The following is a 56,447-nucleotide window of genomic DNA, read 5'->3' on the forward strand; positions in this document are numbered from 1 at the left end:
GCCCGCGGTCACCACGGCGGCCAAGACCATCGCCGCCGGCGCGTCGGCCACCTTCGCCTACGACGTGGCGGTGAGCAACCCGCGGCTGTGGGACCTGACCAACCCCAACCTGTACTCGCTGGCGACGAACGTCCTCGTCGGCGGGACCGCCGTCGACGACGACATCACGTCCGTGGGCATCCGCACCGTCGCCTTCACCGCCTCGACGGGCATGAGCCTGAACGGCAAGAGCGTGAAGTTCCAGGGTGTGGCGTTGCACCAGGACTTCCACGGGCTCGGGATGGCCGCCCCGCAACGCGCGATGCAGCGGCGGCTCGCCCAGCTGAAGGCGCTCGGCGTCAACGCCATCCGCACCGCGCACGACCCGCCGAGCCCGGCGTTCCTCGAGCTCACCGACCGGATGGGGTTCCTGGTCCTCGACGAGTTCTTCGACGTCTGGACCCAGCACAAGTACTCCGACGTCGGCGACTACGCGACGTACTTCAACCGGACCGCGTCTTCGCCGACCGGCACGCCCGCCGTGCCCGGCGCGAGCGGCTCGGTGCCCTGGTACCAGGTCGACGCGACCAGCATCGTCATGCGCGACCGCAACCACCCCAGCGTGGCGATGTGGAGCACCGGCAACGAGATCCGCGACTCGATCTCCACCCGGACGCCGCTGCTGACCAGGATGGTCTCGATCGCGCACGCCCTGGACGGCCGTCCGGTCACCCAGGCCCTGTTCCGGCCGGCGGACAGCGGTGACGTCACCGGCGCCACCCGGACCATCGTGGACGACTTCGGCGGCAACTACCGGCCGGACGAGGTCATCCAGGCGGCGAAGACGTCCCCGGCGCGGCCCGGCCTGTTCACCGAGATGGGCACCGACACCTCCGCGTGGACGACGGTCCGGAACAACGCCATGGTGACCGGCCTTTTCCTCTGGACCGGTGCGGCATACCTGGGGGAGGCCGACGGGCTGTGGCCCCGGGGCGAAGGCGACTTCGGCCTGATGGACGGCGTGGGCACGGTGCGGCCGATCGGATACTCGTGGCAGCGCACCTGGGGTGCGCCCACGACGTCGCCACCGCCGACCGGCACCACGGCGACCCGCGTGCTGCTGTCACCCGACCACAGCACGGTGTCGACGGACATCGACGACGTCTCGTACGTGAAGGCGACCGTGGCCGACTCCTCCGGTCGCGTGGTGACCGGGTCTTCCGCCGCGGTCACGTTCAGCGTGAGCGGGCCGGGCGTGCTGGTGGCGGTCGACAGCGGCAGTCCGGTGCAGGAGAGCTTCCGGGGCACCGTCCGGAAGGCGTACCAGGGGGTCGCCTACGCCCTGGTACGGGCCACGGGCCCGGGCACCATCACGGTGACCGCGAGCTCCGGCGGCCTGACCACGGGCACGACCACGCTGACCGGCACCACGGCACCGTTCGTGCCGTGTTCCGGCAGCTGCGACTGAAGAATCCTGGAGTTGTGCATGAAGATCTTCGCCTTCCTCGTGTTCTCGGCGGTCGCCGTCGCCGTCGCCGGTGCCCCGGTGGCCGCGAGCAGCCCGGCGGCCGGCACGACCTACTACGTCGCCCCGGCGGGCAGTGACAGCGCCGCCGGGACGCAGACCGCTCCCTGGGCTTCGGTCGCGCACGCCCAGTCCGTCGCGCAGGCGGGTGACACCGTTTACCTCCGGGGCGGCACCTACAGCTATTCCCGCGCGAACAAGGCCTGCGCGAGCCAGACCGACCGGGTGGACGCGATCACCCTGAACAAGAGCGGCAGTGCGGGCAACCCGATCCGCTACTGGGCCTACCCGGGCGAAACGCCGGTCTTCGATTTCTCCCGCGTGAGCGACGACTGCCGGATCAAGGGCTTCGACGTCACCGGGAACTACATCCACCTGAAGGGCCTGGAGGTCAAGGGCGTCCCGCAGAACAACAACCTCAACCACGAGTCCTGGGGCATCTGGATCTCCGGGAGCGACAACACGTTCGAACTGCTCAACCTGCACAACAACATGGGACCGGGCCTGTTCATCCAGGACGGTGGCGGCAACCTCGTCGTCAATTCCGATTCCCACGACAACTACGACCCGCTCACGTCGAACGGCGCGGGCGAAAGCGCCGACGGCTTCGGCGCGCACATCTCCGCCAACCACCCGGGCAACGTGTTCCGGGGCTGCCGCGCGTGGTGGAACTCCGACGACGGGTTCGACCTGATCAACGCGTTCTCCTCGGTGACCATCGAGAACTCGTGGGCGTGGCGCAACGGCTACCTGCCGGAGACGACGACGTCGTCCGGCAACGGGAACGGCTTCAAGATGGGCGGCTACGGCGGCAAGTACGTCAGCAACGGCGTGAAGCACGCGGTCCGGAACTCGGTGGCGTTCAACAACAAGGCGGCGGGGTTCTACGCCAACCACCACACGCTGGCCAACGACTACTTCGACAACACCGGCTACAACAACAACCCGGACTTCAACATGCTCGGGATCACTTCGAGCGGCGGTGCGACCGGCTTGGGCAACCTGCGCAACAACATCGCCTACAAGGGTTCCCTGACGTCGAACATGTCGGGCACGAGCACGTCGTACAACTCCTGGAACCTGAGCGTCACGCTGTCGGACGCGCAGTTCAAGAGCGTGTCGACGTCCGGGTGGGACGCTGCGCGCCAGGCCGACGGCAGCCTGCCCGTGCTGCCCAACCTGCGGCTCGCGGCGAACAGCTCGCTGATCGACAAGGGCACCAACGTCGGGTTGCCCTACAACGGGAAGGCTCCGGACCTCGGTGCTTTCGAGTCCTGACAAGGCCGAGTTCGGTGGAACCGCCTTCAGCGACCGGGCTGGTCCCGGCGGATCATCCAACGCCACAGACCGGCGAAGAACAGCCAGGCGGCGATCGCCTCCACGGCGGCGGCGATGACATGGCCCGGGTCGAGACTCCGGTGGTGCAGCCCGGCGCGCACGAGCAGTTCGACGCCGAACGCGACGGGGAGCACCAGCAGGAACGGCCACCACACCAGCGTGCGGAAGTAGCGGCGGCGCTTGATCTTCTCGACGTCCATCCCGGCCCCCTCGGTCGTCACGGCGGATCACCTCCGCGGATACCTCGGCGGCGTGGCCGCGAAACGCGCCGGACGGCCGGGGAGGCCGGATCAGGTCTCGCTCGATCAGGTGAAAACCACTCGATCACCGTGCGGAAATATCGCGACATGCCTGGTCCGGGCGGACGAGACCCTCCACGGCGCCGCGGGCCCGCCGCGTATGGTCGGCCCGTGCGAATGCCGAGACAGCGGGACAGCAGCGGGTTTCCGATCGCCCGCGACCACGTCTGCTGGGGCTACCGGCGCCGGAGCGAGTTCCTGGCCCGGGCGCGGGAGTTCCTGGCCGAAGGGCTGGCCGAGGGGGCGCGGGTCCTCTACGTCGCCCCGGGTGACGAGGCCGTCCTGACCGGGCAGCTGCGGACGGCCGGGTGGTTCGAGGAGGGCGTGGGCCGCGGTGCGGTCCGGTTCGCGTCGGTGGAGTCGACCTACGCCAGCGGTGCCGTCGTCGACCCCGCCGGTCAGGTCGAGTTCTACGCCGCGGCGACTTCGGAGGCGCTGGCCGACGGGTTCACCGGCCTGCGGGTCGCCGCCGACGCGACGTCGCTGGTCCGCACGCCCGCCCAGCTGGACGCGTTCGCCCGCTACGAGCACAGTGCGGACCGCTACATGGCCACCCACCCGATGTCGGCGATGTGCGGCTACGACCTGACCGAGCTGGGGGCGGAAACCGTCGCGCAGCTGGCGTGCCTGCACCCCGCCGCTCACCACGGCGCGACCTCGTTCCACCTGCACAGCCACGCGCGGGACGGGAGCGCCGCCGCGCTGGACGGGGAGCTGGACATGGCGGTCCGCCGGGTGTGGCCGCTGGCGCTGGAACGCGCCGACCTGCCCTCCACCGCCGGCACGATCGCGATCGACGCCGGCGACCTGGACTTCATCGACCACCGCAGCCTGTTCGACGTCGCCGACTACGCCGAGCGGCGCGGCACCACGGTCGTCCTGCGGACGCGGCTGTCCACCCCGGCGCGCCTGTGCGAGCTGTTCGGCCTGACCCGCGTCCGCGTGGAACTCGGGTGGTGAGCGCCGGGCCCGGCACCGCCGAGCGGGGCTACGAGCACGCCGCGGTGCACTACGCCTCCGACGCGGAACTGCTCGCCGTCGTCGTGCCGTTCCTCGCCGGCGGGCTGGCGGCGGGCGAACAGACCGTCGTTTCGCTGGAACCGGACCGGGCCGAGCTGGTGCGTGCCGCCCTCGCGCCCTCGCCGGGCACGCACTTCCTGCCGGCCGGCGACCTCTACGCGCGGCCCGCCGCCGCGATCAAGTCCTACCGCGAACTGATGGCCGGGTTCGTCGCCGGCGGCGCCGCGGGCATCCGCATCGTCGGCGAAGTGCCGCGTGCCGCGATCGACACGTCCTGGGACTGGTGGGCCCGCTACGAAGCGGCGGTCAACCACGCCTACGACGAGTTCCCGTTGCGCAGCGTCTGCGCCTACGACACCCGCACGACACCGCGGCACGTACTCGACGACGTCGCCCGCACCCACCCCTTCCTGGCCACCCCCGGCGGCGGCCACCGGGCCAACGCCGGCTACGTCGACCCGCTGTCCTTCCTGGCCGGCCCGCGGCCGGTGACGCCCGACCCGATCGAACACACCACGCCGCTGGCCGACCTCACCGATCCCCAGCCTTCGGCCGCCCGCCGGGCCGTGGTCGCGGCCGACAAGACCGACCTGCCCGCCGCGGAAATCGACGACCTCGTCCTCGCCGTCAGCGAGATCACCGACAACGCGCTGCGCCACGGCCGTTCGCCGGTCCGGCTGCGGATCTGGGCCGACCGCGAGCACATGGTCGTCACCGTCCGCGACGCCGGCCGGGGCCCCGCCGACCCGTTCGCCGGGCTGCTCCCCGCCGACCGCCCGGAAGGCGGCCGTGGACTGTGGATCGCGCACCAGATCTGCAGCCAGGTCGCGCTGCACCGCGACGACACGGGCTTCACGGTCCGGCTCACGGCGGGACGGCCGGCGACGGGCGGCTGAAGACCGCTCACGCGCAGCGGGGCTGACCGGGGCAGGCGCGCAGGAACTTGACGACCGGGGCCGCCGGGATCGCGTCCGGCCCCGGCATTCCCTGCGGCCATTCGATGGTCAGGGCGACGGCCGAGGAGTTGTTGCGGTAGTTCGCTTCCAGCAGCGTCCGGTCCGCGTTGACCGTGTTCACCAGGTCGTACGTGCCCGCCGGGACGTGCGTGATGTCCAGCCACTGGAAGTCCACGGTGTACCTGTAGTCGTCGCCCGCGCCGACCGAGATCCCTTCGAGCACGTCGAGGGCGGTGGGTTCGTGGTGGCGGCACTGGTTCGAGCGGAGGGTCCCGGCGAGGTCGGCGTCGGGGCCGGTGTCGCCCGGGACGTGGTCGAGGGTGCCGACGTCGGCCACCGCGAACCGGTCGCCGAGGCAGAAGCCGTTCTTGCGGTCGGTGACGATCGTCTTGCCCTGCGGGGAAACCAGCGCGAAGTGCTCGAAGTTCATCAGGTGCCAGTGCTGGTGGGCGACCGCCGGCTCGTAGTACGTGAAAGCCCGGGTGGCTCGCTGCGCCGAGGTGTAGCCGGCCGGGATCGAGCCGTCCGAGCCGTTGCGCAGGGCCTGGCGGACGGACATGGTGTCCTGGTTCGTGTCGTCACGATGGCCGAAGAGCAGCAGCGGCCCGTCACCGATGTTCTCCTCCGCGCTGGTGAACCGCAGCCGGACGGCTTTCGCCACGTTCGCCGGGACGCACCGCCCGCTGGGTACCGCGGGGTCGATCACCGGGCACACGTCCCAGGCGTCGCACTGCGCGAGGTCACCGGAACTCCCGCCCGCGCACCCCGGGATCGCCTGACGCAGATCGGGGAGGAAGACGTCCGGAGCCGCGTCGGCACGAGGGGCCGAGGCGGCGGCGACCAAAAGGACCACGGCCGCCAATACCGCGTGTTTCTTGAGCAAGGGCTGCGCCGTCCTGTCCGGTCTTTCCGACCGCGCCATTCTAGGGGGTCCCGGCACGCCGTCGTGTCACACAATCGACTGAGCTGCCACTGTTCTCGCGGCTGCGGTGAGTAGCGTGCGGGCGAACCGACGTCCCCGGAGGGAAATCACCGCATGCCGACCACCACCGCACCTTTCCGCGAATCGGCCGCAGGCGCCCCGGAAGTGCCGCCGGCCGGGACCGGGGGAATCACGCTCGTCTGCGGGACGCGGCCGGAACTGATCAAGCTGGCGCCGTTGATGCGGTTCTTCGGCGACGGGTGCGCGGTCGTCTACACCGGACAGCACTACGACCACTCGCTGTACTCGCGCATCCGCGCGGACCTGCCGCCGTCCGGCCGGTTCCACGATCTCGGCGTCGGGGCCGGCCGCCGCGGCGGCCAGCTCGGGCGGACGGTCAGCGCGGTCGACGAAGTCCTGGCCGCGCACCCCGGCCGGGTGGTGGTCGTGCAGGGCGACACGACGTCGGCGCTCGCCGGTGCGCTGGCGGCCAACGCGCACGACCTTCCGCTGGTGCACGTCGAAGCCGGGCTGCGCAGCCACGACCGCGCGATGCCCGAGGAGCACAACCGCGTGCTGATCGACCACCTGGCCGACCTCTGCTGCGCGCCGACCGACCTCAACCGCCGGAACCTCCTGGCGGAAAACGTGCCCGCCGAACGGATCGCCGTCACCGGCAACACGGTCGTGGAAGCGCTGGAGAGCGCGCTCCCGGCCGCCGCCGAGCGGGAAGCCGTCCTGACGGCGAGGGGGCTGGCGCGCGACCGGTTCGTCCTGGCCACCATCCACCGCCCGGAGAACGTCGACGACCCGGGCCGGCTCGAGGTGATCCTGCGCGAGCTGGGCCGCCTGCCGTTGCCGGTCGTGTTCCCGCTGCACCCGCGCACGGCCAAGAGCGTCGAGGAGGCCGGCCTGACGCGGCTGCTGGAACCCCTCGTCCGGCTGGAACCCCAGGCCTACCCGGCGTTCCTCGCGCTGGCCGCGGAAGCCGCCGTGATCGTGTCCGATTCCGGGGGCATCCAAGAGGAAGTGAGTGTCCTCAAGCGACCCGTGGTCGTGGTGCGGCGCAGCACCGAGCGTCCCGAGATCGCCGGGACGTTCGGCGTGCGGGTGCCGCCCGGGCCGGGGATCGGCACGGAGGTCGCCCGGTGGCTCGACGACGTCGCCGGCCACCGCGAGCGGCTCCGGCGGCTCCCGTCACCGTACGGCGACGGGGCCGCCGCCGCCCGCATCGCGGCCGCGCTCGGTTCCGTGCTCGCTCAGCGGGCCGGCTCGGCGACCGCGGGCTGATCCGCGGCCGGGACGGCGATCCGGCTCGTGACGTCGTTCGCGAGCGCGACGCTCGAGTTCCAGCTCGTGACGTCCGGGTACACGTGGGCCGTCGTGGCCAGCAGCAGGTTCGTGCCCGCCACCGCGACTGGGGGCCGTTCGGCCAGATAACCCAGCGGGTACACGGGTTCGACGAACGGCGCCTTGAACACCCGCACCCGGGCGAGGTCGTCCGGGCCGAGCTCGGGGTACAGGTCCCTGAGCTGAGCCGACCAGCGCGCGGCGATCGCTTCGTCGTCGTCGAGGTACAGCGGCGAGCCGCGATCGGTGTAGCGCATGACGTAGACGAGGTGGTGGTCGCCGGTGAGGCCGGCCAGCTCGGACATCGCGACGACCCCGTCGAACTCGGTGCCCGAGTGCAGCACCGGCGTCCAGTAGTGCTCGGTCAGCGGGCGGCGGAGGAAGAACACGCCGGTGACCACGCCCTGGTAGGGCAGGTCGGTCCGGGGCAGCCGGGCGGCGAGCTCGTCGTCGGCGATGCGCCGCAGCAGGGGCAGCGGCACGGTGGAGACGACGTGGTCGGCGTCGAGGACCTCGCCCCCGGTCAGGGTGAGGACCGCGCGGCCGCCCGCGCTGTGCAGCCGCCGGACCGGGGTTTCCGTGCGCACGGTGCCGCCGGCCCGCTCGATCGACGTCCGCAGGGCGTCGATGATCGTCTTGTAGCCGCCCGCCGGGTAGCCGCGGGTGGCCACGTTGCGCTCCCGGCCCAGCCGCTGCCACAGGTACAGCGCGGGAACGTCCCCGAAGGACGGTCCGAACTTCGAGCCGAACATCGGCGCGAAGAGCCGTTCCCAGACGACGTCGCCGTAGAGCCCGCGCAGCCAGTCCTCGGTGCGGAGCCGGTCGAGGTCCTTGCCCTCGCCCAACCGCCGCAGCAGCAGGGAAACCACGCCGAAGCGCACGCGGTCGTGCAGCCGCAACGGAGAGAACCGCAGCAGGTCGAGCGCGGAGTTGAACGAGTGGCGGCGGCCGTCGACGACCATGCCCATCGTCGTTTCGCGCCACCGCACCGAATCCCGCAGGCCCAGCTCGCCCAGCAACGCCAGCAGGCTCGCGTCCGACGGCATGACGCAGTGGTAGAACCGCTCGGCCCACCGGTCGCCGTCGGCGAAGAACGTGCCGAGGCCGCCGAGCTGGTCACTGCTCTCGAGCAGGGTCACCCGGGCGCCGCGCCGGACGAGGCGGTGGGCGGCGGCGAGGCCGCAGATGCCGCCGCCGATCACGGCGACGTGCGGGGAGTCGGGAGGGGTCACCGGGTCACAGCTTCCGGTAGGGCGCCGGGCTCAGCCGGTCGCGGACGAGCAGTTTCAGGTACTGCACGACGGTGCGTCGCAGCTTCAGCTTGCTGGGTCCCTGCTTGCGGTCGTACCGCAGGGCCAGCGGGACCTCGGTGATCACCGGGCGGCAGTGGCGGAGCTTGAGCAGCAGCTCCACCATGCAGGCGAAGCCCTGCTCTTCGATGAGCCGTTCGCCCCAGTGGGCGGAAGCGCGCGCCAGCAGGGACGCCCGGTAGGCGCGGTAGCCGCTGGTGAAGTCCCGGACGCCGTCGACGTCGAGGGCGCGGTGGAACAGCTGCGCCGCGCCGCGGGACAGCAGGCGCCGCCCGAACGGGGCGGTCCGGTCGTCGCCGCCCGGGACGAACCGGGAGCAGATGGCGACGTCCGCGCCGGCGGTGATCTGCGCCTGCAGCGCTCGGATCAGTGCCGGGTCGTGCGTGTCGTCGGCGTCCATCACGACCACGATGTCGTCGGGGCCGGCTTCCTCCAGCGCGGCCCGGAGCCCGGACTGCACGGCCCGGCCGAGCCCGAGGTTCACCAGGTGGCGCACGACGCGGACGTCGAGACCGCCGTAGCCGGACTCGGCGACGGCGACCGTGGCGTCGGCGGAACCGTCGTCGACGACCCAGACGGTGAGCTGCTCGGTGCGGGCCACGTCGGCGAGCCGGTGCAGCAGCGGCGGCAGGGACGCTTCTTCGTTGAACGCGGGCAGCACGACGTGCGCCCGTCCGCCGGTCCGGCCGGCGGTGCGGTCCGGTTCGGACAGTGTGGCCAGGGTGGTCTCTTCGCGCGCCACGGTTCCCCTCTGATCGTTGTGCTGCTCACCCGGACGGAGCCGGGTTTCGTGCGGCCGTCGAGTGATAGTCGGCTATCTTGTGTGGTTTCTTTAGTGGCCCGGAAAATCCCCCGGAAGGACGCACGTCATCAGAACTACTTGGTGTTTCCTGAAATCACCGGATCGGGTCTGTCGAACACCCCTATCGAGTGTATTTCCGGGACGTCGCGGAAAAATTCACTCGATCGAGCCGGTGTTGCCTCTAATGGCTGAGTCGTGAAGAAAGCGAGAATAGGATCCTCATGTCAAGAAGAGGTCGAGACCGGTGACTGAACTCAAGGACACGGTCCTCGCCGAAGCGGTGCCGGTGCCGCGGCGCGCCCGGCCGGGTGACCGCCGGGGCGACCGCCGGGACGATCCTGTCCGCGGCCGCCCGCTGCTGGCCCGGGTCAACGCCGTGGCCGTGCTGCTCGCCGCCGTCGACGGCGCCGCCTGGCTGACCGCGGTGCTGCGGACCGGCCCCGGCCCGGTGTGCGCGGTGGTCACCGCCGCGGCGCTCGCCGGGACGCGGGTCGGCGGCCGGGTCCACCGCCGCCGCCTCTGGCTCTCCTGGCTGCAGGACCTCCCGCGCTCGGTCACCACCACCGTGCTGGCGTTCGCGCTCGTCACCGGAACGGCGCTCGTGGCCGGGATGGACGGGGACGACACCGCGCGGATGCAGGAGGTGGTCCTGCTCTTCGCCGTGCTCAGCGAAGGTGTCCGGCCCGCGGTCTTCGCGTTCGGCCGGTGGGGCCGCCGCCGGCTGCGCCGCTGCGACCGGGCCGTCGTGGTGGGGTCGGGGCGGATCGGCGGCGAGCTGGTCCGCACCATGCTGGAACACCCGGAGTTCGGCCTGCTCCCGGTCGGCGTCGCGGCGTCCGCACCGGACCCGGCGCCCGCCGGGCTGCCGGTCGAGCCGATCCGCGGCGACCTGACCGAGGCCATCGCCCGGCTGCGCGCGGGCACGGTGATCCTCGCCCCGGCCGGCGACGGCGACGGCGCGGTCGTCGACGCCGCCATCACCGCCCACCGGCTGGGATGCGTCACGCTGGTGCTGCCGCACCTGTTCGAGCTCTGCCCGGACGGGCCGGGCGTCGACCGGCTGCGCAGCTACCCGCTGGTGTGGCTGGGCGGGGCGCCCACCCGGCGGCCCAGCTGGTGGGTCAAGCGCGCCGTCGAGACGACGCTGGCCGCGGCCGCGCTCTTCGCGCTCGCGCCGGTGATCGCCTGCTGCGCGCTGGCGATCGCGCTGGAAAGCGGCTTCCCGGTCTTCTTCCGGCAGGTGCGGGTCGGGATGGACGGCGGCACGTTCGTGCTCTACAAGCTGCGCAGTGTCCGGCAGGCCGCCGTCGACGATTCGCAGACCCGCTGGTCGGTCGTGGGCGACAGCCGGGTCGGGCCGGTCGGCCGGTTCCTGCGCCGGTCCTCTTTGGACGAGCTGCCGCAGCTGTGGAACGTCGTGCGCGGGGACATGTCGCTGGTCGGCCCGCGGCCGGAGCGGCCGGTGTTCGTGCACGAGTTCTCCGCCGTCCACGACCTGTACTGGGCCCGGCACCGGGTGCCGACCGGGCTGACCGGCCTGGCGCAGGTGCACGGCCTGCGCGGCGACACGTCGATCGCGGACCGGGCGCGCTACGACAACTACTACATCGCGAACTGGTCCCTCTGGCTCGACCTCAAGATCGTCATTCTCACGGTGGGAGAACTGCTGTGCCGAAGGCAACGCTGATCCGCGAACACCCGGTGGCTCGCTTGACGGCCGTGCTCGTCCTGCTGGCCGGCTGCCTGACCGGGTGCGTCACCAGCTCGGCGCAAGAGGTCTCGGTCTCGGCGCCCCCGCCGAAGCCGCTGGCGCCGTGCGCCTGGTGGTACGGGATCGGCCGGGCACCGACCGCGGACGAGATCGTCCAGGCGGCCCGGCGGTACGAGGTCGTCGTGCTCAACGCCGACCAGAGCGCGGCGATGCGCCGGCTGCACCAGCTCAACCCGCAGGTGAAGGTGCTGGTGTACAAGGACCTCTCCAGCACGCGCAACTACCCCGGCGCGGTCGACGGTGGCCACGACGCCGCCTTCCTGCCGAGCGGCATCGGCTACGTCGCGGCGCAGCAGAACCACCCCGACTGGTTCGCCGTCGACGTCAAGGGGCGGCGGATCGAGTGGCAGGGCTTCCCCCGGCACTGGCAGATGACGGTGTGGGACCCGGACTACCAGCAGGCCTGGACCGACGCCGTCGTCGGCGAGGTGACCCGCGAGGGCTGGGACGGCGTGCTCGCGGACAACGACTTCAACACGCTGAGCTTCTACTCGTCGGCGGTGCTCGCGGGCACCGCGAACGTCGCGGAGACCGACCGCAAGCTCCGCGACGGCCTCGACGCGTTCCTGTCCCTGGCCGGTGACGCCTTCTCGAAGGCGAACAAGCTCCTGGTGCCCAACGTGTCCGAGACGCACCTGGTGCCGGGCCGGTGGACCGCGCACTCCCGCTTCGGGGGTGCGATGGAGGAGAACTTCGGGTTCCGCGAGGACCGCGGGTCCGGCGGCCTCCTGACGTTCCGCGGCAACGAGTTCCAGGAACTGCGCGCCCAGGCGGCACTCGGCGAGTCGCTGCTGTTGCTGGTGACGCGGACGCACGACGCGCGGGAGGAGCGGACCGGTTACGCGTCCGCGGCGCTGCTCGCCGGGCCGCGGACGTGCTGGACCCGGGCGACCACCGACGACTACCGGAACCCGGAGTGGTCGGCGTTGCAGGACAGCGGGCTGGGCGAGGCGGTGGACGCGGCCGGCCGCCTGCCCAACGGCGTCTGGACCCGGACGTTCACCCACGGCTGGATCGCGGTGAACACGACGGCGTCCACCCAGACGGTGACCCCGCCCGAAGGCCTGGTCACCCCCGGCGCACCCACGCCTCCCCCCTCCACCACCCCGGCCGCCACCCCCACTCCGACCCCGGCCCCGATCACGCTCGCCGCGGCGGACGCGATGATCCTGGTCGACCCACCCACCTCACCCTGACCACCCGTGTCGACCCCCCAAACACGAGTGATGCCCCCTCAATCACGCGAGATGCCTCCCCCATCACACGTGATGCCCGCCCAATCACCTGAGGTTGCCGGTTCAGGCGACGTCACCCAGCTGACACCTCGCGGTTGACGTGGGCGAGGAAGGTGAGGGTGCGGTCGGTCTGTTCGCGCGATCCGAACGGCACGGCGATGAATTCCGTGGCGCCGGCGTCGGCGTAGCGGCGAAGTTGCCGTCCCACCTCGTGTTCGTCGCCGACCACCACGACATCCGCCGGTCCACGTACGCCTTCCCGGTCGAACAGGGCCCGGTAACTCGGCACCTGGCCGGCTCCGCCGAAATGTGCGCTGGCCCAGGCTCTTGCCTGGTCGGCGTCTTCCGTGACGGCTATGGGCAGGTTGACCACAATGCGCGGGGCAGGCTTCCCGGCGGCCTCAGCGGCCGCGGTGATCCGCGGGGCGACATGGGTTCCGATCGTTCGCGGGCCCGTCCACACGGCAACGGTTCCGTCGGCGAGTTCGCCGGCGATGCGCAGCATGACCGGGCCCAGCGCGGCAAGGAGCACGGAGGGCGGTTGCGCGTCCGGCGTGTGCGTTTGTCCGGTGACCTGGTATATCTCGCCGTTGAACTCGATCGTCTCGCCGTGCAGCAGGGGCCCGAGAACGTCGAGATACTCGCGAGTGTGCCGGGCCGGGTGCTCGAAACGCAGTCCGAACACCGACTCGACACGGTGCCGGTGGCCGGGCCCGATGCCGAGGGTGAGGCGGTTGCCGATGGCCGCTTGCACGCTCAGGGCCTGGCTTGCCAGCGTCAGCGGGTGGCGCGGGTAGGTGGTCACGACGGCCGTACCGAGCGGCAACCCCGGCACGGCGAGCCCGGCGACCGTCGCGGCGGTGAGCGCGTCGGCGGTATGCCGCTCGGCCCACCACGCACCACCCAGCCCCAGTTCCGCGATGTGGCGGACCTCGTCGACGATGTCGGCCATCGTCTTGGGTCCATCGATTTCCAGGCCGACATTCGTTCCTATGCGCACGGCGCCACTGCGATCAGGGCGCGATGGTGCTTCGGGGTCTCGATCTCGTCGATCAGGGCGACGGCGAGATCGGCGTAGGAGAACGTCGCCGAATCGTCCACGGGCAAGATCCGGGTGCCGCCCGTCCGGTACCGGCCGGTGCGCGCCGCTTCGTTGTCCAAGACGACGGGCGGCGGGGCCAGCACCACCCAGTCGATGTCGGTGTCCGCTCCTTGCAGCGCCGCGAGCCCGGCCGCGTGCCCGAGCGAGAACGCCCTGCCCTCCGCCGGGAAACCGGGGTCGTCGTGCACCGCGACACCGGGTGCGGTTTCCAGCACCGTGCCGATGCCGATCGCGACCAACCGCCCGACACCGGCCCGCGCCAGCCCGTCCAGCAGCGCGCGGGCGGCGACCGGGAAGAAGGTCTCCGCCGGCACGTCCAGCCGGGCCGCGGCATTGACGGCCGCGTCGTGGCGCGCGGCGACCTCGGCCACGCTGTCCGGCTGGGTGACGTCGCCCGCGACCACGGCTATCCCGGTACCGGCCAGGTCCGGGTGCTGCTGCGGGTCGCGCACGACGGCGGTGACCTGGTGGCCCCGGGCCGTGGCCTCGGCCACCGCGTGGCGTCCTGCCCGGCCACCGGCACCGAAAACGACGATCTTGCTCACTGCGATCACTCCGTTCGCCCCTGGCAGGGATTCGATCACCTGCCGATGCCGCGAACGCTACGTGGCAAGCCCTTGGTTTCCGCAACGATAGTTACGTACGGTGGGCAGTGTGAGTGAGCCGCTGGACCCCGACATGTTCGCCGACTGCGCCCCCGTCGCGGCGCCGATGCGCATCGGTGACAAGTGGACCGCCAAGATCATCACGTGCCTGCGATCAGGGCCCCGCCGGTTCTCCGAGCTCCAGGCGCCGTTGCGGGGCATCACGCCCAAGGTGCTCACCGAATCGCTGCGGGCGCTGGAGCGGGACGGGATGATCACGCGCACCGCCTACCCCGAGATCCCACCCCGGGTCGAGTACGAACTGACCCCACTGGGCCACACGCTGTTCGAGCCGATGGCCGCCCAATGCGCCTGGAACCGCGAACACCTGCCCGAACTGCTCGCTGCCCGCGAAGCCCACGAAAGCACCGCAGGCTGAACGAGCGCGGTGCCGGAAGAGGCATCACGTGTGTCGGGATGGGCATCTCGCGTGATTGGAGGGGCATCACACGTGATTGGCGGGTCGACACTGGGCGGCCAATTGGTCGTACAGGGCCAGGTGACGGCGGGCGCAGGCTTCGGGGCGGTAGCGGGTGTGGGCGCGCTCGGCGAGGAGACGGCCGAGCCGGGCGGGGTCGCGTTCCGCGAACAGGGCGCGCAGGGCGTCGGCGAGAGCCGGGATGTCGCCCGGCGGGGGCAGGAACGACGGGCTGCCCGGCAGGTCGAGCATGGCCGGTACGCCGCCGGTGGCTGTCGCCAGAACGGGTTTCCCGGCGGCCATCGCCTCGGCCACCACCAGCGGCTGTTGCTCCATTGTGGACGGCAGGACGAGTGCGTCCGCGTCGGTGAGCAGGGCGGGGACGTCGGGACGGAACCCGAGGAACGTCACGCGCCCGGCGAGCGGTGGCTGCTGCGCGGCCTGTTCGGCTGAGGCGCGTTGCGGGCCGTCGCCGACCACGGTCAGCCGCGCATCAAGGGGCAGTACGCCGGGGAGCGCCAGTGCGGCGAGGAGGTCGAGGATTCCCTTGCGCTCCACCAGAAGCCCGACGAAGACGAGGTGCCGCACCGGTCCGCGCGGCGGGTTCGGCGAGGCAGGCTCGACGCAGTTGTCGATGTGCGCCAGCCGTCCCGCGGGGACCCGCAGGCGGCGGCGCAGGAACGCCCCCATCGCCTCGGCCGGCACGACCGTGCGGTCCAGCAACCGGGCGACGATGGCGTCCGCCGCGAGCACCGTCCGCGTGTAGACCGACGGCCCGGCGGACCGCCGCGAGCCGCGGAACCACGGCTCGGCGACGTCGTCGGGCACGCCGTGGTAGGTCTGGACCAGCGCCGGACGCGGGCCGAAGCGCAGGCCCGCGATCACCAGGCCCGCGCGCCGGTCCTGCGCGTGCACGACGTCGGGCCGCCACGCCCGGATCGCCGCCCGCGCCCAGCCCGCGGCCGCGACGTCTTCCTTGCCGCCCACCGTCAGTTCCTCGTGACGGCCCTCGATCAACGACGCTCCGCGGGCGGGGACGGGACCGAAGACGCGGACGTCGGCGCCGTCGGCCGCCAGCGTCGCGGCCAGGCGCACGGTGACGTCCACCGGGCCGCCGCGGTCCTGGGTGAGCAGGTAGGCGATGCGGGTCATGAGATGCGCTCCGACGGGGTCAGTTTGTCGACGAGGGCGGCGATCTGGTCGGTCATCCGGCCGCGGTCGAAGGACAGCGCCACGCGGCGGCGGCCCCGCTCGCCTTCGCGCCGGGCCAGTCCGGGGTCGGCGAGCCGGTCGGCCACCGCTTCGGCGAGGCGGACGACGTCACCGGGCGGCAGCACCGCGCCCGCGTCCGCGACGCTCTGGCGCGTCCCGCCGACGTCGAACGCGACCACCGGCCGCGCGCACGCCATCGCCTCCAGCGGCACCAGGGCCATGCCTTCGGCCCGGGAGGGCAGGACGACGACGTCCGCGGCCGTGTACCAGGCCGCGGGGTCGTCGGTGTGCCCCGGCCACAGCACGGATTCGTGGCGCGCCACCGGATGCCGCTCGCGCCACACGGGACCCATCGGCCCGTCGCCGGCGAAGGCGAGTTTCGCGTCCGGCAGCCGCCGCAGCACCCCGGGCCACGCCGACAGCAGCTGGTCCTGGCCCTTCAGCTCGGCCAGCCGGCCGACGCACACCGCGAGCGGCGCCCGCGCGGGCAGGCCGAGCCGCCGCCGGGCGGCGGCCCGGTCGCCGGGGACGAACCGGGTGGTGTCGACGCCGTTGCAGACGACCTCCGCCTCGGCCGTCACACCCGCCGCCCGGCCGGCGGCCAGCTCGTCGTCGCTGACGCACACGAGGAGGGCGGTCCACCGCGAGGCGAACCGTTCCCACGCGGCGGACGCGCGACGCAGCGGCCCGCGTGCGCTGTCGAAGGACCACAGGTGCGGCTGGAAGACCGTCGGACGGCCACCGCGCACGGCCAGCCGTCCGGCCAGCCCGGCTTTCGAGCTGTGCAGGTGCACGACGTCCGGGTCCAGCTCGGTCAGGAGCCGGCGCAGCCGCAGTGCCTCGGTGAACGAACCGGGCCCGGGGGAGCGGCTCGCCGTCCAGCCGCGGACGTCGACGCCGAGTTCGCGGGCCTGCTCGGCGAGCCAGCCGGAAGGGCAGACGACGGTGACCGACCAGCCCCGGTTCCGTTGCGCCACCGCGAGTTCGAGGACGACCACGGCGACACCGGCGGTCACGGGCTGGGAGACGTGCACGATCCTCACCGGAGACCGCCCCGGCGCAGTTCGGCGATGGCCTTCCGCTGCAGCAGCAGCGTCGCCCCGGCGTACCCGGCGACGAGGACCGCGGCTTCGGCGAGCGCGCCAGGCAGAGAATCCGCGAACCACGGCCGCGAGGCCACCGCGGGCACCGCCCCGGCGGCACAGGCGAGCAGGACGCGGACGAGTGTTCCCGCCACGGACGGCGCCACGCCGAGCCCGGCCAGCACCCGCCAGGCGAGCGGCACGACCAGCCACGCCGCTCCGCACTGCGCCCACGCGACCGCCCCGATCCCGGCGTGGGTCAGCAGCGCCAGCCCGCCCGCCAGCAGGACCAGGTGCGTCGTCTCGAGTGCCAGGTACCGCCGGACGTGCCCGGTCGCCTTCACCGCCTGGTACCAGATCTGCAGCAGGCAGATCGCGACGCCGTAGCCGGACAGCAGCACGAGCGGACCACTCGCGCCCGCCCAGCGCGCGCCGAGCAGCACGACGTGGTCGGCGAGGACGGCGAGCGCCAGGTACAGCCCGCCGGTCACCACGAGCACCGCGCGGGTGAACCGGGTGACCGCCCCGCCGAGCGGCGCGCCTTCGCGCCGCAACCGCGTGAACACCGGGAAGGCGACCGCGCCGAGCACGACCGCCACCATGATGTACGGCACCCAGGCGAGCCGGTACGCCAGCGAGTAGACGCCGACCGCGTCCGGCCCGAGCACGCGCCCCACCGCGAAGTAGTCGAGGTTGACCAGCAATGCGCCGACGACCGCGGCGGGGCCCACGACGGCGATCCAGCGCAGCACTTCCCGCGCCGCCGCGGCGTCCCAGCAGGGCCGCACCCCGCCGCGGACCAGCATGCCGAGCAACGGTTGCGCCACCGCCGTGGCCAGCAGGCCGAGCACCAGCGAGAGGGGCCCGGCGCCGCACAGCGCGAGCACGACCGTCAGCGCGGCGCCCAGCACCGCACCGCCGCCGTCGGGCACCAGCCGTCGCCGGAAGTCCAGTTCCCGGTGCATCAGGCCCAGCTGCACGCCGCCCGCCGCCGAGAACGGCAGGCCGAGCGCGGCCAGCCGGACCAGCCCGGCGGCGTCCGGAGTGCCGAGCGACGCCGTGAGCGGGCCGGCGAGGACGACCAGCGCGGCGGCCAGCGCGAGCCCGGCGCCGACGCTCAGCGTGAGCACCGTCCCCGCCGTGCGGCGCGGATCGCCTTCGGTGCGCCCGATGACGTCGTAGACCCCGATCGACTGGACGACCTGGCCGAGGTTCACCAGCGCCACCGCCAGTGCGACGGCCCCGAGCTGTGCCTCGGTCAGCAGAGCCGCCAGCACCAGCGTGACCAGCATCTGGCTGCTCTTGCTGACGAGGTTGACCGCGCCCAGCCACAGGGAGCCGCGGACCGCGCGGGTGCGGAGCGCGGTCGTCACGCCGCCCGCACCCGGACTGCGGCGAACACCGCGAGACCCCACGCGACGACCACCGCGACACCGTCCACGGTGACCGCGGCCCGCGACCCGAACACCGAGACCACCGCGGAGTCCACTGTGTACAGATGGGCGAACGGCACGGCCAGTGCGAGGACCGCGAGTCCGGCCGCCGTCCAGCCCGGCTCGGCGCGGTGGCGCCACCACGACACGGCCACCGCCGCCATCGCGGGGACGGCGATCAGCACGTCGCCGGGCTGGTGCACGACGCAGGCCACCACGGCGAGGCAGGTCAGCAGGTCCGCGACCGGTGCCGTCGCGGTCCGGACGAGCAGCACACCGGTGACGAGCACCCCGGCCAGTACCACCAGCTCGATCCCGGACGGCACCCAGCCGGTGACGCGGAACAGCACGGCGGCGACGTCGATGCGTTGCGCGGTCAGGGAATCCACCGCGCCGTAGTCGGTGCCCCGCGCGTGGGTGAGGTTCGCGACGACGACGTCGAGGAACGGCCCGACCCCGCCGCCCCGCACGATCAGCAGCACGACGACCGGCAGGCTGGCCGCCGCGGCGATCGCCGTCCCCGTCAGCGCCACCCGGCATGAGCCGCGGGCGAACAGCAGGACGGCCAGCGGGAAGCCGTACTGCGGTTTGAGCCAGGCCAGCGCGAGGGCGACCGCCGCCCACCCCGGCCGGTCGCGCCGCGCCAGCAGGGCACCGGCCGCGCCGACGGCGATCAGCGGGTTGATCTGGCCGACGTAGAGCTGCGCCTTGCCCACCTGGCTGGTGACCAGCAGCGCCGCGACGACCGCCGTCGTGACCGCGAACGGGACGTACCGGCGGAGCGCGTGGGCCGTCAGCGCGGCGAGCGCCACCAGCAGCAGCAACGAAAACACGGTGAACGCGACGGCGCCGGCGCAGTACCCCGGCAGCGCGAACGGCGCGTGCAGCAGCAGGTGGTAGGGCTGGTAGAGGTTGAAGTCCTGGCGCACCGGCCAGTGCGCGAACATCGCCGCGGGGTCGTAGGGGTTGCCGCCGGTGAGGAACTCGCGGATCGGGAAGTAGAGGGCGTCGCGGAAGTCCTGCAGCCGTTCCTCGGCGAGGTTCGCCGGGGTCGGCAGCGGGACCTGCCACGACGGCGCGAGCGCGTGCCAGGCGCTCACGGTTCCGCCGAGTACCGCCACGAGAAAGACGAGCCGCTGTTTCGGGGTCAGGCCGGAACTGCGGGTGGAGACGGTGTGGGGTTTCGAGGTCATTTCGGCGTCACCCCCGTGGGGAGGGTTCCGGTGAGGCTGGGCCGGGTTCGGCGGCCGGCGGCGTTGCGATGGGCCGAGATGCCCCCAATGTGGCGTTGGGTGCGTTGGACGCACCGAACGCCACATTGGGTGCGTTGGACGCACCGAACGCCACATTGGGTGCGTTGGACGCACCCAACGCCACATTGGGTGCGTTTGCCCGCCGCGCTCCGAGAGTCCCGCGCGAGGGCGGCCTGCTGCCTCGAAGTCATGCCAGCACCACCGCCACGAGCACCGCGTCGGACGGCAGCACACCCGTCGCCGCGGTCAGCTCGGCCTGGTGCCGCCCACCCGCCGTCACCGCCACCACCGAGGCGCCGTCTCCTGCTGTCTCCGGCAGGCCCGCCGCCAGTTTCGCCGCCGTCTCGTCGAGGTCCGGGGTCACCGGCAGCACGCGCACCGGCCGCCCGGCCGCGCGGCACAGCACGGCCAGCCGGTCGGCGACCGCCGGGTCGTCGGCCCGCAGGACCGCCACCGGGCGGCGGACTCCCGCCGCGGCCAGTGCCCGGCGCACCGGGCCCGGCCCGGCGCCCGGGGCCATCCTGCGCAGGGCCGCCGTCGCCAGCCCGGCCGCGACCGCGCCGACCAGGGCCAGCCCGAGCACCAGCGGGGCGTCCGGGGCCACCGTGACGACGTCGGGCCGCGGGTCCAGTGTCCGCAGCTTGGCCGCCGGGGCCAGCAGGTTCGCGTCGATCATCGCCTTGCCCAGCGCCGTCGCCGTCGCGCCGGCCTGCTCCGCCGACGCCGCCCGCACCGACAGGCGCGCGAGACCGGACGCCGGCACCAGCTCGACCGACACGTGCCCGGCCAGCTCGTCGGGGGAGTACCCGGACACCGGGGCCGCCGCCCGCAGCACCGACGGGCTGCGGGCCAGCTCCACCAACGCGGGCAAAGCCAGCGAGACGACCTCGCCGTACGGCGCGCCGTCCGCCGCCGCGGGCGTGGCGAGCAGGCTGACCCGGCCCTGGTATTCGGCTCCGCGCGTCAGGCCGACGAGCAGCACGAGCGCGCCCACCAGCAGCGCCACGGCGGCACTCACCACAAAAGTGCGGTACTTCATCGGGCCCCCCGGAGCAGCTCGTCGTAGGACTTCATGAGCGTGTGCGGGTCGTAGTCGCGCTCGACGGCCCGGATTCCTTCGGCGGCCACGGTTTCCCGCCTCGCCTGGTCGAACAGCAGCGTGTTCAGCGCTTCCGCCGTCGCCGCCGGGTCCCCGGGCGGCACGACGAGCCCGCCGCCACCGGCCAGCACCTCGCCGATGCCGCCGACACGGGTCGCGACCACCGGCCGTCCGGCCGCCATCGACTCCAGGACCGCGAGCGGCAGGCCCTCCCAGTCGCTGGTCAGCACCGTGACGTCGGCCGCCGCGAGCAGGTCCGGGACGTCCGCCCGGGTACCGAGGAACTCGACCCGGCGGCCCAGCGCCTCCGCCCGGCGCTCGAGGTCCGCACGGAGACTGCCGTCGCCGGCCAGCCACAGCACCGCGTCGCCACCGACCGCCGCCCAGGCGTCCAGCAGCACGTCGTGGCGCTTCTGCGGCTCCAGCCGGGCGAGGCAGAGCGCGACCGGCGTCCCCTCCGGGACGCCGAGGGAGGCGCGGACCTCCGCGCGGCCGAACACCGGCGGGCGGCCGAACACGGCGTTGCGGATCACCACCGGCCGGTCGAGGCCGGCAGCGGTGAGCCGGTCCGCGGTGGCGGGCGAGACGGCGACGACCCGGCCGGAAGTACGCCGCAGGATCCGCGCGGCGGCGGCGTAGTCGTCCTCGGCGACGCCGTGGAAGACGGTCAGCAGCGGCCGCCGCCGTCCGGCGACGAGGGCCAGCCGGGCCACCAGGCTCGCGCCGACGTTGTGGGCCAGCACGACGTCGGGCCGGAACCGCGTGATCGCGCGGCGGGTGGCCAAGGCCGCCTTCAGCACGCCGGTCTTGCTGCGGCGCGCGAGCGGGACGGCGAACGTCGGCGTGCCGTCCGCGGCCAGCGCGTCGGCGCGGAAGCCCCCGCCGCCGGCGACGGCGGACACCCAGCCGTACTCCTCGCCGCGGGCCACCATGCCGGCCACGAGCGTTTCCGCCCCGCCGGACCCCATCTCACTGATCACGTGCAGCACCCGCATCGGCGCTTCCCTCTCCTTCTCGGCGAATCCGGGTTTCGGCCGCGACGGCGAGCGCGGCCAGCGACCACAACGGCAGGTAGTACTGCTCGGACAGGAACGTCGAGGTGACGACGACGGCGAGCAGCGACGCCTGGATCGCGATCGCTTCCGTGCGCCGCGGCCCGGGTCCGGCGCGCCGGACCGTCCGCTCGCTCGCCACCGCGGCGGTGGCGAGCACCCCGGCGAACAGCGCGAACCCCGGCAGGCCCAGCTCCGCGGCGACCTCGAGGTACATGTTGTGCGCCACCGGGGTCTGCTCGTCGACCTCGGCGTCGTGCGATTCGGCGGCGTAGTGCTCGCGGAAGCCGCCGGGGCCGACGCCGAGCACCGGGTGGGCGGTGAGCATCCGGGCCGCCGCCTGCCAGCGCAGCTCCCGCGTGTCCACATTGGACGCGGCGATGAAGCTCTTCTCCTGCAGCGCCCGGTCCAGCTGCGGACCGGCGAACAGCAGGGCGGCCAGGCCCAGCCCGGCGGCCGCCGCGGCCGCAGATCCGAGCACGCGCCACGGCATCACCCGGCGCAGCAGCAGCCAGCCGACCGCGGCGGTCAGGCCCAGCGCGCCACCGCGCGAAAACGTGGCCGTCGCGCCGGCCACCAGGACGACGCCCGCGACCGTGAAGACGAGCCCCCGGCGGTTCCGCGAGGAGAGTCCCCGGCGGTTCAGCGCCGCGAGCAGCGGGACCGCGGCGACCAGGAAGTAGGCGAGGTCGTTGGGATCCGGCTGCGGCCCGCTCGCGCGGGCTTCGCCGCCGACCACCAAGCTGAAGAGGGCACCGGCCCCGGCGGCAGTCGCGCCCGCGGTCGCGGCCAGCAGCAGCCGGCGGATCGGGACCTCGCGGCTCGCGACGTCCGCGAGCGCCGCCGTGACCACCAGGAACGGCAGCCAGCGCACGGTGTACTCCGCGGTGAACTCGCCCGCCGAGTGCACGGCCGCGGTTGCCGCCAGCACCACGGCGAGGAGCGCGAGCACCGCGTGCAGCGGCGTCGGGTGCGGAAGCCGCCGCTGCCGGATCCGGACCGCCAGCCAGGTCAGGGTCAGCACCGCGGGGGCGACCTTGCCGAGCTGGCTTTGCACGGCCGTCAGGTAGCCCTCGACCGGCGCGAAGGCGACGGTCGCGCACGCGAGGACCCGCAGCAGCGCCGCTTCCCGGGTCTCGCGCAGGGCGGGCCTGACGACCGCGAAAGTGGTCATCTCCCGGCGTCCAGCTTCGTCACCGGACGAGTGCGGCGCACGGCCGTCCGGCGGACGAACTCGCCGGTGCCGACGACGTCGAAATGCTCACGCAGCGCGGAAAGCACCCAGCCGAGCCAGGCCACCTTCCGCTCCCCGGGTGCCGCCATGCCGGGGAAGAACTCCATCCCGGGCGCCTCGGCGGCGCCGAGGACGTCGGTGGGGTGCAGCAGCAGCGAGGGGGACACCCCGCGGGCGAGGCAGAGCCGCAGCGCCGTCCGGAAGTACCCGCGGGCCAGCCGCGGCGAGATTTCGTGCAGCTGCAGGAGGTAGGAGCCGTGGATCGGGGTGCGCAGCAACGGCATCGTCGTCACCGGCAGCTCCACCAGCTCGTCCCCGTGAGACGTCCGCCAGCGGTAGGCGTGGATCGGGGCCAGCACCCGGGAGAAGCCGCCGAACAGCTCGTCGAGGCCCTCTTCCGAGGTTTTCGCCGTGCGGTTGTGGTACGCGCGGGCCAGCGGGCCGATCCACGTCGGCAGGGTGCTGGCGTCGTAGGCGTAACCCCGTTCGGCGAGCAGCTCGACGAGATCGCCGGTGACGCTGTAGCCGGGCCCGCGGAACCCGGCCGGCCGGGGCGCGCCCGCGGCGGCGATCGCGGCTTCGGTCCGGCTCAGCTCGGCCTCGAGCCGATCGCGGGAATAGCGGTGCAGCCAGGGTTCGTGGCCGAAGGAGTGGTTGCCCACCTCGTGACCCGCCGCGGCGATCTCGGCGACCGCCTTGGCGCCGTCTTCGCGGACGACGTCGGCGCCCACCACGAACACCGTCGTCGTGAGCCCCTGCTCGCCGAGGATCTCCAGCAGCCGCGGCACCGCGGACGGCAGGAAACTGGGGTGGGCGCGCCAGCCCGGATCGCCGTGCGTCTTCAGGTAGGCCCAGAGGTTGTCGAGGTCGACCGAGACGCTCGCGAGCGGGCGGGGGGTCACGCGGGCTCCCGGGCGACGTCGAGTGCGCCGGCCCGCGACTGCACGCCGAGCAGCAGTACGCCGGACACGACCACCGCGAGCCCGGCGGCGACCCACGGCTCGCGTCCGCCGAGGACGTGGTCGCCGAGGACGGCGATGCCGGTGACGGACGCCAGCACGATCGTGGTGGCGTCGGCGGTGGCCACGACCGTCGCCGCCGGGCCGCGCTGCAGGGCCGTGGCCATCGCGGCCTGCCCGAGCACGGCGGCGGCCAGCATCAGCCAGGTCAGCGGATTTCCGGGCAGCGCAAGGAGATCCCGGTGGGCCAGCGTCCGGCTGGCGACCGCCACGACGGCGAACGCGACCCCCGACAGCGCCGCGGACGGCAGGAACGCGCCGGTCCGGCCGGCCGGGATCATGGCCAGTCCCGTCCCCAGCACGACGACCGCCAAGGCGGCGACCCCGGCCGGCGGCAGGTCGGTGGCGACCGAAGCCGACGACGACCCGGCCAGCACGACGACCCCGGACGCGAGCAGCACCAGCGTCGCCGCCTCCGCGCCGCGGATCCGCCACCCGAGGACGACGACGCCGAAGGCGGTGGCCAGCCCGATCGCCGACGAGGACGCGGCTTGCACGAGATAGAGCGGCAACTTCGCGCGCGCGAAGAAGGCGAGCGCGAAACCGCCGGCCTGCCCGGCGAAACCCAGCAGGTACAGCCGGTCGGCGGCCAGCCTGGCCAGCAACCCCAGCCCGGTCCCCGGCCGGTTCCCGGCCCGCCGGGCGGCGACGCTCTGCGCGACGATCCCGACCGCGTACAGCACCGCGGACGCCACGAGTACCGCGTAATCCACCACCTACGACTCCTCACGTCCTGGGTTGGCCAGGGCAAAGCGTAGGAACGCGGACGCGTTGTCACGTTCGAAGGATGGAATAACGGAATCCGTCACGCAGAGACAGCAATTCGCCGGCCTCGGGCCACTCCAAAGTGTGGCGCGACGGCCCTTGCCTGCCGGTGGCGACAACATTGCGTGGCGTGCCGGATGTCATGAACGACTCGTTCATGACGTCCGACGACAGGAACGAGTCGTTCATGACTTCGGTAACCGGCGGCCGCCCCGGCGAGACCCGGACGGGCGCACCCGTTCGAGTTAGCCAAGTCCCGGTCAGCGCCCCGCGCACCCCACACGATCGGTGAACCGGCTGGAACGGGTGCCGGTGCGTCAGTACGTTTTCCGCACCAAGGCGGGTAACGCCTTCGAATGCCACCGCACGGGCGTTGCGGGAACAATTTCGGGAACAAGACGATCGAGGAGAAAAGCATGTTGAAGAAAATCGGTTTCGTCACCGCCGCCATGGCGGCGGGCGCTTTCGTGACCGGCGGGATCGCGGCCGCCGGCACGCCGCACGACGACCACCACCACGGTCACCACGGCTACGACTACACCGGCCAGGTCGGCCTGGTGAACCTGAACAACACCGACGCGCTGCACAACGTCAACGGCACGCTCGGCTTGTGCGGCAACGACGTCAACGTGCTCGGCGTCCAGGTGCCGGTCCACGACTCGCTGAACGGCATCGGCGTGCCGATCCTTTCGCCGGGCTCGAGCGACGCCGAGGGCGAGTCGCCGTACAACTGCGCCTCGAGCGGCCTTTCCGACGGCGGCACCAGCCAGGGCAACTGAGTCCCGGCGGAACGAGGAGTTTCTTTCGTGATCAAGCAGCTCGGATTCGTCGCGACCGCACTGGCCGCCGGGTTGGCCGCGTTCGGTGGCGCCGCCTCCGCGACCACCGTCACCGTCTCGGGCCACCCGATCGACCAGAACGACCAGTTCGGTGTGGCGAACGTGCAGGACCTCGACGCGGTGCACAACCTGAACCTCGTCGGCGGGGTCTGCGACGACGAGGTCAACGTGCTCGGCGTGCAGGTGCCGGTCGACGACGTGGCCCAGGGCGTGGCCGTTCCGGTGCTCTCCCCGGGGGAGCACGAGGCCGAGGGTGCGTCGCCGGAGAACTGCGCCGGCGGCGGCATCGCGGACGGCGGGACCGCTCAGGGGAACTGACGACCCCGGCACCAGGCCGCCGCGCGAACTCCCTTCGCGCGGCGGCTTTTCGCTGGAGAAAGCCAAGGACGAGTGGAGCACGACCGGGGCAGGCGGTTCGCCGGAGGCGCCGATCCGGCGGCCGAAAACGAGCAGCTGCGCGCGGCGTTGTCGTCGCAGCCGGTGATCGAGCAGGCCAAGGGGATGGTGATGCTGCTGCGCGGTTGTACCGCCGCGGAGGCGTTCCACGCGCTCGTCGTCGTTTCCCAGCGGAGCAACGTCAAGCTCCGCGACGTCGCCACGGTCGTCGTGGCCGCCGGCAGCGAGGCCGAACCCGGGCTGGCCGACGAGGAAACCGAACGCGCGGTGCGGGCCGCGCTGGGCGTCCACTTACCCGGGTGACGGCGGCCTGGTGGACCGGCGAGGTGACGCGTCGCCCGGCTGCGGGCTCGGCTGAGGGGTTCGCACCCCGCCGGTCCACCAGAGGGGATGCTCGCCCCGGGGGTCAGCGGAACGAGGATCCGTCCGTCGATAATACGTCTCCCGCCCGTTGTGCGGTGCTTTTCTCCGGGTGATTGCCGCGTGAACGGATGTGCGAATCGCATTGTCGGCGTCACGCGCTTTTCGCACGGATAAACATGGCTTACCCGATCGGATCAACCACTCCCCGGTCAGCGCCTTCCGGAGCGCACCCGATGGTGGATTCGAGTGGAATTCACGGTGGTCCCGTCAGTACGTTTTCGGCGCACTGTCGAATTTTGAGGAGAACCTATGCTGAAGAAGGTCGGATTTGTCGTCACCGCGCTGGCGGCCGGCGCGTTCCTGGCCGGTGGCGTCGCGTCCGCCGACACGCCGGACGGCTACGAGCACGACCACGGGAGCACCAGCAGCCAGTTCGGGCTGCTGAACCTGACCAACACCGACGTGCTGCACAACGTCAACGGCACCGTCGGTGTCTGCGGCAACGACGTCAACGTCCTCGGCGTCCAGGTCCCGATCCACGACTCGCTCAACGGCATCGGCGTGCCGATCCTGTCGCCGGGCGAGCACGAGGCGAGTGGTGAGTCGCCGTACAACTGCGCTGCGGGCGGTATCGCCGACGGCGGCACCAGCCAGGGCGGCTGAGTCCCCGCGCCGAGGCCGCCCGTCGTCCGTGCGGAAGCCGGCCCCGGCGCGGTAACGGCGGGTGGGGCCGGCGTAGGTGTCCCTGGCCGGTCCCGCCCGCCGTGCTTTCCGGCCGTGGAAGCATGGCCGGCATGACATTGCCTGCCCTTCCCGAGGAATCCTTCCGGCGCGTCCTCTGCGTCGTCGCGCACCCCGACGACATGGAGTACGGCACGTCCGCGGCCGTCGCCCGCTGGACGGCGCGCGGCATCGAGGTCGGCTACCTCCTGCTCACCCGCGGCGAGGCCGGGATGCCGAACCCGCCCGAGGAGACGGCCCGCCTGCGCGTCGCCGAGCAGCGGGCCGCCTGCGCGGTCGTCGGCGTCGAGCACCTGACGGTCCTCGAACACCCGGACGGCGTGCTCGTCTACGGTCTCGACCTGCGCCGCGACATCTGCCGCGAGATCCGCCGCTTCCAGCCCGACGTCGTTTTCGGCAGCGCTTTCGAGGTCGAGACGCCGTACGGCTTCGACCAGGCCGACCACCGCGCGGCCGGCCTCGCGACCCTCGACGCGATCCGGGACGCGGGCAACCGCTGGGTGTTCCCGGAGCAGATCGACGACGAGGGCCTCGAACCGCACTCCGCGCGCTGGTACCTCACTCCGGGCATGACCGACGCGACCCACGGCGTCGACGTCACGGGCGAGCCGCTGCGCCGCGGCGTCGCCTCGCTCGAGGCCCACACGGCATACCTGGCCGCGCTCCCGGACCACCCGGCTCCCGCCGACTTCATCCCGCAGTTCGCCGCGATGAGCGGAAAGGCCATGGGGGTCGAGCACGCCGTCCTGTTCCGCGCGCACGACCTCCAGGCGCCTCCGGAGTTCTGAGGCGAGCAGCTCAGGCCGGTGAGGCCAACGGCGGCTCGGAGACGTTCAGCTTGTCCGGCAGCCGCAGACCGTCGTGCAACGGGACGAGCTCCGATTGCAGCACCATCGCCGCCGCGCCGATGGCCGGGGCCGTGGCCGCCGCCCGGGACAGGTGTACCTCCGGGACGTGGGTGGTGCGGGCGAAGAACGCCCGCTCCAGCTCGTCCCGGATCGCCGGGAGGTAGGACGCGCCCGCGATCGCGAAACTCGGGCCGGTCAGGACCACCGCTTCCAGGTCCATCACGTTGGCGAGGGTGCGGACCGCCACCGCGACGTAGCGTGCGGACTCCTCCAGCAGCGCGACAGCCCCGGCCTCACCACGCCGGGCCGCGCGGCTGAGGGCGGCGAAGTCGGTGAGCACCGAATTCCGGCGTGCCAGTCCGGCCGCGCGGGCCAGCCGCCGGTTCGCGCGGGCGCGCTCGACCACCGCGGCCGGTCCGGCCAGTGCCTCCAGGCAGCCGCGGGCGCCGCACCAGCACTCGGGGCCCGTCAGGTCGAGGCAGATGTGCCCGACCTCGCCGGTGTTGCCGCTCGCTCCCCGGTAGGTCAGGCCGTTGACCAGCAGCCCGGAGCCGATCCCGGTGCCCATGTAGACCGCGGCGAACGTCGCGGTGGTGCCGACGCCGCGCGCCGTGGCGAAGCCGGCCGAGCTGGTCCGGTACCGGCCGGACACGTACGGCCCGTTGCCCGTGTGGGACGTGGAGTTCTCGGGGGCGAACGGGGACCGCATCCGCGGCTGGTACCTGCGCCCGCCCGGCTCGGGGGAGGAGGCCGCGCCGCTCGTGGTCACCTTCATCGGCTACGGCGGCGGGCGCGGGCTGCCGGTGGACCACACGGCGCTGCCGTCCGCGGGGTTCTCGGTCTTCGTCATGGACGTTCGCGGCCAGGGCGGCCGGTGGACCGTCGGGGCCACCGGCGATCCCGGACGGACCGGGTCGGGCCCGGAGTTCCCCGGGGTGATGACGCGCGGCATCGCCGACCCGCTGACGTACTACTGCACGCGGCTGATCACCGACGCCGTGTGCGCGGTGGAGGTCGCCGCGCGCCTGCCGGGGGCGGACCCGGACCGGATCGCGGTGCGCGGCGTGAGCCAGGGCGGCGGCCTGGCCCTCGCGGCGGCCGCCCTGAGTGGCGACGCGGTGCGCGTGTGCCACGCCGACGTCCCGTTCCTGTGCGACTTCCAGCGGGCGGTGACCGTGGCGGGCAGCCCGCCGTACACGGAGATCAGCGACTTCCTCGCCCAGCACGTCGACCTGGTGCCCGCGGCACTGGACACGCTGCGGTACGTCGACTGCGCGCTGCTCGCCCGGCGCATCACCGCCCAGTGCCTGCTCAGCGTGGGCCTGATGGACGAGGTCTGCCCGCCGTCGACGGTCTACGCGGCCTACCACGAGATCCGGGCGCCGAAGGAACTGGCGGTCTCGCCGTTCGGCGGCCACGACGTCCCCCGCGCGCACTCCGAGTACCAGCTGAGCCGGCTGCGGGCTAGCCTCTGACGCCGCCCATGATCGCGTCGATGATGCCCTGGTGGGTCACCGCCAAGGAGCGGCGGTCGAACAGGCCGAACCCGTACTGGCCGTTCGCGCCGTTGTCCCAGTAGACGGTGGCCGCGCCGTACTTCTTGGCCGTCGACACGATGGCGCGCGCGAAGTCCGCGCGGTACCGGTTGTTCGACGAATCGAAGGAGGACTTGTCGATCGACCCGTATTCGCCGACGACCGCCGGGTACCCCTTGGCGACGAACTTGTCGTAGACCGCCTTCAGCTGCGCGTCGAGGTAGTCTTCCTGGCCCCAGGTCGACTTCTTCGCCGGGTTGGCCGCGCCCCGGCCCCACTGCGTGATATTGCCGTTTTCTTCGCCGGCGAAATCCCAGGGGCTGTAGTAGTGCACGGAAATCATGAGCCGCTGTTCACCGGCCGGAACGGACGAAGACCGGTACTGGTCGGCCGGCATCACGAAGCCGTAGTTACCCGTGGTGTAGTCGATGTTCGTGTTCCACCCGGCGACGAGCAGCCAGCGCGAACCGTTGGTGCCGCCGGTCTTGCGCACGGTGTCCACGAAGATCTGGTCGTAGGCGTTGATGTTCGAGTAGCACGGCTGGGTCGGGTTGCCGTACTGCCCGTCGAACTCCTCGTTCATCGCCTCGAGGACCAGGTGCTGGTCGTAGTCGCGGAACCGGGTGGCGACCTGCTGCCACACCTTCTGGTACTTGGCCTTGATCGTCGGCTGGGCGGAGGAATCACAGATCAGCCAGGAGCCGTTGACGGTCTTGTAGCCGTCGCCGTGCATGTTGATCAGCACGTACAGGCCGCGGTTGTAGGCGTAGTCGACGACCTGCTGGATGCGGTTCACCCAGGAGGCGTTGACCGGGTAGTCCGGGCCCGGTCCGATGTAGTTCAGGTAGGAGACGGGAATGCGGATGGTCTTGAACCCGGCGGCCTTCACCTTGTCGATGAGTGCCTGGGTCACCGTCGGCAGGCCCCAAGCCGTTTCGTCGGGCACCCCGTTGACGCTGGCTTCCAGCTGGTTCCCCAGGTTCCAGCCCGCGCCCATGTCGGCCACGACCTGCGAAGCGGCCGACTGCACCGCGGCACCGGCCGGCGCTTGACCGGCCAGGACGGGCACGGACGCGGCCACCACCGACAGGACGGCGAAGAAAACCACTTTGAGCTTTCTCGCGTGGGAAAGCATGACCGATTCCTCTCCGTCGAGGGTGGCGGGAAAACCAGTGCAGCACGGTTGAATCGCGCAGTCAACGTCCCGGATTGTGCACGGCGCCGAATCGGATGTCGAAGGAATCGAAATCGAAAGAATCGACGAATGAGTGCCAGTGCGGCGGCCGACGACGGGCGGCTATCCTCGGTGCTCGTGGACGAAGAAATGGCCGGCTCCGGCCGGAACGCGGAGCTCGTCGCCAGGCTGCTCGGCGGCGCGCTGCTCGTTCTCGCCGGGCTCGTCCTCGGCGCGGTCCTCCTGATCGTCGCCCTGCTGCCCTCCGGCAACGACGGCATCGGCCTGGCCTCGGCGATCGCCGCCTCGGTCCCGTTCGCGGCGCCGGCCCTCTGGGCGGCGCTCGCCGGGTTCGCCACGCTGTGCGTGGCGAAGAAGGCGATCCGGGCCCGGACGGTGTGGTGGGCGGGATCCGGCCTGTTCCTCCTGGGTGCCGCCCCGTTCGTGACCCTGGTCGTCCTCCTCGCGGTCAGCCGGTCCTGACGGCCGGGCCGGTCATTCCGCGGCGGGTGCGGGCCGCGTCCATTTGAGCTTCACCTCGAACTGGCCGTCCAGCCCGGTTTTCGCGATGACCGCACCCGCCTCGGCGGACAGTTTCACTCCGAACTTGATCTCCACCTCGTCCGGCTGGCGGGTCATCGCCTGGAACTGGCCGAGGGCGGCGGACGCCGCGTCCTTCACGGCGCCCAGTGCCCGCTCGAACGACACCTTCGCTTCGAGCACCAGGTCTTCGCGCCGGGAAACCCGGGTGGTCGCCGGTCCCGTGTCGACCTCGACCACCACGTCGCCGCCCTGCTGCAGCTCGAACCGTGCCAGCTCTGTCACTTCTCCTCCTTGGACTGTCCACATGGGACGTTCAACCATTCGCCGGCGGGGACGCTCTTGCGGACGGTTTCCAGGTCCGCCAGCAGCTGGTCCAGCCGGGCGGGGTCGTTGAGGTACTCCAGCACCGCCCGGTAGAACGCCGCGGTCATCGTGGCCGGCATCAGGTCGGAGGCGTCGAAGCACAGCAGCTGCTGGGCTTGGCGCTGGGAGGTCAACGTCGAGGAAACCTTGCGGCTCACGTCGTCGTCGTAGACGCCGCCGACGTTGCGGTCGATCGAGAACACGCTGCCCCGGTGGAGGCCGGGCCAGATCCGCTGGGCCTCGTCCGAGGCGAGGTACTTCATCAGCGCGCGCGCCTGCGGGGTGTCGTGGAACATCGCGGCGAGGTCGGCGGACACCTCCGACACCGCCGGCCCGGGAAACGGGAAGAAGTCGAAATCGCGCTCCGGCCGGGGCGCGGTACCGTCGGCGCGTTTCATGCCCAGGTAACCGCGCATGGCGAACGAAGCCAGGTGTTCCAGCAGGCACCCGGCCGGGCGGGTGAACAGCCCGCGCCCGGCGTCGCCGAAGTCGGTCAGCAGCGCCGCGGAGGCACCGCCGCGGACCGCGCCCGGCACCGCGACCAGCGTGCCCCAATCGGTCCACGCCCGGCGCACGGCCGGGGAGGTCCACGGCAGCTCGCCCGCCACCCACTGCCGGTAGAGATCGGGACCGGCCGAGTGCAGCAGGATGTCCTCGATCCAGTCCGTCCCCGGCCAGCCGGAGATCGGCGGCGCGCCCATGCCCAGGCACCACGGCGTGCGGCCGGCGGCGGTGAGGTCGCGGCTGAGCGCGACCAGGTCGTCCCAGGTCCGGGGCTTGGCGCCGGGCAGGGAGGTGACGTCGTACCAGATCGCGCTCTTCAGGTCGGCCTTGACCGCGACCGCGTACTGCCGCCCGGTGCCGGCCTTCTCCAGGTCCCGCCACTGCTGGGGGTACCCCGGCTGCGGGCCGAGCAGCGTGTCCAGCGGCTCGAGCTTGCCGCCCCGGGCGTAGGTCGCGAGCGCTCCCGGGTTCGGCAGCACCGCGACGTCGGGGGTCGTGCCGTGCCGGACGTCGGAGGCGAGCACCTGGTCCAGCGCGCGGGTGCCCTGGTAGTCGAACTCGATGCCGGTGGCCGAGGTGAACGCCCGGAGCACCGTGCGGAAGTCGGCCTCCTCGGCGCCGGTCCAGGACGCCAGCACGATGACCCGGCCGGGGCCGCCCGTCCCGCAGGCGTTCGCGCCGAGCAGCAGCACGACCAGGGCGAGCAGCGGAAGTTTCGTCCACAGTGGATTCTTCATGCGTGGTACCGGTATTCGTCGATGCGGCGGGACAGGCCCCAGGCGATCAGGCCGAGCGTGGCGATCGAGAAGGCCGGGGCCAGGTACTCGATCCCGCGGGAGTCGGCCGCGTCGCGGGCGCGGGCGAGCACGTCTTCGGTGCCCGCGTCGATCGCGGCTTCGCCGGCGGGGGTCGCGGCGAAGCGCGGCTGGGCGGTGAAGTTCGCGACGGTGCTGCCGCAGCCGGGCGCCGGGACGCAGTGGCGGGCCAGCAGCGTGGCCAGCTCGGTCTGCCCGGCGACGTCCGCGGCGGTGATCCTGCTCTGCCGGTCGGCCAGCACCGTGTCGATCCGGGCGCGGACGTCGTCGAGCCGCAGCTGCAGTCCCAGCGCGACGGCGAGGGTGACGCCCACGCCCACGGTCAGCGCGGTCGCGCCCACCAGCTGCAGGTTGAACCGGCGCCGGAACCGGCGCCACAGGTACCACTGGGTGCCGGCGAGCAGGACCACCGACGTGGCCGGGACGAGCAGCCACCACGGCAGCAGTGCCGGGCCCATCCCGTCTTCGAGCTGGTGGTCCAGCTCGGCCCGCTCGAGCCTCTGCAACGTCGTCAGCTGGGCGAGGACGCCGTCCGGGCCGTGCAGCAGCCGCGACGCGTACCACAGGTCGGCCACGCCCAGTACCTCGTTGCCCGGCTGCCGGAAGTGCGCGTCGGCCTGCCCGACCGCACCGGAGTAGGCCGCGACCAGCCCCGCCACCACCTGCAGGATGCCGGTGCCCGCGGCCCCGGCCTGGTTGGCCTCGGCCACCTTGGCCAGGCTCTGGCTCGCCCCGGCGAGGTCGTTGGCGAAGTCCTGTCCCGGCCCGGCCAGCTTCGCTTCGCCCGTGCGGAAGGATTCGCTCGCGGCCAGGTCGGCTTCCCCCAGCGCGGTACGGGCGGCCGCCACCTCCAGCACCGCCTCGGTCGTGTGGTCCCGCACGGTCCGGGCGGCGTCGAGGACGCTGAGCACGGCCCCCAGCGCCGTCGCGAGGACCACCAGCGTCGTCGCGAGCAACACCACGAGCGTGCGGACCAGCCGCACCCGCGTGCGGGTCGGACGCAGCGGCGGTGCCTCGGCGGGCGCGGTCACGTCGCCGCCTCGCCGAGCGGGGCCCGGCAGAACTGGCAGAGCCGCGCTCCCGCCGGGGACAGCTGCCGGCACTCCGGGCAGGCGACCGGCGGTCCCTCCGGCGCCGGCTTCGGTGCCGGACCGATCCGGGACACGGTGGAGATCAGCAGGTGGAGGACGGCGCTGCGGCCGGCGTCGGGGCGCAGCCGGACCTTCCCGGTGCCGTCGTCGAGGATCTCGACGACGTTGCGCAGGCGGTCGAGGATCTCTTCGTTGCCCTGCTCGGCGGCGAGCCGGGCAGCGGCACTCCACGCTCGTTCGGCGTCCGAAGCCCGGCCCGCGGCCAGTGCGTCCCCGCCCGCGGCGACCGCCTCCGCGAGTTCGGCTTGCGCGGTGAAGTACGTCATCATGTCCGCCACGCCGGTGAGCTGCGCCGGGTCGTGCGTCCACCGGCCGAGCACCGCGGCCGGTCCGTTCGTGCGCGCGCCGGCCACCTCCTCGAACCCGACCCAGGCGAGCTGACGGTCCTCTTCGTAACTCGGTTTCAGCGTTTCGTCGAGGTCGACGCGGAGGTGGTAGTGCCGGGATTCCTTGCCGGAGAAGGAACCCAGCGACAGCACCACTTCGCCGTCACCCGCACGGAGGCAGCGGTCCGTCAGGTCGTACTCGTTGGGGTGCACCTGCTTGACGAACCGCAGCGAGCTGTAGCCCATCGTGCCGATCCGCAGCCGGACCTCGGGCAGCACCTTCGTGAGCGCCGCGCCGACCAGTCTCCGGAAGGACTCGGTCAGCTCCCGCGGCTCGACGACGGAGTCGACGCTGCCCCGCAGGGCCTTGGCGATCTCGGTGAGTTCGCCGGGCAGCCATTCGTCACCGACCCCGCGGGCGTCGCAGACGAACCGCCCTTCGCACGAGTCGAGCGCGCTGACCAGGGATTCGTGCGACTCCGACTGGTTCCGGCCGTCGGTGAGCAGGATCGCGTGGCGAACCGTGCCGGCGTGCTGGTCGAACAGCCCCTTCGCGTGGTCGAGCCACCGGCCCATCGCGGTGCCGCCGAAGGCGGTCAGGCGCGCGATCTCCTTCCGCGCCGCGCGCCGGGTCTCCGCCGACGCCGCGACGAGCCGGTCGCCGGGCGGGTACACCGTCGACGCGGTTTCGGTGCCCCGCACGACGGCGAACAGGACACCGTCGGGCAGGACGTCGATCGCCGCCGCGGCCGCCCGTTTCGCCTCCTCGATCTTCGTGCGGGGGTGGCGCATCGAGCTGGAGCAGTCGATCAGCAGCACTTCCGCGGCGCCGTCGCCCGGCTCCCCGGGGCCACCGCGGGCGGTCACCGTCACGATCGCGTGCATCGCGGTTTCCCCCTCGGCCAGGAACTTCTGCTGGTGCACCTCGATGCTCAGCTCGGTCCCGCTCATCGCCGCCGGCTCCCCTCGTTCCCGCTCAGATCCAGCTCGCCGGCCTGGTCGCGTTGGCCAGGTCGGTGAGGACTTCGTGCGCGTGCCTGCTGCCGGGCGCCAGCCACGCCAGCCCGCGCAGCGCCTCCGACAGCCCGGCACGGAGGCCCTTCCGCGTCGGTTCCACCCCGCAGAGCGGCTTTTCGAGCTCGCCGTGGACGTCGATCGCCGTCTGCAGCAGGAGCGCCCGCAGCCGGAGGCCGGCCGCCTCGCCGAGTTCCATGCCGGACCGGCGTTCGTCGGCTTTCCGGAGTTCGTCTTCGGAAGGCGTGGCGCCGTTCGGCAGGCGCCCGGCCAGCACCCGGACCCCGGCGATCCGGGCCGCCTCGTCGTGCCGTGAAAACTCCGGGACCTCGTCGAGCAGGCTGACCGCGCGGTCGCGGTCGCCGCGCGCGAGCGCGACCCTGGCCAGCCCGAACGCGGCGTTCACCTGGCCCCGGTGCACCCACAAGGCGTCGTAGAACGGTTCCGGGTCCTCGCCGGTGTGCTCCGCGCACAGGCCCAGCGCGAGTTTCGGTGTCTCCTCGCCGGGAATGTCGCGGTACACCGCTTCGAAGTTTTCGGCCGCGGTCCCGACGTCGCCGCCGGCCAAAGCGATCAGGCCGCGGTGCCAGTGGAAGCGCCAGTCGTGCCCGGCGCGGTCGGCGAGCCGTCGCTCGGCAGCTGTCAGGCGCTCGCCTGCCTGGTCTACTTCGGACAGTTCGAGCAGCGCGCGCAGCCTGCGGAATTCGACCTCGACCGAGGAATCGGCCCGCTCCAGCTTCTTCAGCAGCCGGCCGGCGTCCGGCGCGCGGACGGTGTGCAGGAACGCGGTCTGCGGGTCGTGCGGGTCTTCCCGGGGTACCGGCAGCCCGAGCGCGATGTCCCGCGGCGACGGCCGCGCGCCCAGGGAAAGCCCGACGCCGGCGGTCCAGTGCTCCAGGGGCGGTGGCCCGCCGAGGCCGGCGTCCAGCAGCACCGCGGGTTCGCTGAACAACGTCGAGACGACCGGCCGGGGTTCGCGGTCGCGCAACGACCGGATCTCGTTGAGCACGCCGTCCAGCTGGACGAGCATCTCCCGTGCGGTGGCGAAGCGCTGCTCGTACGGCGCCGTCGCCCGGTCCAGGACGTGCCGGAGGCTGCGGATGCCGAAGGCGATCGGGCCGCTTCGCGCGCCCGGCAGTGCCCCGTCGCTGGCGCCGAACAGCTCCCGCAGCGTCTTGCCGACGGTGTGGACGTCGGACCGGACGGTCAGCCCGTGCCGGCGCAGTTCCTGGTCCGGGGCCTGGTAGAGCCGGGTGCCGACCCACGGGCTCTCGTGGTCGTCGATCCGCCGGATCCCGCCGAAGTCGATCAGCTTGATCCGCTGCTCGCCGCGGATGACGTTGTCCGGCTTCATGTCGCAGTACAGCAGCCCCTGGTCGTGCAGGTAGGCCAGCGCGGTGAGGATTTCCCGGCCGTAGTCCACGACGTGCTCGGTCAGCAGCCGGCTCTCCTCGGGAGCCAGCAGCGCCCGGCCCCGGTTCTTCACTTCGCGCAGCGAAAGCCCGGCGACGTACTCCATCACGATGTAGCGGCAGTCGTCGTGGGTCACCACGTCGAAGATCCGCACGATGTTCGGGTGCTCGAGGGCGACGAGCACCTCGCTCTCGTTCTCCGCGATCCGCACCGCGGCGGTGTTGTTGACGTCGATCAGGCCCTTGAGCGCGACCGGCCGGTGGAGCCGGTCGTCGGTCGCGCGGTAGACGAAGCCGAGGCCGCCGTGCCCGATGCAGCCTTCGACTTCGTAGCGGCCCGCCACCCGGTCGCCGGGCCGCAGCCGCGGGACGAAGGAGAACCGGCTGCCGCAGTAGGGGCAGAAGCCCTCCTCGGTCCCCGGCTGCCCGGGCAGCGACCGGCCGACCGGCATGCCGCAGCCGAGCTTCCCGCAGAACCGTTCCGTTTCGGGCACTTCCGGCCGGTCGGTCACCTCGCCGGCCGGGCGGGGCACGGGGATCACCGGCGGCCATGCCTCGCCATCGGTGCCCTGCCGGTCGTCCGTGACCACGGTGTCCGCCGGCCGGTCCACGGGTGTCGTCGGCTCGGCGCCGTCCGGCTCCCCGGGCTCCGGCGGCTTGAACCCGCACTGGACGCAGTACCCGGTCCGGCCGATGGTGCCGGTGCAGGCTTCCCTCGGGCACGCCGTCACGGGCGGTCCTCCAGCCGGTCGCGCACCGCGGCCACGTAGGCCTGCACCGCCTGATCGGCCGCGGCCAGGCTGAACGGCGGTTTGAACAGCGCTTCTTCGGCCGGGCGGTACAACTGCTCGAGCCGCGGGTCCTCGATCAGACCGCGGGCGGCCGACATTTCGGCGTAGCACGCCAGCAGGGCCCGCAGTTCCGTGAGCCGGGCGTCCCGGCCGTCGAGGTCGGCCCGCCATCCGCGCCCGGCCTCGACCGCTCGGCTCACCCGCCGCTCGAAGTCGGCGAGGTTGCGCTCGACCCAGTCGAGGTCGCCGTCGGCCTGGGCGCCGCGGAACTGGTTGAACCCGCTGCGCAGCCGCGTCGCGCGCCGGCTCGCCCCCGCTACGCCGGTGTAGCGCTTCGCCAGGATGAACTGGACTTCCTCGAACGCGGCGAGCTGGTCGATGTCCTTGCTCAGCGCGTCGAGACGCTCGCCCAGCCCGGCCTCGACGAGGGAGCGCACGGCCTTCCACGACGGCGACGACTCCCGGCGGAACGCCAGCAGCAGCCGGACGCCGCGCCGGGCCGCCCGTCCGGCCAGCGCGGTGACCACCTCGTCCACCAGCGGGAGCGGTTCGGCGGCGCTGTCGACGCCGTCGATGACCACCGTGCAGTCGCGCGCGGAGCCCAGGTCGTCGAGCTTCAGCCGCTCCTTGATGCGGTCGCCGACTTCGCCGGCGGACCTGCCCCGCGCGTCCACGGCGAGGTCGACCGCGCCCGGCGGGGGTGGATCGCCGGCGCCCCGGGGGAACTGCGGAGCACTGACCGAGCGTTCCCGGTCGGCGTGCACGACGGTCACCCGGAGGGCCTTCGTGATCGCCGACTCGTCGTCGCCGGTGACGACCGCCCAGACGCTGCCGGAGCCGGTCCGGTTCAGCCAGGTCACCACCTTTTGCGTGAACGCCACGTCGGCGGCGTCGTCGGAGGCGTCGCCCGGCTGGATGAAGCTGTCGTCGACGGCGGGTTCGCCGGTGGACCACTCCCGCAGCCGGGGCAGGTGGCCGAGCATCGTTTCGACCGGGATCATCCACGCGACCCGGCCGTCCTCGCCGGTGTAGCGGCTGACGATCATGCCGACGACGGCGCCGGTCTCCCGGTCGAGCAGGGCCGTGCCGCTGAATCCCGGCCCGACCCGGACACCGGAGGTGTTGTCCAGCTGCACCCACTCGCCGCCCGGGCCGCCCTCGCCCGCGAGCTCGCCCAGCGTCCACGCGCCGTCGTCCGCGCCGTCCGGGAAGCCGTAGGCACGCACCGGCTGGTCGTCGCGCAGGGACATCCGGTGCAGCCGCGCGCCGCCCACGCCGGTCGCCGGCTCTTCCAGGCGCAGGAGGGCGATGTCCCCGCCGCCGTCGTCGGTCGGCGGCACCCAGCCGTCCGCCACGACGCCGGCCCACCCGGAGGGAGTGCCGGCGACGCCGACGAAGTCGACCGCGACCCGCGCGTCCCGCCCGCCGCAGCTCTCGACCACGTGCGCGCAGGTGAGCAGGTGCCGGTCGTCGAGCATCAGGCCGGCGCCGTGAATACGGCCCCGGTCGTCACCCAGCCGGACTCGCCACCGGCGTCGCTCCGCCGCCCACTCCATCGGCCGGACCCTACGCCGCCGCAGGTATCCGCTGACGCGTTTTCGCCTAACCAGCCCCGGGGCGGAGCAATGGACTCACCCGGATGGAGTGCCCATTCCCCGGAAATCGCGAGTGGCGATTTCTTTTCGTCGATTCACCGGCGCCCGGGCTGCCCGAGTCCGCCGGTGAGCGGGGCCGGGGCGAAGCGCAGGTAACGGCCCGGGGTGCCGAGCGCGGCCGCCGCCGCGTTCAGCTTCTCCGGCGTGGTTTCGGTCCACCGGCCGGTTTCGACGCGGGACTCGAGGGCGTGGAGCGCGGCGATCGTTTCCGACGGCTGGAAGGCACAGTGGCCCGGCGCGTCGACGAAAGCTTGGCGCAGCAAGCGTTCCTGGCCCGCAGCCCGTACGCGGCGGGCGTACCAGCTCTCCTGTTCGACCGGGACCAGCTGGTCCGACGTGGTGTGAATGGTCAGTTCCGGCACGCGGAGGCGTCCGGTCACCATCGACGTGCGGGCGAGGGTGCCGACGGCCCGCGGGTCGGGTGTGACGTCCGCGTGGCGGGTCAGGTTCGCCAGGTCGGCGTCGAGGTCCAGCCCCGCCTCGCGGTACAGGGCGCGGACCTGCCGGGACAGGGCACTTCCGGCCAGCAGCGACCGGTAGTCGACGCCCGCGTTGAACGCGCTGTTCCCGCCGGCGGCGAGTTCGATCTGGTAGCGACCGGAAACGACGAAGCCGAGCACGAACTGCGTCAGGGCTTGCTGTTGTTGCTGTTCCTGGCCCGCGTAGTCGGTCGGCGCCGCGGGACCGGTCAGCCACGTCGGCATGTTCATCAGCGCGGCACCGAGGGCGATCCGGGCCCGGCCCGCCGCGGTGCCCTGCGCGTCGGAGACGAGCTTGGTCAGCGACGCGGCCGCCGCGCCCGCTTCGTCCGCGCTCGCGTAGCGGACCAGCTTGACCGGCTGTGCCGGGCCGAGCAGCCGGGAAAGCGCATACTCCCCGTCGAGCTGGTAGTTGTTGAGGTTGAGCGCGCCGGCGACCAGGCCGCAGGTGGTCAGGGCCCCGTCGAGCCGGTGGCCGCCGGACTCGGCTTCGAGGGCGCTGACCAGCCCGCCCATCGACGTGCCCCACGCGATGGTGCGCCGGGGCTTGCCGATCCGCTGGGTGAGCGCGTCCAGCGAAGCGAACTGGTCACCGACTGCGGAGCTGAGCGCCCAGAACGACGGCCCGCTGTAGGAGGAGCCGACCAGCGCGTAGCCGTCGGCGAGCAGGGCCTGCCCGGTCGGCTCGTCGGGCGCGTCGCGCGCCACGAGCGGGCCGAAGCCGTGGCTGTAGAGGATGACGGTGCCGTTCCACGCGTCCGGGACGTCGGCCACCCAGCTCGCGCCGTCCGGCAGGAGCCCGGTGTAGTGCGCGGGGGTCGCGGCGTGCGCGGAGACCCCTGTCGTGAGCCCGATCGCGGTCAGTGTCGCGGCGACGAGCGTGCCGATCCGGCGTGGCCACGTGCTCATGCGCGGTGTCCTTCCCGTTGGTCCGCCAGGGTGAGTGCCGGTTCGTCCGGCGTGATCGAGCGGTGGCTGGTCTCCCGCAGTGCCAGCAGGCAGACGGCGGACAGGAGGCAGAACGCGGCGATCGTCCACGAGACCGGCGCGGTCGACGTGCTGCCGCGCTGGAGCTGGGCGAAGATCAGCGGGGCGAACCCGGCGCCGAGCCCGGCGAGCTGGTACCCCAGCGACGCGCCGGTGTACCGGTTTTCGGTGGCGAAGAGCTCGGTGTAGAGGGCGGCCAGCGGCCCGTACATCATCGGGTGGATCACGCCCTGGCCGATCACCAGCGCCAGGACGAGCAGCAGCCCGCTGCCGCTGCGCACCATCGGGAACAGCAGGAACCCGAACCCCGCCATCAGGACCACGCCGGCCAGCACGACCGGGCGGCGCCCGACGCGGTCGGACAGCGCGGACCACAGCAGGATGCCGGCCACCGCGCAGGCCGAGGACAGGGTGAGCGCGTTGAGCACCTCCTGCCGGGGATGTCCTTGCCGGACACCGTAAGCGAGGACGAACGTGGTCAGCGTCGCCTGGACGACGAACGCGGAAAGCCCGACGCCCACGCCCAGCACGAGTGCCCGCGGGTGCTCCCGCAGCACGGAGACCAGCGGGATGCGGCGCCGCTTTTCCTTCTGCGTGGCCAGGAACGCCGGCGTTTCCTCGACGCGCGAGCGGACGAACAAGCCGATCGCGAGCAGGACGATGCTGAACAGGAACGGGATCCGCCAGCCCCACGCGAGGAAGTCCGCCTCGGAGGTGAAGGCGGCGGTGCCGGACATCGCGAGCGTCGAGACGACCATGCCGCTCGGCGCGCCGGCGTTCGTGAAGCCGGCCCACAGGCCCCGGCGTGATTTCGCGTGTTCGGCCGACATCAGGACGGCACCGCCCCATTCGCCGCCGACCGCGACGCCTTGGACGACGCGGAGCAGCACCAGGCCGAGCGGGGCGAGGGCGCCGATCTGGGCGTAGCCGGGGAGCAGGCCGATGAGGAAGCTCGCGACGCCCATCAGGCTCATGGTGAGCACGAGCATCCGCTTGCGGCCCAGGCGATCGCCGAAATGGCCGAACAGCAGGCCGCCGAGCGGCCGGGCGAGGTAGCCGGTGGTGAACGTGCCGAAGCTGGCGACCGTGGCGAGCGCCGGATCGAGGTCGGCGAAGAAGACCTTGCCGAAGACGACCGCGCTGGCCGTGGCGTAGAGGAGGAAGTCGTAGTACTCGATGAGGCTGCCGAGGAAGCTCGACGTGACCGCTCTGCGGAGCTGAGTGCTCATGGGGACCCTCGTCTTTGGGGGTGGGCCGTCGTGGCCGGGATCACGTTAGTCACCGGAGTGACGGCCGTCAAGAATCTGCACAATATCAACTGACGTCCGGCCGGGAGCTACGCTCGTGGGGTGGAGACGCCCCGCGTGAAGTCCGTGATGCTGACCTTCCTCGGCATCCACGTGCTCGGCCGGGCGGTGGCGGTCTCCTCGGGCAGCGTGATCGAGGTGTTCGCGCGGATCGGCGTCTCGGAGGAGGCGGTCCGTTCCACGCTGACCCGGATGGCGAGCCGCGGGCTGCTGACCCGCCACCGCGACGGCCGGAAGGTCTACTTCGGACTCAGCCCGCGCCTGGCCGCGGTGCTCGAGGACGGCCGCCGCCGGGTCTGGGAGACGGGCGCGGTCAACCGCGCGGGAGACGGCGACTGGACGCTGGTGGGCTTTTCGCTCCCGGACAGCCGCCGCGGCGACCGTCACGACCTGCGCACCCAGCTGACCTGGGAGGGCTTCGGCCCGCTGCAGAACGGCTTGTGGGTCGCCGCGGGCAGCCGCGACGTCACGGCCATCATCGAGCAGCTCGACCTCGCCGGGCACGTCACGGTCCTGACGGCACGCCCCGCGAAGCCGACGGAATCCGCCGAACTGGTCCGCAAGGCGTTCGACACGAAGACGATCGAGGCGCGCTACCTCGACTTCCTGGCGAAGTGGGACACCGCGCGGTCGCCGTGGCCGGACGACCTCACCCGGCAGCTGGTGCTGCACACCGACTGGCTGCAGGTCATCCGCCGGGACCCGCACCTGCCGGCCGAGCACCTGCCCGGCGGCTGGCCCGCCGAGCGGGCCGAACGCCTGTTCCGGAAGCTCGACGAGAGTCTCCGCGAAGGAGCGGCGAAAGAGGCCGGAGCGGTGCTCGACACGCTCGCCGTCACCGGTTAGTGCGGGGCTGGCTGGGCGTGCTTCGGCAGGAGCCCGACCAGTGCCAGTGCCGGCAGGCAGACGCCGGCGCAGAGGCCGAAAACCAGTTCGGCGGCGGCGAGGAAGGACGTCGGGGACGGCTGCCCGGCGCGGGCGAAGAACACGGTGCCGAGTGCGGCGACGCCGATCGCGCCGGCGAACTGCTGGGCGGCGTTGAGCAGGCCGGCGCCGGTCCCGACCTCCTCGGCGGTGGCTTCGCCGAGGATGAAGTCGAACAGGGGGATGAACAGCAGCCCGGAACCGGCTCCGGTCACGAGCAACGCCGGCGCCAGCCTGCCCGCGGTGATGGCTTCGCCCCAGTGCGCGGTGGACCACCAGAGCGCGAGCAGGCCGGCGACGGTGACGGACAGCCCGAGGTGCAGGCCGGCGCGCCCGAGCTTTTCGGCGAGCACCGCGCCGGAGGCCAGCGTGGCGAGCGCGGTCCCCGCCGCCCAGGGGATCAGCGCGAGACCGGCGTCCAGCGGTGTCCAGCCCAGCCCCGACTGGAGCAGCAGGTTGACGACCAGGACGAACGCGCTGAGCGCGGCGTAGAACCCGCCGACGATCAGCAGGCCCACCACGAAGCCGCGCTTGCCGAACAGCGACGGCGTGACGACCGGGTGGCGGCTGCGGCGTTCGGACACGGCGAACAGGCCGAAAGCCACCAGCGCGGCCGCGATCATCGCGTGGGTCCACGCGGGCCAGCCCAGGTCGCGTCCCTGGATGAGCGGCACGATCAGCAGTGCCGAACCGGCGGTGAGCAGGCCGACGCCACGCGGGTCGAGGCGGGCGCCGCGGTCCTCGCCGCCGTTTCGCGGGAGAACGCCCCAGCCGAGCGCGGCGGCGAGGACGCCGAACGGGACGTTGATCAGGAAGATCGAGCGCCACCGGCTGCCGAACGGGTCCAGGTGCAGCAGCCAGCCGGCGAGGATCGGCCCGGCCACCGTGGCCAGTCCCATGATCGGGCCCATCGGCATCAGCGCCTTGCGCAGGTGCGCGGGCGGAAAGACGATCTTCACCAGCGCCATGCCCTGCGGGATCATCACGGACCCGCACAGGCCCTGGACCACGCGGGCGGCGACGAGGAACCCGGCGCTGGGCGCGAGGCTGCAGGCCAGCGACGCGAGGGTGAAGCCGGACATGCCGAGCAGGAACAGCCGGCGGCGGCCGAGCACGTCGCCGAGCCTGCCGGAGGTCACCAGGCCGAGGGCGAACGCCGCGGTGTAGCCGGACAGGACCCACTGCAGGGTCATCGGGCCGCCGCCGAGGTCGGCGCGGATCGCCGGGCTGGCGAGGTTGGCGACGCTGGTGTCGAGGAGGTCCATGAGCTCGGCGACGACCACGGCCACCAGGACCAGCCAGGCCCGGCCGAGCGGAAGCGGAGCCGCGCGGGACGTTTCCGACGAACATTGTTCAGTAGTCACGAACTAAGTTCTAGATTACGAACTAAGTTCGTGTCAAGGTAGGGTGACGGGCATGCCCACCGATCCCCGAGAGCGCCGCGCGGCCCGCCACGCCGGACTCCCCACGGACTCCGCGTCGACGGCGCCGCGGAAGACCCCCATCACGGCCGACCGGATCACCGACGCCGCGCTGCAGGTCATCGCCACCGAGGGCTACGACGCGCTGACGATCCGCCGGGTCGCCGCGGTGCTCGGCACCGGCCCGTCCTCGCTGTACGCGCACATCCTCAACAAGGACGACCTCGACGACCTGCTCGTCGGACGGCTCTGCGCCGAGATCCGGCTGCCCGAGCCCGACCCGGCGTCGTGGCGGGAGCAGATCCACGACGTCTATGCGCAGCTCCGGGACGTCTACCTGAAGTACCCCGGCGTCTCCCGCGCCGCGCTGGCCATGGTCCCCACCCACCTCGAAACGCTGCGGCTGGGCGAAGGGATCCTGGCCATCCTGCTCGCCGGCGGCATCGAACCGCAGGCCGCCGCGTGGGCGCTCGACGCGCTCACCCTCTACGTCAGCGCCTACACCCTGGAACGTTCACTCGTCCGGCAACGGCAGCGAAACCACGACGACAACTGGGTGCTCGGCCGGGAAGAGCTCATCGAGCGGTTCAGCGCCTTGCCCGCGGCCGAGTTCCCGCACACCCGGCGCCACGCGGCCGAACTGACCTCCGGCACCGGGCACGACCGCTTCGACTTCGCGCTCACCTTGATGCTCGACAACCTCAGCCGGCGGCCAAGGGCTTGATGAACCGGGCCGACCTGGCGCAGACGTCGTCGTAGCCGAGGCCGCGGTAGAAGCTGTGCGCGGCTTCGCGGGTCCGGGTGCTGGTGACCTCCAGCTCCCGGCACCCGAGCCGGCGCGCCTCACGCTCGACTTCGGCCACCAGCGCGCGGCCCACGCCCTGGCCACGGCACGAGTCGTCGACGACCAGCGCCACCAGGCGGCCCCGGCGTCCGTCGTGCTCCAGAAGGGGCATCGCGTGGAACGCGGCGACCCCCGAAACCAGGCCGTCCGCCTCGGCGACGACCAGCACGCTGCGCGGGTCGGTCAGCCAGTCGTCCAGCCGGGCCCGGACCCTGGCCTCGTCGGCCGGATATCCGAGCTGCTCGAGCAGGACCGTGAGCCGCGCGACGTCGCCGGTACCCGCCGGCCTGATGGTTGTCGTCATGCCACCCAGTCTGCCCATGCGGCCAGAATGGGCTCCATGGTGGAGATCAGCTTCCTGGCCGAGCCCGACCGAGACCAGTGGGAGGCGCTGGCCCGCGGCAAGGACGCCCACTTCGGCGTCGAACGCCGCGACGAAGACTACGAACGGACCTGGCGGCGCCTGCTCGGCGACGAGCGGATCCGCGGGATCGCCGCGCGGGTGGACGGCAGGATGGCCGGCATCGCGCACTACCTGTTCCACGCCAGTGTCTGGTACTCCGGGAAGTGCTACCTGGCGGACCTGTTCGTGGACCCGGAGGCCCGGCGGCGGGGCGTCGCGACGGCGGTGATCGAGTGGGTGGCGCGGGACGCCGAGGAGCACGGCCACCCGGGCCTCTACTGGAACACCCTGGAAGACGCTCCGGCTCGCGCGCTGTACGACAAGGTCGGCAAGTTCCACCAGGGACTCATTCACTACGCCTACCGGCGCTGAGCCGCGCGGAATCGCGCCCGCGCCGGAATCTGCGGCAAACCCGCCGCGGCGATCACCGGCGCGCCGGACGTCATGAACGACTCTTTCCTGTCGCCGGACGGGATGAACGAGTCGTTCACGACATCGCGGCGGCGGCCGTCACGACCCTCCACGGCGAGTATCCGAGAATTATTCGTGGTCACTCCGCGCTAAACTAACCCGCGCGGGGGAGAATTCGGCGGTATACGTCCCGTAGAGGTCAATTTCCGGCAACGCGATCAAACCGTTATGTGCCGAGCGCCGGTCGAGTCGTATCTTTTCGTGCAGGCGATGATCGACATCGGCTGACGGAGGTGCCGGAAGGTCCCGCCGGGTCCGGACAGTGCGGCCCGGTCGGGACGGCGGAGCGTGCCGCGGGCTGACATCTGCGGAAACGATTCGTGTAATCGCCAGAGTTCCGATTTCCGTTCTGAGGAAATCGGTCCCCCAATTGACCGGAGTAATGCATCGAAGGATTCGTCATGCCCTTTGCCATCAGGTCGTTGTCCGCGGGGGACCAGCTTGGCGTGAACGAGTGCCGCTATCTGCTCCTGCCGCCCGCCGGTGGCACCGTCGGGACGTTCCGGCACGTCGTGGGGGCGGCGGCCGGCGCCGAGGTGTGGGGCGTGGAGTACCCGGGGCGGGGTGACCGGCTGGACGCGCCGCCGCCGTCGTCCCTGGAACAGCTGGCCGAGCACGTCACGGGCGAGCTCCTCCGCCGGGAACGCGCCTGGGTGCGGCAGACCGTCGTGGTCGGGTTCAGCATGGGCGGGTTCGTCGCGGTGGAGCTGGCGCAGCGGCTGCGCACCCGCTGCGGGCCGGCTCCGGCGGCCGTCGTCGTCATCGGGACACCCGCGCCGCACCGGCGGGTCCCCGGGCGGTACGGGCGGATCGGCGAAGATCACCTCCTGGAGGTGCTGACCGGCGAAGGATTCGTGCCCGGGCTGGGAAGCCGTGCGTCGTTCGAGGTGTGGGCCTACGCCGCCGAGCTGTTGCGGCGGGACGTCCGCCTGACCACGGCGTACCGGGGCCCGGCCGACGTCGCCGTCCGGTGCCCGCTGGCCGCCTTGTGCGGTGACCGCGACCCGGTGCCGGCCGACGACGCGACCGAAGCGTGGCGGCCGTGGACGACCGGTCCGTTCCTGGCCGCGACCGTGCCGGGCGGGCACCTCGGGCTGCTGGCCCCCGGCCGCGGCGCGGAGTTCTGGACGTGGTTGCGGCGGATCGAGCGGGACGTGGTCGCCGCGGGAGTGCGGGATGCCTGAGCTTCCACCGTCCGTGGTCGGGGGCGGCCGGCGTTTCGTGCCGAAGGTGGGCTGGCAGGAGCTGTTCGAGCTGCGGGCCCGGGCGTTCCCGGAGCGGACGGCCCTGGTGGCCGACGACGTCGCGTGGACCTTCGGCGACCTGCGCCGGTGGAGCGGCCGCCTGACGACCGTGCTGCGGGCCGCCGGGGCGGTGCCCGGTTCGACGGTGGCGTGCGCCATGGCCAGGTCCGCGCGGGCGGTGCTGGCGCCGCTCGCGGTGGCCAAGGCCGGCGCGGTCTACCTGCCCCTGGACCCTGGCCTGCCGCCGGCGCGGCGGGCGCTGATCCTCGCCGAAGCCCGCCCGGCCGTGCTGCTCACCGACGTTCCCGAGCTCGCCGCGAGCGCGGACGTCGTGCTCTCGCCCGAGCACTGGCGCAGTGAGCTGGCCCGGCGGCCGGAGCACGCGGTCGCCGGCATCAACCCCGCCGATCCGGCGTACGTCGTCTACACCTCCGGCTCCACCGGCCGCCCGAAGGGCGTCGTGGTCGGGCACCGGAGCCTGGTCAACCTGTACTGCGAGCTCGCCGCGCGGTTCTTCCCCGCCGGGGGCGCGCCGCAGCGGGTGGCGCACGGCCTCCCGCTGGCCTTCGACGCGGCGTGGAACCCGCTGCTGTGGCTGGTCGGCGGGCACGAGGTGCACCTGGTGCCCGAAGCCGTCCGGACCGATCCCGAGCGCTACGTCGCCTTCATCCGCGCGCACCGGCTGACGGTGGTGGAGGCCGTGCCGGCCCAGCTCGCCGGGCTCGTCGACGCCGGCCTCCTCGCGGAGGACGTCCGCCCGCGGACGCTGCTCATGGGCGGAGAGGCGGTCGGGCCCTCTCTGTGGGCCCGGCTGCGCGCGACACCCGGCCTGACGGCGGTCAACCTCTACGGCCCGACCGAATGCACGGTGTTCACCACCGCCTGCCGGGTGGGGGAGCAGGACACGCCCGCGATCGGGCACCCGATCGCCAACACCAGCGTCCAGGTCGTGGACGCCTGCCTGCGGCCGGTGCCGGTCGGCGAGCCGGGCGAGCTCCTCGTCGGCGGGACGTCGCTCGCGCTGGGCTACCTCGGGGACGCGGCGCTGACGGCCGACCGCTTCGGCACCGCGCCCCACCGCTGGTACCGCACCGGCGACCGGTGCCGCTGCGAGCCCGACGGCACCCTGCGCTGGCTGGGCCGGCTCGACGACCAGGTCAAGATCCGCGGCCACCGCGTCGAACCGGGCGAGGCCGAACACGCCCTGCTCGCGTTGCCCGGGGTGCGACAGGCCATGGTCCGCGCCGAGGGCGCCGGGGACCGCCGTCACCTGGTCGCGTACGTCGTGCTCGGTTCCGGCTCCGGCTCCGGCTCCGGGGACGACTTGCGTGACCGGCTCCGGGAGACGCTGCCCGAATACCTCGTGCCCGCGGCGGTCGTCGAAGCCGCCGCGCTGCCGGTCGGGCGCACCGGCAAGGTCGACCGCGCCGCCGCCCGGATCGAGCCGCGCCGGCTGACCCCCGCCGAGACTCTCGTCGCGGCGGCGTTCCAGGGCCAGCTCGGGATCTCCGAGGTGACCGCGGACAGCGACTTCTTCGCCCTCGGCGGGCACAGCCTCTCCGCCGCGGCGCTGGCGGCGCGGCTGCGGGCCCGCGGGGTGCCGTGCACGCTGCGGGACGTCCTGCGCCGCCGCACCGTCGCCCGGCTCGCCGAACTCGTCCCCGGACGCCCGGAAGGAGGCGCGTGATGACCGATTTCGACGTCGTCGTGGCCGGGGGCGGGCCCGGTGGTTCGACCGCGGCGGGGCTGGTCGCCGCCGACGGGCACCGCGTCCTGCTGCTGGAGCAGGAGCACCTGCCGCGCTACCGGATCGGGGAGTCGCTGCTCCCGGCGACGGTGCACGGGATCTGCGCCCTGCTCGGGGTGCGGGACGAGGTCGAACGCGCGGGGTTCGTGCGCAAGCGCGGCGGCATGTTCCGGTGGGGCAGCAACCCCGAGCCGTGGACGTTCGCGTTCGCCGCGTCGGACCGGATGGCCGGCCCGACTTCCTACGCCTACCAGGTGGAACGCACGCGGTTCGACACGATCCTGCTGCGCAACGCGAGCCGGCTCGGCGCCGACGTCCGCGAGGGGCACCGGGTGCTCGGCACGCTCCGCGACGGCGGCCGGATCACCGGCGTCCGCTACCTCGACGACACCGGCCGCGAACGGGAGGCGACGGCGCGGTTCGTCGTCGACGCGTCCGGGCACACGAGCCGGCTGCACCACGACGTCGGCGGCGCCCGCGAATACTCCCCGGATTTCCGCAACCTGGCGTTGTTCGGCTACTTCCGCGGCGGCGCCCGGCTGCCCGAACCGGACGCGGGGAACATCCTGTGCGCCGCCTTCGACGACGGCTGGTTCTGGTACATCCCGCTTTCGGCGAGCCTGACCAGCGTCGGCGCGGTCGTCCGGCGGGACGCCGCGGCCCGGGTGCAGGGCGACCCCGAGACGGCGTTCCGCGCCCTGATCGCGGACTGCCCGATGATCCGCGACTTCCTGTGCGGCGTCCCGCGCGCCACCGAACCGCCGTACGACCGGCTGCGGGTGCGCAAGGACTACTCCTACGACCGGACTTCCCTGCGCTGCCCGGGAATGGTGCTGGTCGGCGACGCCGCCTGCTTCATCGACCCGGTGTTCTCCTCCGGCGTGCACCTCGCCACCTACAGTGCGCTGCTGGCCGCCCGGTCGATCAACAGCACCCTGGCCGGACTGGTGCCGGAGGAGCGGTGCTTCGCCGAGTTCGAAGCCCGCTACCGCCGCGAGTTCGGCTTGTTCCGGGACTTCCTGCGCGGCTTCTACCGGCTCGAGGCCGACCAGCGGTCCTACTACCGGCACGCCGGGGCGGTCACCGGCCGCGACGACCGCACGGCGTTCCTCGACCTCGTCGGCGGGGTGTCGTCGGCGGACTTCGACACGCTCGGCGAGGTTCTCGCCGAAGGAGCGCAGCTGCAGCTGCGCGGCCTGCTCGGTGCGGATGCGGGTGAGGAGCCGCCGATGTTCCCGGGTGGGTTGGTGTCTACTTCGGACGGTCGGCGTTGGCGGGTGCCCGATGCCTGAGCTCGCCGTCCTGCTCGCCGCCCTCGCCGTGGTGCTCGGTCTCGCCCGGCTCGCCGGCGCGAGGTTGCCACTGTGCTGCCCGCTGGTGTCGCGCGTCCGAGGTTCGTTGACAGCGGCCGGGCGATGCGCCCCAATGTGGCGTTCGGTGCGTCCAACGCACCGAACGCCACATTGGGTGCGTCCAACGCAACCAACGCCACATTGGGGCGCTTGGGACGGTGGCCGATGTCTGAGCTAGCCGTTCTGCTCGCCGCCCTTGCCGTGCTGCTCGGTCTCGCCCGGCTCGCCGGCGCGGTCACGGCCCGGCTGGGCCAGCCCGCGGTGCTCGGGGAGATCCTCTGCGGCGTGGCGGTCGCGCCGGCCGCGCGGCTGCTGCCCGCGCGGGCCGACACCACGCTCACCGCGATCGCCCAGCTCGGCCTGGTGCTGTTCCTGTTCGCCGCCGGTGCCCACCTGGCCCCGTCGCTGACCGGGACCCGGCTGAAGTCCGTCGTCGTCCCGGCGCTCGGCGCCACCCTCGTCCCGCTCGGTCTCGGCGCGGTTCTCGCCTTATGGCTGGCCCGGCGGCACGCTCCCGCCGGCACCGGGCCGTTCGTCGTGTTCGTCGCGGCCGCGATGGCGGTGACGGCGTTGCCCGTCCTGGCGCGCATTCTCGCCGAACGCGACCTGCTCGACAGCGTCGACGGACGCCGCGCGCTCACCGCGGCCGCGGTTTCCGACGTCACCGCCTGGACGCTGCTGGCCGTCGCCGCCGCGGCGCTGCACGGCTGGTCCGCGGCCGCGCCGCTGCCCGTCGTGGTGCTGCTGGCGGCGGTGCCGTGGCTCGCCCGGCGCCGCTGGGTCGCGCGGCTTTCCCGGCCGTCGGCCACGGTGGTGCTGGTCGCGCTCGCCTGCGCGGCCGCGGCGGTGACGGAGGCGGCGGGGCTGCACCCGGCCGTCGGCGCGTTCTTCGCCGGTGTCGTCCTCGGCCACGCCGTCCCGGCGCTCGACCCGGCCGCACTGGTCACGCCGGTCGCCGCACTGCTGGCCCCGCTGTACTTCGTGCTCGTCGGGCGGGCCGTCGACCTCGGCAGGCTCGACGCGGCCCTGGCCGGGGACATCGCCGCCGTGGCCGCCGTCGCCGTGGCCGGCAAGTGCGGTGGCGCCTACCTGGGCGCTCGGCTCGGCGGGCTGGCCCCGCACCGGGCCGGGGTGTTCGCGGTCCTGATGAACACCCGCGGCGTCACCGAACTGGTCTTCGTCGCCATCGGGCTCGGCCTGGGCGTCATCGACGGCGCGCTCTACACGGCGATGGTCGTGATGGCGCTCGCGACGACCGCGATGACCGGCCCGTTGCTCACCCGGCTGTCCCGGCAACGCGAGGGAGTCTGACATGTCCGTCTACCCGCCCGAACCGTGGCGCGTCAAGATGGTCGAACCGCTGCGGACGACGACCCGGAAGGACCGGGAGACGGCCCTGCGCGCGGCCGGCTGGAACCCGTGCCTCCTGCGCTCGGAAGACGTCTACGTCGACCTGTTCACCGACTCGGGCACCAACGCGATGTCCGACCGGCAGTGGTCGGCGCTCATGCGCGGCGACGAGGCCTACGCGGGGGCCCGCAGCTTCTACGTCTTCGAACAGGCCGTGCAGGCCTTCTACGGCTACGAGCACGTCATCCCGGTGCACCAGGGCCGCGGCGGGGAGAACATCCTGTCCCGGTGCCTGATCCGGCCCGGCACCCACGTGCCGGGCAACATGTACTTCCCCAGCACCCGCGCCCACCAGGAGCTCAACGGCGCGACGTTCCACGACGTGATCGTCGACGAGGCCCACGACCCGTCCTCGGAACACCCGTTCAAGGGCAACGTCGATCTCGCGAAGCTGCGCGCGGTCATCGCCGAATTCGGGGCGGCGATCCCGTACGTCTCCCTCGCCGCGACGGTCAACATGGCGGGCGGGCAGCCGATCAGCGTCGAGAACCTCACCGAGACGTGCGCACTGGCGCACGCCCACGGGATCCCGGTGTTCCTCGACACCGCCCGCGCGGTCGAAAACGCCTGGCTCGTCAAGCAACGCGAGCCGGGCCGGGCCCGGTGCACGGTCGCGGAGATCCTGCGCGCGCTGTGCGAGCCGACCGACGGCGCGGTCATGTCCGCCAAGAAGGATTCGCTGGCCAACATCGGCGGCTGGCTCGCCCTGCGCGACCCGGCCCTGGCCGAACAAGCCCGGGGACTCGTCCTGCTGTACGAAGGGCTGCACACCTACGGCGGCATGGCCGGCCGCGACATGGAGGCCATCGCCGCGGGCATCGCGGAATCCGTCGAAGAGAACCACATCCGCGCCCGCGTCGCCCAGGTCGAGTACCTCGCGACGCGGCTGTGCCACGCGGGCGTGCCGATCGTCCGCCCGACGGGCGGCCACTGCGTCTGCGTCGACGCGGCGGCGGCGCTGCCGCACGTCCCGCGGACGGAGTTCCCCGGCCAGACCCTGGCGTGCGCGGTCTACCTCGAAGCGGGTGTCCGCGGCGTCGAACGCGGCGCGGTCTCGGCCGGGCGGGACCCGGAAACCGGGGAGAACCGGTTACCCAGCCTGGAACTGCTGCGCTTGGCGATCCCGCGGCGCGTGTACACCCGCGCCCACATGGACCTCGTCGCCGACGGTGTCATCGCCGTCCACCGCGACCGCGACCGGATCCGGTGCGGCCTGAGGTTCACGTGCGAGCCGCGGCAGCTGAGGTTCTTCCAGGCGCGGTTCGAGCCGACGTCCGGAACCACGATCTTCGGCTAGGGACTGCCCGTGTGCAGCCATTCGACGAGGTCGGGCGGCGCGAGTTCGGCGACGCGCCGGCGGTAGTGGTCGAGGGTGGCCGCGTCGAGCAGGTCGCGCCACTGGCCGCTGGTGCCGGCCCGGAAGAAGTCCTTGTTGCTGCGCCACAGTTTCGCGTCGACGCCGGGGGCGAGTTCGTCGGCCCGGTTCCGCATGCCTTCGAACGTCGCGGCGTCGGCGAGTTCGCCGAGCCGCTGAAGCGGGACGTCGATCGAGAGCGCGTCGGCCAGGCGCGCCAGCTGCCCGGGCAGATCGGCTTTCAGGTCCGCGTAGTGGAACAGCGCGACCTGCGGCTCGTCGCGGTGGTCCCAGAACGTCCGCACGTGGTGGACCAGGTTGGCCAGGCTCACTCCGAACCAGTCCGACTCCGGCGTGAACTCCGCGTCCGCCCACACCCGGAACCGTTCGAGCGGATCTTCGGAGGGCGGCGGGCCGGTGTGCTGGTCGAGGCCGCCCGCCGCGATGGCGACGGGGTCGATGTTGGCCACGGCGTGCTCGAACGACAGCATGGCATCGCGCGGGTCACGCCCGACGCAGACGTACGTCACCCCCGCCTCGGACGGCAAGCCGTCGAGCGGCGTGTGCGTCTTGACGAAACGCCGGTGCCGCTGCCCCTCGAGCCCGGCGAGGATCGCCTCGGTGTCATACGTGGTCGCGTCCACCCACGGGGAGATTTCGGTGAGCGGACGGGGAAGATCGGCTGTGTCGAAGACCAGCAACGCGCACAGCATCTGCATCCACGTCGTGCCGCACTTCGGCGGCGTGCTGATCACGATGTCCCCGTCGCGGAACCGGAAGCGCGCCCAGAGGGCACTGTCCGACACCACCGTGCGATACCGCCGCCGTTCGACCATTCTCAGCCCTCCCGACTGATGCGGTCTTCGCTCGCGCCGGATTCAGCATGCCACGCCCGGGCGTCACCAGGCCAGGGAGAACTTCACCGGCAGCGCCGCCAAGCCCCGGAACAGCGGTGACGGCCGCCAGGTCAGCGTGTCGGCCGGTATCGCGAGGACCACGTCCGGGAGCCGGTCGAGGAGGACCTCGATCGCGGCCTCGGCGATCACCTTGGCGATCTCCTGGGCCGCGTACGGGCAGCGGTGTTCGCCGTAGCTGAACGACATGTACGCCTGGTTGCCGCTCGACGTCTGGGGGAGCGGGCGGACCAGCGGGTCGTGGTTGGCTGCCGCCAGTCCGAGGATCAGCAGGTCGCCCTTGCGGATCTGCCTGCCGCCCAGCCGGAGGTCGTGGACGGCGAACCGGCCCGGGAAGTTCTGGGTGGGCGTGTCCTCCCAGAGCACCTCGTTCAGCGCCTGGCCGACGCTCCGGCGGCCGCCGGACAACGTCATCGCGAAGCGGTCGTCGGTGAGCATCAGCCGCAGGGTGTTGCCGATCCAGTAGGCGGTCGGCAGCTGGCCCGCGTTCATCAGGTGCAGCAGGTCTTCGGTGATTTCGTCGACGGCGAGCCCGGCCGGGTGGGCCAGCAGCCGCGATGCGACGTCGGGTCCCGGAGTGTCCTTTTTGGACGCGACCATGCGCCGCACCTTTTCCCGGACGCGCGCGTAGGCCTCGTTCGCGCCCTCGCCGGCGGCGTGCGTCCGGTAGACGTCACGGACCAGGTCGGCGGTCTCCGCCTCCGGCACGCCGATCATCCGGGCGACGACGGGCAGCGGGACCCCGTCGGCGTACTGGGTGATCAGGTCCGCCTCGCCGGAGCCGGCGAAGGCGTCGATGAGCTGGTCCGCGACCTGCTGGGCCCGCGCGCCGAGCTCGAACTGGTCGACGGCGCCGAGTGCCTCGTCGAGTGCCTCGGCCCGCCGCCGGTGTTCGGCACCCTCGGTGAACATCATCGTGGGCTGGTAGCCGAGGAGCGGGAGCAACGGCCAGTCGGGCGGGACGCGGTCCCAGGCGTTCCAGCGCCGCGAGTCGCGCCCGAAGACCTCCGGGCTGCTCACGACGTACTGCACCTCGCGGTAGCCCAGCACGAGCCACGCCGGCACGTCCCCGTCGAGCAGGACCGGAGCCACCGGCCCGTGCGCCCGCCGCATTTCCGCGTAGAGGTCCTCGGACGTCTGCTGGAACGCCGGCCCGGACAACGGCGTGGCGTGCCGGAAGGCGGGATCCAGGGCGGGGAGTGCGGGACTGGGGGTGGTCATGACGTGGGCTCCCGGACGGCGGACAGGGCGAAGAGGTGGTGGACGAGCGCGAGCAGGACGGTCTTGCTGGAGTCGCGGCGGCGGGCGTCGCAGTCGACCAGCGGCACCTCGGGGGACAGGTCGAGGGCGTCGCGCACCTGCTCCAGACTGTGTTTCGGCGGGCCGAAGTTGTTGCGCGCGACGATGAACGGCGTCCCGTGGTGTTCGAGGCGGTCGATGGAGTACCAGGAGTCGGCCAGCCGGTCGCTGTCCACCAGCACGACGGCGCCCAGCGTCCCGGAGAACAGGCGGTCCCAGAGGAACCAGAACCGCTCCTGGCCCGGCGCGCCGAACAAGTACAGCACCATGCGCTCGTTCAGGCTGATCCGCCCGAAGTCGAACGCGACCGTGGTGGTGGTCTTGCCGTGCGAGGCGCCGTCGTCGATCCCGACGCCCGCCTGCGTCATGGTTTCCTCCGTGCTCAGCGGGCGGATCTCGCTGACGGAACCGACCATGGTCGTCTTGCCCACCCCGAACCCGCCGACGACCACGATCTTCAGCCCGTCCCTGGCGGTGCTCGGCAGCGGAGCGCGGGCGTCCTGCTCAGAGCTTCTGAAGTCCAACGAGCACCTGCTTCAGGGTTTCGAGATCGGGCAGACGGGTGTCCACGGGTGCCGAGGACGGGTGGCGGGCGGTGATCCGGCCGGTGTCGAGCAGGTCGCACAAGAGGATCTTCACGACGCTCACCGGCAGGCCCAGGTCCGAGGAGACCTCCACGAGCGCCGTCGGGTGGCGGCACAGCCGCAGGATCTTGACGTGCTCGGACTGCATGCCCGGGACCGGGTCGCACTCGCTCACGATCAGCGTCACGAGGTCCAGCGCGCTCTCGTTCGCACGGCTGCGCCCGCCGGTGACGGTGTACAGCCGGTCGGGGTCCTCGCGGTGGAGGTCTTCCCAGCTCATGTCATCCGCCGCTGTGTTGCGGCTGCGGGCGCGGCGGGGCGGTCAGGTACTCGCCGATCTGCTCGACGAGCTCGTTCATGTTGTGGCCGATGACGCCCACGTCGGCGTAGTCGTCGGCGATCACGGCGAGGTGGGCT

The 56,447-nt window shown here is 72.6% G+C and carries 56 protein-coding genes (1 of these 56 running past the window's edge); 23 read left to right on the forward strand and 33 right to left on the reverse strand.

Annotated elements, in window-relative coordinates; translation table 11 throughout:
• A partial coding sequence (locus CF165_RS40365; protein ID WP_093952860.1) for a glycoside hydrolase family 2 TIM barrel-domain containing protein occupies positions 1-1,447 on the forward strand: 1,447 nt, incomplete at its 5' end.
• An 18-nt stretch (positions 1,448-1,465) separates the two neighbouring features.
• Positions 1,466-2,782: a right-handed parallel beta-helix repeat-containing protein gene (locus CF165_RS40370; RefSeq protein WP_093952861.1), complete on the forward strand. Its 1,317-nt coding sequence runs from the start codon at positions 1,466-1,468 to the stop codon at positions 2,780-2,782.
• Between the two features lie 26 nt (positions 2,783-2,808).
• Here the strand turns inward: CF165_RS40370 and CF165_RS40375 are convergent, their stop codons facing one another.
• Complete coding sequence (locus tag CF165_RS40375; protein ID WP_093952862.1) at positions 2,809-3,063, reverse strand: hypothetical protein; 255 nt, start codon at positions 3,061-3,063, stop codon at positions 2,809-2,811.
• 195 nt (positions 3,064-3,258) lie between these two features.
• Between CF165_RS40375 and CF165_RS40380 the strand changes: the two genes are divergently transcribed.
• Both CF165_RS40380 and CF165_RS40385 read left to right on the forward strand, forming a co-directional pair.
• Positions 3,259-4,101, forward strand: coding sequence for an MEDS domain-containing protein (locus CF165_RS40380; RefSeq protein ID WP_143268793.1), 843 nt, complete (start codon positions 3,259-3,261; stop codon positions 4,099-4,101).
• Entirely contained in the window at positions 4,098-5,057 is a 960-nt protein-coding gene (locus tag CF165_RS40385; RefSeq protein WP_093952926.1) for a sensor histidine kinase, read from the forward strand. The genes CF165_RS40380 and CF165_RS40385 overlap by 4 nt, the downstream gene beginning before the upstream one ends.
• A gap of 7 nt (positions 5,058-5,064) precedes the next feature.
• Here the strand turns inward: CF165_RS40385 and CF165_RS40390 are convergent, their stop codons facing one another.
• A complete protein-coding gene (locus tag CF165_RS40390; protein ID WP_093952863.1) occupies positions 5,065-6,000 on the reverse strand; it encodes a lysyl oxidase family protein in 936 nt (311 codons plus the stop codon).
• 153 nt (positions 6,001-6,153) lie between these two features.
• Here CF165_RS40390 and wecB point away from each other — a divergent pair, with 153 nt between their 5' ends.
• Complete coding sequence (gene wecB, locus CF165_RS40395; RefSeq protein ID WP_093952864.1) at positions 6,154-7,329, forward strand: non-hydrolyzing UDP-N-acetylglucosamine 2-epimerase; 1,176 nt, start codon at positions 6,154-6,156, stop codon at positions 7,327-7,329.
• Here wecB and CF165_RS40400 read toward each other — a convergent pair.
• Positions 7,299-8,621 carry an NAD(P)/FAD-dependent oxidoreductase gene (locus tag CF165_RS40400; RefSeq protein WP_093952865.1) on the reverse strand — a complete coding sequence of 441 codons (1,323 nt, stop codon included), beginning with the start codon at positions 8,619-8,621 and terminating at the stop codon, positions 7,299-7,301. The genes wecB and CF165_RS40400 overlap by 31 nt on opposite strands.
• Positions 8,622-8,625: 4 nt before the next feature.
• A complete protein-coding gene (locus CF165_RS40405; RefSeq protein ID WP_093952866.1) occupies positions 8,626-9,441 on the reverse strand; it encodes a glycosyltransferase in 816 nt (271 codons plus the stop codon).
• Between the two features lie 304 nt (positions 9,442-9,745).
• On the opposite strand from CF165_RS40405, the gene CF165_RS40410 reads away from it, so the two are divergent.
• A complete protein-coding gene (locus CF165_RS40410) occupies positions 9,746-11,188 on the forward strand; it encodes an exopolysaccharide biosynthesis polyprenyl glycosylphosphotransferase (RefSeq protein ID WP_093952867.1) in 1,443 nt (480 codons plus the stop codon).
• Positions 11,170-12,468, forward strand: coding sequence for a putative glycoside hydrolase family 15 protein (locus CF165_RS40415; protein ID WP_093952868.1), 1,299 nt, complete (start codon positions 11,170-11,172; stop codon positions 12,466-12,468). The genes CF165_RS40410 and CF165_RS40415 overlap by 19 nt, the downstream gene beginning before the upstream one ends.
• A 112-nt stretch (positions 12,469-12,580) precedes the next feature.
• On the opposite strand, the gene CF165_RS40420 is transcribed toward CF165_RS40415, so the two are convergent.
• Together CF165_RS40420 and CF165_RS40425 are read right to left on the reverse strand one after the other, a co-directional pair.
• Complete coding sequence (locus CF165_RS40420; protein WP_093952869.1) at positions 12,581-13,459, reverse strand: TIGR03564 family F420-dependent LLM class oxidoreductase; 879 nt, start codon at positions 13,457-13,459, stop codon at positions 12,581-12,583.
• 38 nt (positions 13,460-13,497) lie between these two features.
• On the reverse strand, positions 13,498-14,154 hold the full coding sequence (locus CF165_RS40425; protein WP_093952870.1) for an NAD(P)-dependent oxidoreductase: 657 nt from the start codon (positions 14,152-14,154) through the stop codon (positions 13,498-13,500).
• Between the two features lie 133 nt (positions 14,155-14,287).
• Between CF165_RS40425 and CF165_RS40430 the strand changes: the two genes are divergently transcribed.
• Positions 14,288-14,632 (forward strand): winged helix-turn-helix transcriptional regulator, encoded by a 345-nt coding sequence (locus CF165_RS40430; protein ID WP_205661124.1) that lies wholly within the window; start codon positions 14,288-14,290, stop codon positions 14,630-14,632.
• A 66-nt stretch (positions 14,633-14,698) separates the two neighbouring features.
• Here CF165_RS40430 and CF165_RS40435 read toward each other — a convergent pair whose 3' ends face one another.
• From CF165_RS40435 to CF165_RS50680, 10 genes are all read right to left on the reverse strand, one after another.
• The gene (locus tag CF165_RS40435; protein ID WP_093952872.1) at positions 14,699-15,823 is read right to left on the reverse strand and encodes a glycosyltransferase family 4 protein; all 1,125 of its coding nucleotides are present in this window, start codon (positions 15,821-15,823) and stop codon (positions 14,699-14,701) included.
• Positions 15,820-16,926: a glycosyltransferase gene (locus tag CF165_RS40440; protein WP_093952873.1), complete on the reverse strand. Its 1,107-nt coding sequence runs from the start codon at positions 16,924-16,926 to the stop codon at positions 15,820-15,822. Before CF165_RS40440 ends, CF165_RS40435 begins: the two co-directional genes overlap by 4 nt.
• The gene (locus tag CF165_RS40445; RefSeq protein WP_240522020.1) at positions 16,923-18,338 is read right to left on the reverse strand and encodes an oligosaccharide flippase family protein; all 1,416 of its coding nucleotides are present in this window, start codon (positions 18,336-18,338) and stop codon (positions 16,923-16,925) included. Before CF165_RS40445 ends, CF165_RS40440 begins: the two co-directional genes overlap by 4 nt.
• On the reverse strand, positions 18,335-19,591 hold the full coding sequence (locus CF165_RS40450; RefSeq protein ID WP_093952875.1) for a glycosyltransferase 87 family protein: 1,257 nt from the start codon (positions 19,589-19,591) through the stop codon (positions 18,335-18,337). The genes CF165_RS40445 and CF165_RS40450 overlap by 4 nt, the downstream gene beginning before the upstream one ends.
• A gap of 247 nt (positions 19,592-19,838) precedes the next feature.
• On the reverse strand, positions 19,839-20,690 hold the full coding sequence (locus CF165_RS53540) for a YveK family protein (RefSeq protein WP_093952876.1): 852 nt from the start codon (positions 20,688-20,690) through the stop codon (positions 19,839-19,841).
• Positions 20,687-21,745: a glycosyltransferase gene (locus CF165_RS40460; RefSeq protein ID WP_240522021.1), complete on the reverse strand. Its 1,059-nt coding sequence runs from the start codon at positions 21,743-21,745 to the stop codon at positions 20,687-20,689. The genes CF165_RS53540 and CF165_RS40460 overlap by 4 nt, the downstream gene beginning before the upstream one ends.
• On the reverse strand, positions 21,720-22,976 hold the full coding sequence (locus tag CF165_RS40465) for an O-antigen ligase family protein (protein WP_093952877.1): 1,257 nt from the start codon (positions 22,974-22,976) through the stop codon (positions 21,720-21,722). Before CF165_RS40465 ends, CF165_RS40460 begins: the two co-directional genes overlap by 26 nt.
• Positions 22,973-23,938: a polysaccharide deacetylase family protein gene (locus CF165_RS40470; protein WP_093952878.1), complete on the reverse strand. Its 966-nt coding sequence runs from the start codon at positions 23,936-23,938 to the stop codon at positions 22,973-22,975. Before CF165_RS40470 ends, CF165_RS40465 begins: the two co-directional genes overlap by 4 nt.
• Positions 23,935-24,771 (reverse strand): hypothetical protein, encoded by an 837-nt coding sequence (locus CF165_RS40475; RefSeq protein ID WP_093952879.1) that lies wholly within the window; start codon positions 24,769-24,771, stop codon positions 23,935-23,937. The genes CF165_RS40470 and CF165_RS40475 overlap by 4 nt, the downstream gene beginning before the upstream one ends.
• Positions 24,772-24,829: 58 nt before the next feature.
• On the reverse strand, positions 24,830-25,009 hold the full coding sequence (locus CF165_RS50680) for a hypothetical protein (protein ID WP_143268789.1): 180 nt from the start codon (positions 25,007-25,009) through the stop codon (positions 24,830-24,832).
• Positions 25,010-25,236: 227 nt separating this feature from the next.
• On the opposite strand from CF165_RS50680, the gene CF165_RS40480 reads away from it, so the two are divergent.
• The 5 genes from CF165_RS40480 to CF165_RS40500 all read left to right on the forward strand — a co-directional run bounded on the left by CF165_RS40480 (position 25,237) and on the right by CF165_RS40500 (position 27,947).
• A complete protein-coding gene (locus CF165_RS40480) occupies positions 25,237-25,599 on the forward strand; it encodes a hypothetical protein (protein ID WP_093952880.1) in 363 nt (120 codons plus the stop codon).
• Positions 25,600-25,626: 27 nt separating this feature from the next.
• Positions 25,627-25,977: a hypothetical protein gene (locus tag CF165_RS40485; RefSeq protein WP_093952881.1), complete on the forward strand. Its 351-nt coding sequence runs from the start codon at positions 25,627-25,629 to the stop codon at positions 25,975-25,977.
• A gap of 72 nt (positions 25,978-26,049) precedes the next feature.
• Complete coding sequence (locus CF165_RS40490; protein WP_093952882.1) at positions 26,050-26,358, forward strand: ANTAR domain-containing protein; 309 nt, start codon at positions 26,050-26,052, stop codon at positions 26,356-26,358.
• Positions 26,359-26,727: 369 nt separating this feature from the next.
• The gene (locus CF165_RS40495; RefSeq protein ID WP_093952883.1) at positions 26,728-27,081 is read left to right on the forward strand and encodes a hypothetical protein; all 354 of its coding nucleotides are present in this window, start codon (positions 26,728-26,730) and stop codon (positions 27,079-27,081) included.
• Positions 27,082-27,203: 122 nt separating this feature from the next.
• Positions 27,204-27,947: a PIG-L deacetylase family protein gene (locus CF165_RS40500; protein ID WP_093952884.1), complete on the forward strand. Its 744-nt coding sequence runs from the start codon at positions 27,204-27,206 to the stop codon at positions 27,945-27,947.
• Between the two features lie 10 nt (positions 27,948-27,957).
• Here the strand turns inward: CF165_RS40500 and CF165_RS40505 are convergent, their stop codons facing one another.
• Positions 27,958-28,659: an ROK family protein gene (locus CF165_RS40505; protein ID WP_240522022.1), complete on the reverse strand. Its 702-nt coding sequence runs from the start codon at positions 28,657-28,659 to the stop codon at positions 27,958-27,960.
• Between CF165_RS40505 and CF165_RS40510 the strand changes: the two genes are divergently transcribed.
• On the forward strand, positions 28,619-29,482 hold the full coding sequence (locus CF165_RS40510; RefSeq protein ID WP_158226906.1) for an acetylxylan esterase: 864 nt from the start codon (positions 28,619-28,621) through the stop codon (positions 29,480-29,482). The genes CF165_RS40505 and CF165_RS40510 overlap by 41 nt on opposite strands.
• On the opposite strand, the gene CF165_RS40515 is transcribed toward CF165_RS40510, so the two are convergent.
• Complete coding sequence (locus CF165_RS40515; RefSeq protein ID WP_093952886.1) at positions 29,472-30,677, reverse strand: glycoside hydrolase family 5 protein; 1,206 nt, start codon at positions 30,675-30,677, stop codon at positions 29,472-29,474. The two genes, CF165_RS40510 and CF165_RS40515, sit on opposite strands and share 11 nt — an antisense overlap.
• A 129-nt stretch (positions 30,678-30,806) precedes the next feature.
• Between CF165_RS40515 and CF165_RS40520 the strand changes: the two genes are divergently transcribed.
• Positions 30,807-31,199: a hypothetical protein gene (locus CF165_RS40520; protein ID WP_093952887.1), complete on the forward strand. Its 393-nt coding sequence runs from the start codon at positions 30,807-30,809 to the stop codon at positions 31,197-31,199.
• A gap of 12 nt (positions 31,200-31,211) precedes the next feature.
• Here the strand turns inward: CF165_RS40520 and CF165_RS40525 are convergent, their stop codons facing one another.
• From CF165_RS40525 to CF165_RS40560, 8 genes are all read right to left on the reverse strand, one after another.
• Positions 31,212-31,541 carry a CU044_2847 family protein gene (locus CF165_RS40525; RefSeq protein WP_093952888.1) on the reverse strand — a complete coding sequence of 110 codons (330 nt, stop codon included), beginning with the start codon at positions 31,539-31,541 and terminating at the stop codon, positions 31,212-31,214.
• Positions 31,538-32,863 (reverse strand): ABC transporter substrate-binding protein, encoded by a 1,326-nt coding sequence (locus tag CF165_RS40530; protein WP_093952889.1) that lies wholly within the window; start codon positions 32,861-32,863, stop codon positions 31,538-31,540. The genes CF165_RS40525 and CF165_RS40530 overlap by 4 nt, the downstream gene beginning before the upstream one ends.
• Positions 32,860-33,972 carry a GlnX family signal transduction membrane protein gene (locus tag CF165_RS40535; protein ID WP_240522023.1) on the reverse strand — a complete coding sequence of 371 codons (1,113 nt, stop codon included), beginning with the start codon at positions 33,970-33,972 and terminating at the stop codon, positions 32,860-32,862. The genes CF165_RS40530 and CF165_RS40535 overlap by 4 nt, the downstream gene beginning before the upstream one ends.
• Positions 33,969-35,369: a VWA domain-containing protein gene (locus CF165_RS40540; RefSeq protein ID WP_093952890.1), complete on the reverse strand. Its 1,401-nt coding sequence runs from the start codon at positions 35,367-35,369 to the stop codon at positions 33,969-33,971. The genes CF165_RS40535 and CF165_RS40540 overlap by 4 nt, the downstream gene beginning before the upstream one ends.
• A 25-nt stretch (positions 35,370-35,394) precedes the next feature.
• The gene (locus CF165_RS40545) at positions 35,395-37,575 is read right to left on the reverse strand and encodes a serine/threonine-protein kinase (protein ID WP_093952891.1); all 2,181 of its coding nucleotides are present in this window, start codon (positions 37,573-37,575) and stop codon (positions 35,395-35,397) included.
• Entirely contained in the window at positions 37,572-39,191 is a 1,620-nt protein-coding gene (locus tag CF165_RS40550) for a S1 family peptidase (protein ID WP_093952892.1), read from the reverse strand. Before CF165_RS40550 ends, CF165_RS40545 begins: the two co-directional genes overlap by 4 nt.
• Positions 39,192-39,325: 134 nt before the next feature.
• Positions 39,326-40,678 (reverse strand): alpha/beta fold hydrolase, encoded by a 1,353-nt coding sequence (locus tag CF165_RS40555; protein ID WP_093952893.1) that lies wholly within the window; start codon positions 40,676-40,678, stop codon positions 39,326-39,328.
• Positions 40,675-41,985: an MFS transporter gene (locus CF165_RS40560; protein WP_093952894.1), complete on the reverse strand. Its 1,311-nt coding sequence runs from the start codon at positions 41,983-41,985 to the stop codon at positions 40,675-40,677. Before CF165_RS40560 ends, CF165_RS40555 begins: the two co-directional genes overlap by 4 nt.
• A 120-nt stretch (positions 41,986-42,105) precedes the next feature.
• Here CF165_RS40560 and CF165_RS40565 point away from each other — a divergent pair, with 120 nt between their 5' ends.
• Entirely contained in the window at positions 42,106-42,909 is an 804-nt protein-coding gene (locus tag CF165_RS40565; protein WP_240522024.1) for a PaaX family transcriptional regulator, read from the forward strand.
• Here the strand turns inward: CF165_RS40565 and CF165_RS40570 are convergent.
• Entirely contained in the window at positions 42,906-44,351 is a 1,446-nt protein-coding gene (locus tag CF165_RS40570) for an MFS transporter (RefSeq protein ID WP_205661118.1), read from the reverse strand. The two genes, CF165_RS40565 and CF165_RS40570, sit on opposite strands and share 4 nt — an antisense overlap.
• Positions 44,352-44,403: 52 nt before the next feature.
• Here CF165_RS40570 and CF165_RS40575 point away from each other — a divergent pair, with 52 nt between their 5' ends.
• Positions 44,404-45,132 (forward strand): TetR/AcrR family transcriptional regulator, encoded by a 729-nt coding sequence (locus tag CF165_RS40575; RefSeq protein WP_167441720.1) that lies wholly within the window; start codon positions 44,404-44,406, stop codon positions 45,130-45,132.
• Here CF165_RS40575 and CF165_RS40580 read toward each other — a convergent pair.
• The gene (locus CF165_RS40580; protein WP_093952896.1) at positions 45,110-45,556 is read right to left on the reverse strand and encodes a GNAT family N-acetyltransferase; all 447 of its coding nucleotides are present in this window, start codon (positions 45,554-45,556) and stop codon (positions 45,110-45,112) included. The genes CF165_RS40575 and CF165_RS40580 overlap by 23 nt on opposite strands.
• A gap of 36 nt (positions 45,557-45,592) precedes the next feature.
• On the opposite strand from CF165_RS40580, the gene CF165_RS40585 reads away from it, so the two are divergent.
• The 6 genes from CF165_RS40585 to CF165_RS40610 all read left to right on the forward strand — a co-directional run bounded on the left by CF165_RS40585 (position 45,593) and on the right by CF165_RS40610 (position 53,176).
• Complete coding sequence (locus CF165_RS40585; RefSeq protein WP_167441721.1) at positions 45,593-46,027, forward strand: GNAT family N-acetyltransferase; 435 nt, start codon at positions 45,593-45,595, stop codon at positions 46,025-46,027.
• Between the two features lie 500 nt (positions 46,028-46,527).
• The gene (locus tag CF165_RS40590; RefSeq protein ID WP_167441722.1) at positions 46,528-47,310 is read left to right on the forward strand and encodes a thioesterase II family protein; all 783 of its coding nucleotides are present in this window, start codon (positions 46,528-46,530) and stop codon (positions 47,308-47,310) included.
• The gene (locus tag CF165_RS40595; protein WP_093952899.1) at positions 47,303-49,057 is read left to right on the forward strand and encodes an amino acid adenylation domain-containing protein; all 1,755 of its coding nucleotides are present in this window, start codon (positions 47,303-47,305) and stop codon (positions 49,055-49,057) included. The genes CF165_RS40590 and CF165_RS40595 overlap by 8 nt, the downstream gene beginning before the upstream one ends.
• Positions 49,057-50,409, forward strand: a complete 1,353-nt coding sequence (locus CF165_RS40600) for a tryptophan 7-halogenase (RefSeq protein ID WP_093952900.1) — start codon at positions 49,057-49,059, stop codon at positions 50,407-50,409. Before CF165_RS40595 ends, CF165_RS40600 begins: the two co-directional genes overlap by 1 nt.
• 225 nt (positions 50,410-50,634) lie before the next feature.
• The gene (locus CF165_RS40605; protein ID WP_093952901.1) at positions 50,635-51,780 is read left to right on the forward strand and encodes a cation:proton antiporter; all 1,146 of its coding nucleotides are present in this window, start codon (positions 50,635-50,637) and stop codon (positions 51,778-51,780) included.
• A 1-nt stretch (position 51,781) separates the two neighbouring features.
• Positions 51,782-53,176: a tryptophanase gene (locus tag CF165_RS40610; RefSeq protein ID WP_093952902.1), complete on the forward strand. Its 1,395-nt coding sequence runs from the start codon at positions 51,782-51,784 to the stop codon at positions 53,174-53,176.
• On the opposite strand, the gene CF165_RS40615 is transcribed toward CF165_RS40610, so the two are convergent.
• The 5 genes from CF165_RS40615 to CF165_RS40635 all read right to left on the reverse strand — a co-directional run.
• Positions 53,173-54,069 (reverse strand): sulfotransferase domain-containing protein, encoded by an 897-nt coding sequence (locus CF165_RS40615; protein WP_093952903.1) that lies wholly within the window; start codon positions 54,067-54,069, stop codon positions 53,173-53,175. The genes CF165_RS40610 and CF165_RS40615 overlap by 4 nt on opposite strands.
• 63 nt (positions 54,070-54,132) lie before the next feature.
• On the reverse strand, positions 54,133-55,368 hold the full coding sequence (locus CF165_RS40620) for a cytochrome P450 (RefSeq protein WP_093952904.1): 1,236 nt from the start codon (positions 55,366-55,368) through the stop codon (positions 54,133-54,135).
• Positions 55,365-55,898 carry a GTP-binding protein gene (locus tag CF165_RS40625; protein WP_093952931.1) on the reverse strand — a complete coding sequence of 178 codons (534 nt, stop codon included), beginning with the start codon at positions 55,896-55,898 and terminating at the stop codon, positions 55,365-55,367. The genes CF165_RS40620 and CF165_RS40625 overlap by 4 nt, the downstream gene beginning before the upstream one ends.
• A 52-nt stretch (positions 55,899-55,950) precedes the next feature.
• Positions 55,951-56,310, reverse strand: coding sequence for a DUF742 domain-containing protein (locus tag CF165_RS40630; RefSeq protein WP_020640618.1), 360 nt, complete (start codon positions 56,308-56,310; stop codon positions 55,951-55,953).
• Position 56,311: 1 nt separating this feature from the next.
• Positions 56,312-56,447, reverse strand: partial view of a roadblock/LC7 domain-containing protein gene (locus CF165_RS40635; RefSeq protein WP_093952905.1) — the end only. It continues 281 nt past the right edge of the window; the window shows 136 of its 417 coding nt (coding positions 282-417); the start codon falls outside the window, past its right edge — the gene reads right to left on this strand; the stop codon is at positions 56,312-56,314.

Source organism: Amycolatopsis vastitatis, assembly GCF_002234595.1.
GTDB classification, from domain to species: Bacteria; Actinomycetota; Actinomycetes; order Mycobacteriales; family Pseudonocardiaceae; genus Amycolatopsis; species Amycolatopsis vastitatis.

Coding starts and splice junctions, on each gene's coding strand:
- CF165_RS40370 (WP_093952861.1), top strand. CDS start 1,466: ATGAAGATCTTCGCCTTCCTCGTGTTCTCGGCGGTCGCCGTCGCCGTC.
- CF165_RS40380 (WP_143268793.1), top strand. CDS start 3,259: ATGCCGAGACAGCGGGACAGCAGCGGGTTTCCGATCGCCCGCGACCAC.
- wecB (WP_093952864.1), top strand. CDS start 6,154: ATGCCGACCACCACCGCACCTTTCCGCGAATCGGCCGCAGGCGCCCCG.
- CF165_RS40420 (WP_093952869.1), bottom strand. CDS start 13,459: ATGGCCGACATCGTCGACGAGGTCCGCCACATCGCGGAACTGGGGCTG.
- CF165_RS40430 (WP_205661124.1), top strand. CDS start 14,288: ATGTTCGCCGACTGCGCCCCCGTCGCGGCGCCGATGCGCATCGGTGAC.
- CF165_RS40435 (WP_093952872.1), bottom strand. CDS start 15,823: ATGACCCGCATCGCCTACCTGCTCACCCAGGACCGCGGCGGCCCGGTG.
- CF165_RS40450 (WP_093952875.1), bottom strand. CDS start 19,591: ATGACCTCGAAACCCCACACCGTCTCCACCCGCAGTTCCGGCCTGACC.
- CF165_RS53540 (WP_093952876.1), bottom strand. CDS start 20,690: ATGAAGTACCGCACTTTTGTGGTGAGTGCCGCCGTGGCGCTGCTGGTG.
- CF165_RS40460 (WP_240522021.1), bottom strand. CDS start 21,745: ATGCGGGTGCTGCACGTGATCAGTGAGATGGGGTCCGGCGGGGCGGAA.
- CF165_RS40465 (WP_093952877.1), bottom strand. CDS start 22,976: ATGACCACTTTCGCGGTCGTCAGGCCCGCCCTGCGCGAGACCCGGGAA.
- CF165_RS50680 (WP_143268789.1), bottom strand. CDS start 25,009: ATGAACGACTCGTTCCTGTCGTCGGACGTCATGAACGAGTCGTTCATG.
- CF165_RS40480 (WP_093952880.1), top strand. CDS start 25,237: ATGTTGAAGAAAATCGGTTTCGTCACCGCCGCCATGGCGGCGGGCGCT.
- CF165_RS40495 (WP_093952883.1), top strand. CDS start 26,728: ATGCTGAAGAAGGTCGGATTTGTCGTCACCGCGCTGGCGGCCGGCGCG.
- CF165_RS40500 (WP_093952884.1), top strand. CDS start 27,204: ATGGCCGGCATGACATTGCCTGCCCTTCCCGAGGAATCCTTCCGGCGC.
- CF165_RS40515 (WP_093952886.1), bottom strand. CDS start 30,677: ATGCTTTCCCACGCGAGAAAGCTCAAAGTGGTTTTCTTCGCCGTCCTG.
- CF165_RS40520 (WP_093952887.1), top strand. CDS start 30,807: ATGAGTGCCAGTGCGGCGGCCGACGACGGGCGGCTATCCTCGGTGCTC.
- CF165_RS40530 (WP_093952889.1), bottom strand. CDS start 32,863: ATGAAGAATCCACTGTGGACGAAACTTCCGCTGCTCGCCCTGGTCGTG.
- CF165_RS40540 (WP_093952890.1), bottom strand. CDS start 35,369: ATGAGCGGGACCGAGCTGAGCATCGAGGTGCACCAGCAGAAGTTCCTG.
- CF165_RS40550 (WP_093952892.1), bottom strand. CDS start 39,191: ATGGAGTGGGCGGCGGAGCGACGCCGGTGGCGAGTCCGGCTGGGTGAC.
- CF165_RS40555 (WP_093952893.1), bottom strand. CDS start 40,678: ATGAGCACGTGGCCACGCCGGATCGGCACGCTCGTCGCCGCGACACTG.
- CF165_RS40560 (WP_093952894.1), bottom strand. CDS start 41,985: ATGAGCACTCAGCTCCGCAGAGCGGTCACGTCGAGCTTCCTCGGCAGC.
- CF165_RS40575 (WP_167441720.1), top strand. CDS start 44,404: ATGCCCACCGATCCCCGAGAGCGCCGCGCGGCCCGCCACGCCGGACTC.
- CF165_RS40580 (WP_093952896.1), bottom strand. CDS start 45,556: ATGACGACAACCATCAGGCCGGCGGGTACCGGCGACGTCGCGCGGCTC.
- CF165_RS40585 (WP_167441721.1), top strand. CDS start 45,593: ATGGTGGAGATCAGCTTCCTGGCCGAGCCCGACCGAGACCAGTGGGAG.
- CF165_RS40590 (WP_167441722.1), top strand. CDS start 46,528: ATGCCCTTTGCCATCAGGTCGTTGTCCGCGGGGGACCAGCTTGGCGTG.
- CF165_RS40595 (WP_093952899.1), top strand. CDS start 47,303: ATGCCTGAGCTTCCACCGTCCGTGGTCGGGGGCGGCCGGCGTTTCGTG.
- CF165_RS40600 (WP_093952900.1), top strand. CDS start 49,057: ATGACCGATTTCGACGTCGTCGTGGCCGGGGGCGGGCCCGGTGGTTCG.
- CF165_RS40605 (WP_093952901.1), top strand. CDS start 50,635: ATGTCTGAGCTAGCCGTTCTGCTCGCCGCCCTTGCCGTGCTGCTCGGT.
- CF165_RS40610 (WP_093952902.1), top strand. CDS start 51,782: ATGTCCGTCTACCCGCCCGAACCGTGGCGCGTCAAGATGGTCGAACCG.
- CF165_RS40615 (WP_093952903.1), bottom strand. CDS start 54,069: ATGGTCGAACGGCGGCGGTATCGCACGGTGGTGTCGGACAGTGCCCTC.
- CF165_RS40620 (WP_093952904.1), bottom strand. CDS start 55,368: ATGACCACCCCCAGTCCCGCACTCCCCGCCCTGGATCCCGCCTTCCGG.
- CF165_RS40630 (WP_020640618.1), bottom strand. CDS start 56,310: ATGAGCTGGGAAGACCTCCACCGCGAGGACCCCGACCGGCTGTACACC.